The sequence below is a fragment of the Fusicatenibacter saccharivorans genome (assembly GCF_015557635.1).
In the GTDB taxonomy this organism is placed as follows: Bacteria; Bacillota; Clostridia; order Lachnospirales; family Lachnospiraceae; genus Fusicatenibacter; species Fusicatenibacter saccharivorans.
The window spans coordinates 1-57,671 of sequence record NZ_JADNOP010000009.1 but is presented as its reverse complement, the minus strand read 5'-3'; the positions used below and the strand labels follow the sequence as shown (position 1 = coordinate 57,671).

The 57,671-nt window shown below is 46.6% G+C and carries 43 protein-coding genes, 5 pseudogenes and 1 other annotated feature (1 of these 49 running past the window's edge); of the genes and pseudogenes, 40 read left to right on the top strand and 8 right to left on the bottom strand.

Annotation, left to right across the window (positions count from 1 at the left end; genetic code table 11):
- The 13 genes from gltB to I2G42_RS09025 all read left to right on the top strand — a co-directional run.
- On the top strand, window positions 1-1,488 hold the final stretch of the coding sequence (gene gltB, locus I2G42_RS09085; protein WP_195530987.1) for a glutamate synthase large subunit. It extends 3,051 nt beyond the left edge of the window; only the last 1,488 of its 4,539 coding nucleotides appear in the window; the start codon falls outside the window, past its left edge; its stop codon occupies window positions 1,486-1,488.
- A 14-nt stretch (window positions 1,489-1,502) separates the two neighbouring features.
- Window positions 1,503-2,987, top strand: coding sequence for a glutamate synthase subunit beta (locus I2G42_RS09080; protein WP_117510184.1), 1,485 nt, complete (start codon window positions 1,503-1,505; stop codon window positions 2,985-2,987).
- A 139-nt stretch (window positions 2,988-3,126) separates the two neighbouring features.
- Window positions 3,127-4,458, top strand: coding sequence for a type I glutamate--ammonia ligase (gene glnA / locus I2G42_RS09075; protein WP_055217750.1), 1,332 nt, complete (start codon window positions 3,127-3,129; stop codon window positions 4,456-4,458).
- Window positions 4,459-4,481: 23 nt separating this feature from the next.
- On the top strand, window positions 4,482-5,030 hold the full coding sequence (locus I2G42_RS09070) for an ANTAR domain-containing response regulator (protein WP_022462354.1): 549 nt from the start codon (window positions 4,482-4,484) through the stop codon (window positions 5,028-5,030).
- A 27-nt stretch (window positions 5,031-5,057) separates the two neighbouring features.
- The gene (locus I2G42_RS09065) at window positions 5,058-6,272 is read left to right on the top strand and encodes an LL-diaminopimelate aminotransferase (RefSeq protein ID WP_055228252.1); all 1,215 of its coding nucleotides are present in this window, start codon (window positions 5,058-5,060) and stop codon (window positions 6,270-6,272) included.
- 166 nt (window positions 6,273-6,438) lie between these two features.
- A complete protein-coding gene (locus tag I2G42_RS09060) occupies window positions 6,439-6,588 on the top strand; it encodes a hypothetical protein (protein WP_158555021.1) in 150 nt (49 codons plus the stop codon).
- A gap of 195 nt (window positions 6,589-6,783) precedes the next feature.
- The gene (aspS, locus tag I2G42_RS09055) at window positions 6,784-8,112 is read left to right on the top strand and encodes an aspartate--tRNA(Asn) ligase (RefSeq protein ID WP_195530986.1); all 1,329 of its coding nucleotides are present in this window, start codon (window positions 6,784-6,786) and stop codon (window positions 8,110-8,112) included.
- 39 nt (window positions 8,113-8,151) lie between these two features.
- Window positions 8,152-8,445: an Asp-tRNA(Asn)/Glu-tRNA(Gln) amidotransferase subunit GatC gene (gene gatC / locus I2G42_RS09050; RefSeq protein WP_022462350.1), complete on the top strand. Its 294-nt coding sequence runs from the start codon at window positions 8,152-8,154 to the stop codon at window positions 8,443-8,445.
- A 16-nt stretch (window positions 8,446-8,461) separates the two neighbouring features.
- Window positions 8,462-9,922, top strand: a complete 1,461-nt coding sequence (gene gatA, locus I2G42_RS09045) for an Asp-tRNA(Asn)/Glu-tRNA(Gln) amidotransferase subunit GatA (protein ID WP_118601557.1) — start codon at window positions 8,462-8,464, stop codon at window positions 9,920-9,922.
- A 15-nt stretch (window positions 9,923-9,937) separates the two neighbouring features.
- Window positions 9,938-11,374, top strand: coding sequence for an Asp-tRNA(Asn)/Glu-tRNA(Gln) amidotransferase subunit GatB (gene gatB / locus I2G42_RS09040; protein ID WP_055217758.1), 1,437 nt, complete (start codon window positions 9,938-9,940; stop codon window positions 11,372-11,374).
- Between the two features lie 161 nt (window positions 11,375-11,535).
- On the top strand, window positions 11,536-11,748 hold the full coding sequence (locus tag I2G42_RS09035; protein ID WP_055217760.1) for a DUF378 domain-containing protein: 213 nt from the start codon (window positions 11,536-11,538) through the stop codon (window positions 11,746-11,748).
- Between the two features lie 37 nt (window positions 11,749-11,785).
- Complete coding sequence (locus I2G42_RS09030; protein WP_055217762.1) at window positions 11,786-12,172, top strand: COG3415 family protein; 387 nt, start codon at window positions 11,786-11,788, stop codon at window positions 12,170-12,172.
- A gap of 84 nt (window positions 12,173-12,256) precedes the next feature.
- A complete protein-coding gene (locus I2G42_RS09025) occupies window positions 12,257-12,847 on the top strand; it encodes an IS630 family transposase (protein ID WP_118741509.1) in 591 nt (196 codons plus the stop codon).
- Window positions 12,848-13,219: 372 nt separating this feature from the next.
- Here I2G42_RS09025 and I2G42_RS09020 read toward each other — a convergent pair whose 3' ends face one another.
- Window positions 13,220-14,404 carry a helix-turn-helix domain-containing protein gene (locus I2G42_RS09020; protein WP_118741508.1) on the bottom strand — a complete coding sequence of 395 codons (1,185 nt, stop codon included), beginning with the start codon at window positions 14,402-14,404 and terminating at the stop codon, window positions 13,220-13,222.
- 151 nt (window positions 14,405-14,555) lie between these two features.
- Here I2G42_RS09020 and I2G42_RS09015 point away from each other — a divergent pair, with 151 nt between their 5' ends.
- The 5 genes from I2G42_RS09015 (at window position 14,556) to I2G42_RS08995 (ending at window position 25,709) form a co-directional block, all read left to right on the top strand.
- On the top strand, window positions 14,556-16,991 hold the full coding sequence (locus I2G42_RS09015; RefSeq protein WP_238061592.1) for a beta-galactosidase: 2,436 nt from the start codon (window positions 14,556-14,558) through the stop codon (window positions 16,989-16,991).
- A gap of 24 nt (window positions 16,992-17,015) precedes the next feature.
- The gene (locus I2G42_RS09010; protein ID WP_055217766.1) at window positions 17,016-18,422 is read left to right on the top strand and encodes an MFS transporter; all 1,407 of its coding nucleotides are present in this window, start codon (window positions 17,016-17,018) and stop codon (window positions 18,420-18,422) included.
- A gap of 87 nt (window positions 18,423-18,509) precedes the next feature.
- Window positions 18,510-20,927, top strand: a complete 2,418-nt coding sequence (locus I2G42_RS09005; protein ID WP_055266005.1) for a glycoside hydrolase family 3 N-terminal domain-containing protein — start codon at window positions 18,510-18,512, stop codon at window positions 20,925-20,927.
- 5 nt (window positions 20,928-20,932) lie between these two features.
- Complete coding sequence (locus I2G42_RS09000; protein WP_195530985.1) at window positions 20,933-23,422, top strand: glycoside hydrolase family 3 protein; 2,490 nt, start codon at window positions 20,933-20,935, stop codon at window positions 23,420-23,422.
- On the top strand, window positions 23,403-25,709 hold the full coding sequence (locus tag I2G42_RS08995; RefSeq protein ID WP_238061590.1) for a GH36-type glycosyl hydrolase domain-containing protein: 2,307 nt from the start codon (window positions 23,403-23,405) through the stop codon (window positions 25,707-25,709). The genes I2G42_RS09000 and I2G42_RS08995 overlap by 20 nt, the downstream gene beginning before the upstream one ends.
- Window positions 25,710-26,005: 296 nt before the next feature.
- Here I2G42_RS08995 and I2G42_RS08990 read toward each other — a convergent pair.
- Window positions 26,006-26,203 (bottom strand): annotated as a pseudogene (locus I2G42_RS08990) (SDR family NAD(P)-dependent oxidoreductase); the annotation flags it as partial.
- Between the two features lie 100 nt (window positions 26,204-26,303).
- On the opposite strand from I2G42_RS08990, the gene I2G42_RS08985 reads away from it, so the two are divergent.
- From I2G42_RS08985 to I2G42_RS08975, 3 genes are all read left to right on the top strand, one after another.
- A complete protein-coding gene (locus I2G42_RS08985) occupies window positions 26,304-27,104 on the top strand; it encodes a transporter substrate-binding domain-containing protein (RefSeq protein WP_330611302.1) in 801 nt (266 codons plus the stop codon).
- Window positions 27,105-27,198: 94 nt separating this feature from the next.
- A complete protein-coding gene (locus tag I2G42_RS08980) occupies window positions 27,199-27,888 on the top strand; it encodes an amino acid ABC transporter permease (RefSeq protein WP_195530983.1) in 690 nt (229 codons plus the stop codon).
- A complete protein-coding gene (locus I2G42_RS08975) occupies window positions 27,878-28,621 on the top strand; it encodes an amino acid ABC transporter ATP-binding protein (protein WP_055217779.1) in 744 nt (247 codons plus the stop codon). Before I2G42_RS08980 ends, I2G42_RS08975 begins: the two co-directional genes overlap by 11 nt.
- 79 nt (window positions 28,622-28,700) lie before the next feature.
- Here I2G42_RS08975 and I2G42_RS08970 read toward each other — a convergent pair whose 3' ends face one another.
- Window positions 28,701-30,488 (bottom strand): aminopeptidase P family protein, encoded by a 1,788-nt coding sequence (locus I2G42_RS08970; RefSeq protein ID WP_055228286.1) that lies wholly within the window; start codon window positions 30,486-30,488, stop codon window positions 28,701-28,703.
- 288 nt (window positions 30,489-30,776) lie between these two features.
- On the opposite strand from I2G42_RS08970, the gene I2G42_RS08965 reads away from it, so the two are divergent.
- Window positions 30,777-33,506, top strand: a complete 2,730-nt coding sequence (locus tag I2G42_RS08965) for a beta-mannosidase (RefSeq protein ID WP_195530982.1) — start codon at window positions 30,777-30,779, stop codon at window positions 33,504-33,506.
- 54 nt (window positions 33,507-33,560) lie between these two features.
- On the opposite strand, the gene I2G42_RS08960 is transcribed toward I2G42_RS08965, so the two are convergent.
- Window positions 33,561-34,442: an AraC family transcriptional regulator gene (locus I2G42_RS08960; RefSeq protein ID WP_055228263.1), complete on the bottom strand. Its 882-nt coding sequence runs from the start codon at window positions 34,440-34,442 to the stop codon at window positions 33,561-33,563.
- Window positions 34,443-34,575: 133 nt separating this feature from the next.
- Between I2G42_RS08960 and I2G42_RS08955 the strand changes: the two genes are divergently transcribed.
- Window positions 34,576-35,925 carry an MATE family efflux transporter gene (locus tag I2G42_RS08955; protein ID WP_118666789.1) on the top strand — a complete coding sequence of 450 codons (1,350 nt, stop codon included), beginning with the start codon at window positions 34,576-34,578 and terminating at the stop codon, window positions 35,923-35,925.
- Window positions 35,926-36,016: 91 nt separating this feature from the next.
- Here I2G42_RS08955 and miaB read toward each other — a convergent pair whose 3' ends face one another.
- Window positions 36,017-37,501: a tRNA (N6-isopentenyl adenosine(37)-C2)-methylthiotransferase MiaB gene (miaB, locus tag I2G42_RS08950; protein ID WP_055228265.1), complete on the bottom strand. Its 1,485-nt coding sequence runs from the start codon at window positions 37,499-37,501 to the stop codon at window positions 36,017-36,019.
- A gap of 105 nt (window positions 37,502-37,606) precedes the next feature.
- Complete coding sequence (locus tag I2G42_RS08945; RefSeq protein WP_055228266.1) at window positions 37,607-38,707, bottom strand: SLC13 family permease; 1,101 nt, start codon at window positions 38,705-38,707, stop codon at window positions 37,607-37,609.
- A 48-nt stretch (window positions 38,708-38,755) separates the two neighbouring features.
- Between I2G42_RS08945 and I2G42_RS08940 the strand changes: the two genes are divergently transcribed.
- The 8 genes and pseudogenes from I2G42_RS08940 (at window position 38,756) to I2G42_RS08905 (ending at window position 48,812) form a co-directional block, all read left to right on the top strand.
- On the top strand, window positions 38,756-38,914 hold the full coding sequence (locus I2G42_RS08940) for a hypothetical protein (protein ID WP_156327599.1): 159 nt from the start codon (window positions 38,756-38,758) through the stop codon (window positions 38,912-38,914).
- Between the two features lie 21 nt (window positions 38,915-38,935).
- Window positions 38,936-39,208, top strand: a binding site (T-box leader).
- Between the two features lie 114 nt (window positions 39,209-39,322).
- Complete coding sequence (locus I2G42_RS08935) at window positions 39,323-39,823, top strand: TRAP transporter small permease (protein ID WP_055228267.1); 501 nt, start codon at window positions 39,323-39,325, stop codon at window positions 39,821-39,823.
- A complete protein-coding gene (locus I2G42_RS08930; protein WP_195530981.1) occupies window positions 39,820-43,206 on the top strand; it encodes a TRAP transporter large permease subunit in 3,387 nt (1,128 codons plus the stop codon). Before I2G42_RS08935 ends, I2G42_RS08930 begins: the two co-directional genes overlap by 4 nt.
- Window positions 43,207-43,401: 195 nt before the next feature.
- Window positions 43,402-43,851, top strand: a complete 450-nt coding sequence (locus I2G42_RS08925; protein WP_055228269.1) for a hypothetical protein — start codon at window positions 43,402-43,404, stop codon at window positions 43,849-43,851.
- 45 nt (window positions 43,852-43,896) lie between these two features.
- Window positions 43,897-44,805 (top strand): hypothetical protein, encoded by a 909-nt coding sequence (locus I2G42_RS08920; protein WP_055228270.1) that lies wholly within the window; start codon window positions 43,897-43,899, stop codon window positions 44,803-44,805.
- Between the two features lie 127 nt (window positions 44,806-44,932).
- A pseudogene (locus tag I2G42_RS17000) lies at window positions 44,933-45,310 on the top strand (transposase); the annotation flags it as partial.
- Window positions 45,311-45,717: 407 nt separating this feature from the next.
- The gene (locus I2G42_RS08910) at window positions 45,718-46,311 is read left to right on the top strand and encodes a class I SAM-dependent methyltransferase (RefSeq protein WP_055228272.1); all 594 of its coding nucleotides are present in this window, start codon (window positions 45,718-45,720) and stop codon (window positions 46,309-46,311) included.
- Window positions 46,275-48,812 carry a DEAD/DEAH box helicase gene (locus I2G42_RS08905; protein WP_195530979.1) on the top strand — a complete coding sequence of 846 codons (2,538 nt, stop codon included), beginning with the start codon at window positions 46,275-46,277 and terminating at the stop codon, window positions 48,810-48,812. Before I2G42_RS08910 ends, I2G42_RS08905 begins: the two co-directional genes overlap by 37 nt.
- 999 nt (window positions 48,813-49,811) lie before the next feature.
- Here I2G42_RS08905 and I2G42_RS08900 read toward each other — a convergent pair.
- On the bottom strand, window positions 49,812-50,183 hold the full coding sequence (locus I2G42_RS08900) for a PBECR3 domain-containing polyvalent protein (RefSeq protein ID WP_055228274.1): 372 nt from the start codon (window positions 50,181-50,183) through the stop codon (window positions 49,812-49,814).
- A 426-nt stretch (window positions 50,184-50,609) separates the two neighbouring features.
- Between I2G42_RS08900 and I2G42_RS08895 the strand changes: the two are divergent.
- The 5 genes and pseudogenes from I2G42_RS08895 to I2G42_RS08880 form a co-directional block, all read left to right on the top strand.
- Window positions 50,610-51,116: pseudogene (locus tag I2G42_RS08895) on the top strand (AAA family ATPase); the annotation flags it as partial.
- Window positions 51,055-51,378, top strand: a complete 324-nt coding sequence (locus tag I2G42_RS16995; protein WP_330611299.1) for a PD-(D/E)XK nuclease domain-containing protein — start codon at window positions 51,055-51,057, stop codon at window positions 51,376-51,378. The pseudogene I2G42_RS08895 and the gene I2G42_RS16995, both read left to right, overlap by 62 nt.
- Window positions 51,375-52,400, top strand: coding sequence for a U32 family peptidase (locus I2G42_RS08890; protein WP_055228277.1), 1,026 nt, complete (start codon window positions 51,375-51,377; stop codon window positions 52,398-52,400). Before I2G42_RS16995 ends, I2G42_RS08890 begins: the two co-directional genes overlap by 4 nt.
- A gap of 337 nt (window positions 52,401-52,737) precedes the next feature.
- A complete protein-coding gene (locus I2G42_RS08885; protein WP_195530978.1) occupies window positions 52,738-53,202 on the top strand; it encodes a sulfite exporter TauE/SafE family protein in 465 nt (154 codons plus the stop codon).
- A 29-nt stretch (window positions 53,203-53,231) separates the two neighbouring features.
- Complete coding sequence (locus tag I2G42_RS08880) at window positions 53,232-53,375, top strand: hypothetical protein (protein ID WP_156327601.1); 144 nt, start codon at window positions 53,232-53,234, stop codon at window positions 53,373-53,375.
- Here I2G42_RS08880 and I2G42_RS16830 read toward each other — a convergent pair.
- Window positions 53,359-53,487 (bottom strand): annotated as a pseudogene (locus I2G42_RS16830) (DUF6783 domain-containing protein). The gene I2G42_RS08880 and the pseudogene I2G42_RS16830 overlap by 17 nt on opposite strands.
- Here I2G42_RS16830 and I2G42_RS16825 point away from each other — a divergent pair.
- The 4 genes and pseudogenes from I2G42_RS16825 to I2G42_RS08865 form a co-directional block, all read left to right on the top strand.
- A pseudogene (locus I2G42_RS16825) lies at window positions 53,455-53,574 on the top strand (DUF6783 domain-containing protein); the annotation flags it as partial. The pseudogenes I2G42_RS16830 and I2G42_RS16825 sit on opposite strands and share 33 nt — an antisense overlap.
- Window positions 53,575-53,653: 79 nt before the next feature.
- Complete coding sequence (locus I2G42_RS08875; RefSeq protein ID WP_022461118.1) at window positions 53,654-53,866, top strand: ferrous iron transport protein A; 213 nt, start codon at window positions 53,654-53,656, stop codon at window positions 53,864-53,866.
- Between the two features lie 229 nt (window positions 53,867-54,095).
- Window positions 54,096-55,334, top strand: a complete 1,239-nt coding sequence (locus I2G42_RS08870) for an MYG1 family protein (RefSeq protein WP_055228279.1) — start codon at window positions 54,096-54,098, stop codon at window positions 55,332-55,334.
- Window positions 55,335-55,615: 281 nt separating this feature from the next.
- Complete coding sequence (locus tag I2G42_RS08865) at window positions 55,616-57,502, top strand: phage tail tip lysozyme (protein ID WP_055228280.1); 1,887 nt, start codon at window positions 55,616-55,618, stop codon at window positions 57,500-57,502.
- The last annotated feature ends 169 nt before the right edge of the window (window positions 57,503-57,671 follow it).

Here is a 57,671-nt window from a genome sequence, read left to right as displayed (position 1 = left end):
GAGGCCGGCGTTGGTACCGTTGCAGCTGGTGTTGCAAAAGCCGGAGCACAGGTCATCCTAATTTCCGGGTACGATGGAGGAACCGGAGCAGCACCGAGAAGCTCGATCCATAATGCCGGACTTCCGTGGGAATTAGGCCTTGCCGAGACCCATCAGACGCTGATTAAGAACGGCCTCCGCAACCGTGTCATGATTGAGACGGACGGAAAGCTGATGAGCGGCCGCGACGTTGTGATCGCAGCACTTCTTGGCGCCGAGGAATTTGGTTTTGCGACGGCGCCGCTTGTAACCATGGGATGTGTCATGATGCGTGTCTGCAACCTGGATACCTGCCCGATGGGTATCGCAACGCAGAACCCGGAGCTGCGCAAACGTTTCCGCGGCAAACCGGAGTACGTCATCAACTTCATGCGCTTCATCGCAGAAGAGATGCGGGAATACATGGCAAAACTTGGCTTCCGCACCGTTGACGAGATGGTCGGCCGTTCCGACCTCTTAAAGAGAAATGATAAAGTGACGAACGAGCACGCAGACCGCGTAGACTTAAGCCAGATCCTGAACAATCCGTTTGCAAAAGCAGGCGAGAAGGTAACGTTCGATCCGAAAGATGTTTACGACTTCAAACTTGGCGCAACCCTGGATGAGAAGGTACTCTTAAAGAAATTCGGTCCGGCAATGGATAAGAAAGAGAAGAAGAACGTCAAAGTCGAGATCACCAACACCGATCGTACCGTGGGAACGATTCTTGGTGCCGAGATCACCAGAAAATTCGGCACCTCTCTGGAGCCGGATACGTACACCGTACAGTGCAAGGGTGCCGGCGGACAGAGCTTCGGAGCATTTATTCCAAAAGGACTGACCCTGGAACTTGAGGGCGATTCGAACGATTACTTCGGAAAAGGCCTCTCCGGCGGAAAACTGGTTGTCTACCCGCCGAAAGCAAGAAAGTATAAACCGGAAGAAAACATCATCGTCGGAAACGTTGCCCTCTACGGCGCAACGAGCGGTGAGGCGTACATCAACGGTATCGCAGGAGAGCGTTTCTGTGTCAGAAACTCCGGTGCTTACGCCGTTGTCGAGGGTGTCGGTGAGCATGGATGCGAGTATATGACCGGCGGCCGTGTCGTTATCCTCGGCGCAACCGGAAAGAACTTTGCAGCCGGCATGAGCGGCGGTATCGCTTATGTCCTGGATGAAAAGAGCAACCTGTACCGCAATTTGAACAAGGAAATGATTTCGATTGAACTGGTAGAAAGCAAATACGATATTGCAGAGCTGAAAAACATGATTGAAAAACACGTTGCACACACCGGCTCTGAAAAAGGTAAAGAAATTCTCACACACTTTGACGAATATCTGCCGAAATTCAAGAAGATCATTCCGAATGACTATAAGCGCATGATGATGCTGAGTGCCCAGATGGAAGACAAGGGCCTTAGCAGCGAACAGGCACAGATTGAAGCATTTTACGAAAGCATGCGTAAGTAGGAGGAAGAAGAATTATGGGTAAGCCAACTGGATTTATGGAATATCAGCGCAAGACGGGAAACACCGTTGCCCCGCTTGAGCGTATCAAAAACTTTAAGGAATTTCATCTGCAGCTCCCGAAAAAGGAACAGCAGATGCAGGCTGCCCGCTGTATGGCATGCGGTGTACCGTTCTGCCAGGCGGGAACCATGATTGCGGGAATGGCCTCCGGCTGTCCGCTGCAGAACCTCGTTCCGGAGTGGAATGACCTTGTGTATCTTGGAAACTATGAGCAGGCATACCGCCGCCTCACCAAGACAAACTGTTTTCCGGAATTTACCTCCCGTGTCTGCCCGGCACTCTGCGAAGCAGCCTGTACATGCAACGTAAACGGAGACCCGGTCTGCACGAAGGAAAATGAACGCGCGATCATCGAAAACGCATGGGCAACCGGCCTGATTACGCCGCAGCCGCCGAAAGTGCGCACCGGAAAACGCGTTGCCATTGTAGGAAGCGGTCCTTCCGGCCTTGCAGCAGCGATGCAGCTCAACCGCCGCGGCCATTCTGTTACGGTCTTTGAACGCCGCGACCGCGTGGGCGGACTTTTACGCTACGGTATTCCGAACATGAAACTCGATAAGAGCGTCATCGACCGCCGTGTGGATCTGATGAAGGCCGAGGGCATCGAGTTTGTGACGAATGCTGATATCGGAAAAGATGTAAAAGCTGACAAACTCTTAAAAGAATTTGACCGTGTCCTGCTCTGCTGCGGTGCGGCAAATCCAAGAGATATCAAGGCAGAGGGAAGAGATGCAAAGGGCATCTACTTTGCTGTCGATTTCCTGACTTCCGTAACGAAGAGTCTTCTGGATTCCAATTTTGAGGATCATGCCTACATCGATGCCAAGGGCAAACACGTTGTTGTCATCGGAGGCGGCGACACCGGTAATGACTGTGTCGGAACTTCCATCCGTCTCGGTGCCAAATCTGTGACACAGCTTGAGATGATGCCGAAAGCACCGGATCAGCGTGCCGAGAACAATCCGTGGCCGGAGTGGCCGAAGATCTGCAAGACGGATTACGGCCAGGAAGAGGCAATCGCCGTATTCGGCCATGATCCGCGGATTTACCAGACAACCGTAACGGAATTTATCAAAAACAAAAAAGGTGAAGTCTGCCAGATCAAGACCGTAAAACTGACACCGAAAAAAGATGAGAAATCCGGCCGCATGATGATGGTTCCGGTTGAGGGAACCGAAGAGATTCTCCCGGCAGATCTCGTTCTTATTGCAGCAGGCTTTTTAGGATCCCAGAAATATGTGACCGATGCATTTAAAGTGGAAGTCAACCAGCGCACCAACGTGAAGACAGACGACGGAAAATACCAGACAACAAAAGAAAATGTCTTCACCGCAGGCGATATGCACCGCGGCCAGTCCCTGGTCGTATGGGCGATCCGCGAGGGACGCGAGGCAGCAAAGGCAGTCGATGAATCCCTGATGGGATACACAAATCTCTAAGTTTTTCTTGACAAAACACGCGAAAAACTGCTATAATATGCCCAAAACAAGGGTGTTTTTACGCAAGGTGTCTTTCTGCCCTGCCGCGTGAAAGCACCCTTTTCGTTTAGAATCGTCTTTGATAAAGGAGAGAATCGATATGGCAAAGTATACGAAGGAAGCGATCCTTCAGATGGCGGAGGAAGAAGATGTTGAATTTATCCGCCTGCAGTTTACCGATATGTTTGGAATGATGAAAAATATGGCCATCACCGCCGGACAGCTGGAAAAAGCCCTGAATAATCAGTGCGTTTTCGATGGCTCTTCGTTCGAAGGATTTGTCACCATCGAGGAAGCAGACATGTTTCTGCACCCGGATCTCGACACCTTTGCAATACTTCCGTGGCGTCCGCAGCAAGGAAAGGTTGCAAGATTGATCTGTGATGTGTATGATAGAGAGGGGAATCTTTATGCAAAGAGTTCCCGAACCATCCTTCAGAAGGTAATTTTCGAAGCGAAAGCGATGGGCTATGAGTTTGAAATCTCACCGGAGTGTGAATTTTTCCTGTTCCACACCGATGAGGACGGCGGAGCAACGAGTGTAACGCACGACAAAGGCGGTTATCTGGATCTTGGACCGCTGGACCTGGGAGAAAACGCGCGGCGCGATATGGTGCTGACCCTCGAAGAAATGGGAATCGACGTGGAGTCTTCCTTCCACGAGGTAGCGGCAGGCCAGCACGAACTGGATTTCTGTCCGGCTGCAGCACTTCGGACGGCAGATCAGCTGATGACTGCCAAATTTGCTATCCGTACGATTGCAAAACGTCATGGCCTTCACGCAACCTTTATGCCAAAACCAAAAACCGGAGTTCACGGATCGGGTCTTCATCTTTCCTTCTCCCTGTTTCAGGAGGGAAAAGATGTGTTTGCCGACAAATCCGATGAATACGGGCTCAGCAAAGAGGCATATTACTTTATGGGCGGACTGATGAAACACATCAGCGGAATCGCAGCGATTACCAATCCGCTTGTAAACTCCTACAAACGTCTGACACCGGGATACGGTGCACCGATCTACGTGGCATGGTCTGCAAAGAACAGAAGCCCGCTGATCCGCATTCCGCTGACGGGAGACGGTATCATGGCCATTGAGCTTCGATGCCCGGATTCGGCAGCCAATCCGTACCTGGCACTTGCTGTCTGCATGGCAGCAGGACTTGACGGTATCAAACAGAAAATCGTTCCGCCGTCCCCGGTGGACCGCAATATTTCCGATCTGACAGAAGAAGAACGAAACGCGATGCAGATCACCCTTCTCCCGGGAAGCCTTGGAGAAGCGGTCGCAGAGTTAAAGAAAGACGATTTTCTGTGTCAGGTACTCGGCCAGGAATTTGTGGATGGATATATCAATGCCAAAGAAGAAGAGTGGCATGAGTATCTCCGCCAGGTATCCGACTGGGAGACCGAGAAATATCTGTACCGTATTTAGACGACGAAGGGGCCTGAAAATGCATGAGCAGCATAGTGATAGTACTTCCCAAAATAGAAGATGGAAAGCGCATCCGGGATATTCTGGCAAAAAGAGGATATGAAATCGATGCTGTCTGTTCGACAGCGGCAGCGGCGCTCGGAGAGATGAACAACTTAAACGGCGGTATCGTCATCTGCGGCTACAAGCTCCCGGATATGTTTTTTACGGATCTGAATGAGTGTATGCCGTCCGGCTTCCAGATGCTTCTGATTGCATCGAGCCGCGCATTAAGTGCGGTGGAGGGAACCGGAATCATGGCGGTTACGATGCCGCTTTCCGTGTACGAGCTGGTTAATACACTGGAGATGATGCTGCAGAGTGCGGCACGGCGCAGAAAGAAAGAGCGGGCAAAGCCCAAGGTGCGCAGCGCCGAGGAACAGCACATCATCGATCGTGCAAAAAGCCTTCTGATCGAACGAAATCACATGACCGAGTCGGAGGCCCATCGCTACATGCAGAAATGCAGCATGGACAGCGGCACCAATCTGGTTGAAACGGCACAGATGGTGCTGACGCTTTTGACAGAGTAAGAAAAAGTGAAAAGGAGCGACATAATAATGTTCAAAATCAATGACAATTATCTGAAATTGCCGGGAAGCTATCTGTTTTCCACCATTGCAAAAAAAGTTGCAGCTTACATCGAGGCAAATCCGGATGCGAAAATCATCCGTCTTGGAATCGGCGACGTAACCCAGCCGATCGCACCGGCGATCATTGAAAAGCTGCACGGAGCAGTGGATGAGATGGGACACGCAGAGACCTTCCACGGATATGCACCAGATCTTGGATATGCTTTCCTTCGCGATACCATCGCAAAAAATGATTATCAGGACAGAGGATGCGATATCTCATCTGATGAAATTTTTGTATCGGACGGCGCAAAATGCGATTGCAGCAACATTCAGGAGATCTTCAGCCTGGACAACAAAATCGCTGTATGCGACCCGGTTTATCCGGTTTATGTAGACTCCAACGTAATGGCAGGCCGTGCCGGTGACTACGACGCAGCAACCGAGCGTTTCACGAATGTGATTTACATGCCGTGTACCGCAGAAAACAACTTCACCCCGGAGCTCCCGAAAGAAACCCCGGATCTGATTTATCTGTGCTTCCCGAACAACCCGACCGGCGCTATGGTTTCCAAAGCCGAGCTGCAGAAATGGGTTGATTATGCAAATAAAGTAGGAGCCATCATCCTGTATGATGCTGCATACGAGGCATATATCTCAGAAAAAGACATTCCGCATTCCATCTATGAGTGCGAGGGTGCAAGAACATGTGCCATCGAAATGCGCAGCTTCTCCAAGAACGCAGGCTTTACCGGTATGCGTCTTGGATTCACCGTTATCCCGAAAGACATCAAATCCGGCGATGTGACTCTGCACAGCCTGTGGGCACGCCGTCACGGAACGAAATACAACGGAGCTCCGTACATCATCCAGAGAGCCGGCGAGGCTGTTTACTCTCCGGAAGGAAAAGCACAGTTAAAAGAGCAGGTTGCTTACTACATGAAGAACGCAAAAGTCATCTACGACGGATTAAAGGGCGCAGGCTACACCGTATCCGGCGGCGTCAACGCTCCGTATATCTGGCTGAAAACACCGGGAAATATGACTTCCTGGGAGTTCTTTGATCACCTGCTTGCAGACGCAAACGTAGTCGGAACACCAGGATCAGGCTTCGGCCCGAGCGGAGAAGGCTACTTCCGTCTGACTGCATTCGGTACGTATGAGAATACAGTAGAGGCAGTGGAGAGAATTAAAAAACTGTAAATTGTGTGCGAAATACCAATAAAACGGAATTTCTGTGCAATTTTATAAACACACGAAAAAATAATTTTATATAGATAAAGTTCACGAAAAATGCATTAGAATTTATATGAAATCCGTAAAAATTAGGTGTTTACAAATGCAAAACTGCTGTGCTATAATGCACAGTATGAAAAAGGCAGTGAAGGAAACTCCGTATGCGGAATCTGACAGGAAGCCGATGTCACCGACTGAGAGCATCAGCATGGAGGAAACATACAATGGGGAACATTCCGGAGCCGGTCTGCTGAACATGAGATCCGAACAGGAAATCAAGTAGGCAGATCCGTGATACGCGTTAAGTATAAATGAGTGGGCGTTTTCCCCCGGAAAACCGGAGAGAAAAACGCAATGCGGGTGGTACCGCGGGAACATAAAATATCCCGTCCCGGAACAGTAGTTAAAAAACTGTTCCGGGACTTTTTTATTTAAAAAAAACAATCCGGGACAGGCGAGAAAGAGAGGAGAACAAGACATGGAATTTATGACAGGCGTAAAGAAAAAAGAAGACATCTCCGTAAAAACTCTGCTGGAGACACCGGAAGGCACAGAAGTAAAACTCGAAGGAGCCGTACACATCATCCGTGACATGGGCGAGGTTGCCTTTGTCATCTTAAGAAAGAGAGAGGGACTCGTTCAGTGTGTGTACGAAGAAGGAAGCGTTGACTTCCCGCTGAAAGATCTGAAAGAGGAATCGGCAGTTGCCGTAACCGGAACGGTCAAAAAAGAGGACCGCGCACCGGGCGGCGTCGAAGTCAGGCTGCAGACCATCACCGTTCTTTCCGAGCCGACCGAGCCAATGCCGCTCGCAGTCAACAAATGGAAAATGAACACCTCCCTTGAAGCAATGCTGAACATGCGGCCGATCGCTCTTCGAAACGTCAGAGAGCGTGCAAAATTCCGCATCCAGGAAGGCGTGGTACGGGCGTTCCGTGATTTCCTTCATTCCCAGGGATTCACCGAAATCCATACACCGAAGATCGGCGCGAAAGGCGCTGAGGGCGGCGCAAACATCTTCAAGCTGGAATATTTCCACCGCCCGGCTGTCCTGGCACAGAGCCCGCAGTTCTACAAACAGATGCTCGTCGGCGTGTTTGACCGTGTCTTTGAAGTCGGACCGGTTTTCCGTGCAGAGAAACACAACACGAAACGTCATCTGAACGAGTATACCAGCCTTGACTTTGAGATGGGCTACATCGAGGATTACACCGACATCATGGCAATGGAAACCGAATTTTTACAGTACATGGTGGAGCTTCTTAAAAAGGATTACGCAAAAGAGCTGGAGATCCTGAAAGTTATGCTTCCAAAGACAGAAGAAATCCCAACTGTACCGTTCACGAAAGCGAAAGAGCTGGTAGCCGAGAAATACAACCGAAAGATCCGCAACCCGTTCGACCTTGAGCCGGAGGAGGAGCTTCTGATCGGCCAGTATTTCAAAGAGGAGTACGACGCAGACTTCGTATTCGTCACCGAATATCCGTCGAAAAAGAGACCGTTCTATGCGATGGACGACCCGGAGGATAAGAGATACACAAAGAGCTTCGACCTGCTGTTCCACGGTCTGGAGATTACAACCGGAGGCCAGCGTATCCACGATTACAAGATGCTCTCTGAAAAGATCGCAGCCCGCGGCATGACAGAAGAGGGCATGGAGCAGTATTTAAGTGCTTTCAAACACGGTATGCCGCCGCACGGAGGTCTTGGCATCGGTCTGGAGCGTCTGACCATGAAGCTGATCGGTGAGGACAACGTCCGCGAGACAACGCTGTTCCCGCGTGATCTTACAAGACTGGAGCCGTAAGCGGATCCTGCTGGAAAATAAAAAAGGAGAATGAGTGAAATGGCAAATGTGATTTCAGATGAAACGATGGAATATGTCGGCATCCTGGCAAAGCTGGAATTAAAGGATGAGGAAAAAGAATCCGCACGGCAGGATATGCAGAAAATGCTGGATTATGTAGATAAATTAAACGAGCTCGACACCAGCAAGGTCGAGCCGATGACCCACATTTTCGAGATGGGAAATGTATTCCGCGAGGATGAAGTAACCAATGGCGACGACCGCGATGCAATGCTTGCCAATGCACCGGAAGTCAAAGAGGGCCAGTACAAGGTTCCGAAAACGGTAGAATAGCAGGAGGAGATTCGATATGGAAATCAAAGATATGACAGCAGTACAGCTTTCTGCCGCGATCAAAGAAGGAAAGATCACCGTATCGGACGCTGTGGAAGCGTCCCTTGCGGCAGTCAGAGCGTCTGAGGATGCGATTCACGCCTTCCTTCTTGTGGATGAAGAGGGTGCGAGAGCACGCGCAGCAGAAGTGCAGAAGAAAATTGACGCAGGAGAGCTCACCGGTCCGCTGGCCGGCGTTCCGATCGCGATCAAGGACAACATCTGTACGAAGGGTCTTGCGACGACGTGTGCGTCAAAGATCCTGCAGAATTTCGTTCCGACGTACGATGCGGAGGTTATTACACGGCTTGAAGAGGCGGGAGCCGTTATCATTGGAAAGACGAACATGGATGAGTTTGCGATGGGAAGTACGACAGAGACTTCTGCGTACGGCGTGACGAAAAACCCGTGGAACACCGAACACGTTCCAGGCGGTTCCTCCGGCGGTTCCTGTGCAGCCGTTGCAGCAGGAGAAGTACCGATGGCACTCGGCTCCGATACTGGCGGATCGATCCGTCAGCCAAGTTCCTTCTGCGGCGTAACCGGCATGAAACCGACGTACGGCACCGTTTCCCGTTATGGACTGATCGCTTACGGTTCCTCCCTCGACCAGATCGGACCGGTCGCAAAGGATGTGACAGACTGTGCAGCACTGCTGCAGACCGTTGCTTCGTATGATGCAAAAGATGCGACATCAATGAAACGCGATGATTACGATTTCATGAGCGCTTTAAAAGAAGATGTCTCCGATCTGAAAATCGGTATTCCGAACAGCTATTTCGGCGAAGGTTTGGATCCGCAGGTAAAGGAATCCATTTTAAAGGCTGCCGATGTCCTGAAGGCACGCGGAGCAGAAGTAGAGTATTTCGATCTCGACCTCATTGATTATGCGATTCCGGCTTACTACGTCATTGCATCCGCCGAGGCAAGCTCCAACCTGGAACGATTCGACGGTGTGAAATACGGCTTCCGTGCCAAAGAGTACGAAGGACTCCACGATATGTATAAGAAGAGCCGTTCCGAGGGCTTCGGTCCGGAGGTGAAACGACGGATTATGCTGGGAAGCTTCGTGTTGAGCTCCGGTTACTACGATGCGTATTATCTGAAAGCGCTGCGCACGAAAGCCCTGATTAAACAGGAGTTTGACCGCGCATTTGAGAAATACGATATGATTTTAAGCCCGGCAGCACCATCGACGGCACCGCGCCTTGGAGAATCGCTTTCCGATCCGCTGCAGATGTATCTGGGCGATATTTACACCGTATCCGTCAACCTCGCCGGTCTTCCGGGCATCACCGTTCCGTGCGGCATGGATGACAAGGGTCTTCCGATCGGCATGCAGCTTATCGGAGACTGTTTCTCAGAGAAAAAACTGTTCCGTGCAGCGTACACCTATGAGCAGGCACGCGGTGCATTCGGGCAGCCAGAAAAACGGTAAGGAGGAAGCAAAACAATGTCAAAACAGTATGAAACCGTCATCGGACTTGAAGTACATGTGGAGCTTGCGACGAGAACAAAAATTTTCTGCGGCTGCTCTACCGCATTCGGCGGTGCGCCGAACACCCATACCTGCCCGGTCTGCACCGGTATGCCGGGATCCCTTCCGGTATTAAATAAGAAGGTTGTCGATTACGCCCTGCGCGTCGGACTGGCTGCAAACTGCAAAATCAACCAGCTCTGCAAATTCGACCGAAAGAACTATTTCTACCCCGACAACCCGCAGAACTATCAGATTTCTCAGCTGTATCTGCCGATCTGCCACGATGGATATGTGGAGATCGACACCGCAGCGGGAAAGAAGAAAATTGGCATCCACGAGATCCATATGGAGGAAGATGCAGGAAAGCTGATTCACGATGAGTGGGAGGACTGTTCTCTCGTCGATTACAACCGAAGCGGCGTTCCGCTGATCGAGATCGTCTCCGAGCCGGATATGAGATCCGCGGAGGAAGTTATCGCTTATCTGGAAAAACTGCGTATGATGATTCAGTATCTCGGCGCATCCGACTGCAAACTGCAGGAAGGCTCGATGCGTGCCGATGTCAACCTTTCGGTCCGCGAGGTTGGAAGCGAGAAATTCGGAACGCGTACAGAGATGAAGAACCTGAACTCCTTCAAGGCGATCGGAAGAGCGATCGAGGGAGAGCGTGCAAGGCAGATCGAGCTGATCGAGGAAGGAAAAGCCGTTGTCCAGGAAACCCGCCGCTGGGACGACAACAAAGAGTATTCCTATGCGATGCGTTCGAAAGAGGATGCGAAGGATTACCGCTACTTCCCGGACCCAGATCTGCCGCCGGTGCACATTTCCGACGAGTGGATCGACCGCATTGTGAAATCCATGCCGGAATTCCAGCCGGAGAAACAGGCACGCTACGTGGAGCAGTACGGACTGCCGCAGTACGATGCGGGCATTCTGACGGGTTCCAAGAAGCTCTCCGATCTCTTTGAGGAGACGACGGCGCTCTGCGGCAAACCGAAAAAAGTGGCAAACTGGCTGATGGGCGAGACCTTACGTCTCTTAAAAGAGAACGGGCAGGAGCCGGAGGATCTGCAGTTTTCACCGAAGCATCTGGCATCCCTGATCGAACTGGCAGAAGCCGGATCGGTCAACAACCAGGTGGCGAAAGAGGTATTTGAGCAGATTTTTGCAGAGGATGTCGATCCGGAAGCATACGTCGAGGAACACGGACTGAAAACCGTAAACGACACCGGCCTTCTGGAAGAAACCGCGAGAAAAGTTCTGGAAAACAATCCTGGCCCGGTAGAACAGTACAAATCCGGAAAGACAAAAGTCCTCGGATTCCTGGTCGGCCAGGTCATGAAAGAAATGAAAGGCAAAGCCAACCCGGCAGCGGCAGGAGAGCTGCTGCAGAAGCTGCTGTCTGAATAAAAAACAAAATTGCACGAATGGAGGCCTGAAAATGGTCTCCATTTTTCTGCCCGAAAAATCAAAGAAAATGCATAAGCTGCCTCCCTTTGGGAAATGATTTATAAAGAAACCGGAAGAGATAGAAAGACGATACAAAATCCGGGAAAAGGAGGTTTCTTTACATGAAAGGACTGGATTACACCGCGCTCACCGTTGCGATCATCGGAGCCGTCAACTGGGGCCTGATCGGATTCTTCCGCCTCGACCTCGTCGCCTTGGTCTTCGGAAACATGACGTGGCTGAGCCGCATCATCTACGCAGTTGTCGGCATCTGCGGCCTCTACCTGATCTCCGTCTACGGAAGAATTTCCGACCACGTACTGGGGCAGGCGTAAGAACAGGAACCCTCTCATATACGCCAAGAAAGGCGGTGTGAGAGGGTTTTCTTCTGCCGTTTTTAAAAAGACAAAAGAAATCGCAGAGTGTTTTTCTGTGAATACCAATACTGTTTACCGCCTGGAAAAACAAATGCGTGAAACAGGTTCTGTAAAAACAAGAACATCACAGAGAGGACGTAAACATGCCCTGACACCGGAAGATCTCCAAAACATTGACCGGGTGGTTCAGCAGGAACCAGATATCACAATTGATGAAATCATTGATAAACTTGGTCTGCATGTTTGTAATGAAACAGTCCGCAAGGCAGTTATTATAGCAATTCCAGAAAATAATGCAAAAAATTCAGCACTGCAGAACGTGAATTACTGCGTCACAGATTTTCGTCGTACCCCGGTACGCCTTCAAATCCGTTCCTTGTAATTCGCGCCCTGCCGCACTGCCTTTTTTGCGTTATTTTCTGGTCTTGCTATAAACTCGGGTATTCTTACAAGAAAAAATCTCTTCATGCCTCAGAGCAGGAGCGTCCCCTATGTCAGGGAAAAACGCAGAAACTGGAAAAAACATATGTCGGAGAAAGACATAAATCATCTGGTCTTTCTGGACGAAAGCGGAGTAAACATCAATATGACGCGACATTATGCCAGAGCATGGAAAAACCGGAGAGCAGTAGATAAAACTCCACTCAACACGCCCTGCAATACAACCGTTCTTTCTTCCATACGTCTGAATGGAGACTGTGCCTATACAGTCTATCCGGGAGGAACTACTGTAGAGCGGTTTGCAGAGTACCTGAAAACAAAGTTGCTGCCGACGCTTTCAGAAGCAAACATTATCGTTATGGATAATATGCGTTCCCATCATGCAAAAGCGGTGAAACAGCTACTGGACAGCTCAAAAGTAACCTATCTGTATTTGCCCCCGTATAGTCCGGATCTGAATCCGATTGAAAAGATGTGGTCAAAACTCAAAGCATCTTTAAGGAAAGAAAAGATACGGATTGCATCGGAATTACCATCAGCTATTTCAAAAGGATTTTTAACAATTCGTCCAAAGGACTGCATAGGGTGGTTTCGTTCGTGTAATTATGTGCAATAATTTATTGGATTGCTATAAATACCCGCCGCCCACACAGCGGCGAAAAGCTGTTCTGTGAATACGATCAAGAAGTGAAGCACTACCCGGAAAAGCGTGGGATTCAGACCAACATCGGCAACCTGAACAGGGAAATCTGCCGCCGACTACCGAAAGCAGATGAAGCCAAAGGAAGCCCGCAGCAACGTGATTGACGCTATCCTTGCCGCCCGGACGGACTGTAAGTAGTGGTAGTATAAAAATAGTACAAAGTAAAGATCCATATGCTTGTAAAACCTATGCTTGTAAAACTCCATCAAATCAAAGCGTATCATCATTTATGGAATCTATAAAGGACAAAAGTTCGTTAAAAATACTGGTGGTTATGATTTGAGTTTATATCTGCTGTGTTTTATTTCGATACTGTCTCGGAGTCATACCATATTTCTTTTTAAAAGCAGTCTGAAAGTGGGCCTGACTGGAATAGCAAAGATAATTGCTTATTTCGGTCAGACTTTTTTCCGTAAAAGTAAGGAGACTTTTTGCCTCTTCCAGTTTGCAGCGGCTGATATAAGCGCCGGGGTTAAATCCTAATTCGGATTTGAATTTTTTGGCAATGAAAGAGGTGCTGCGGTCAATATGAGCGGCAACATCTTCCAGACGAATCGCTTCATTGGTATGACTTCTGATGTAATTCATGCAGTCGTAGATATCAGCAGATATCCCGCTTGGTAGGTGGGTTTCACCGGCTTTTTCGCAAAAGTCGAAAAGCATTTGATACTGTAAATCGTTGATTTCTTTTAGCGTCTGAAGCTGTTCACATTCCTGTATATACATATCCATAAGATGATAAGCACGTTCAACGTCAACACCGCCCGGAATTGCGCCGATCATCCCTACATTTGTCACCGTACTGATAAAAATATTTTTGGCCTGGCGTAAAGGCGATTTTGCCAGTTTCTTTTCATTGAGATTCAAAGGAGTAGATTTGAGAAAATCCGCCAGTTTCTTTGGATTCCCGTTTCGAATATGTTCATAGAGCTCCAACTCCATATAATGGGTGGAGTGAAGTTCTTCATTTTCCTTATTTTCAATAAACTGCTTTACATTGTGTGAATTGCGGTTCACAGTATTACCAAAGCTTATTTCCAGTATTTCCGGAATATCGGCATTCTTCCGGTTCAGAATCAGATGAAGTAATGACAGATGTCTTGCAAGATGCAGGCGGCTGGTTGTCGGTATTGTATATAAAAATTCGACGATTTGCTCCCGGTATGCTGCCGGAACAGCACTCTCTTGCATGAACAGATTGATCTGTGAGGGTGTGACGGGGCACTCGAAAATAGGACCAAGAATGATAACATAGTCGGTCTCTTCTATACAAATACATCCGTATATGATTTCAGAAGAATAAAAATGTATGGACGGATTAGGACCACCTGCGAGAACAGGGTAATCTGTAAGCGGTTCTACAGAAAAAAGCTCACCGATAGTTGAGTACTTTTCGGCCGTTCCGAGAAGTAAACTAATAGGAATCTTGGTTGTGGCATAATACTTTTTACAGAAATCAATATAATCCATGATTGATAATTCTCTCCTTTTTTCAAAAGTATATCACAAAAATTTTAAAAATACAGAAAAATATAATATAAAATAAAATTATGAAATATGAATCATGGAAAATGTAGTATTTTATAAGCAAAAAGAAAGAAAGAAGGAAGGAGAAAGTGAAGTGAGACAGAGAATAAGAATCCATAAAGCTGAAACGAACAAAGGCGCAGCGGATTTTTCACATCTGTTGGATGCACCTGCAGGAAAGCATGGGTTTGTACGTGTAAAGGACGGACATTTTTATTTTGAAGACGGAACACGCATTAGATTTTTGGGCTTCAATATGGCAGCAAGATCCAATACTCCGAATCATGAGACAGCGGAAAAATTGGCTGCAAGATTTGCCAGTATGGGTGTGAATGTCATTAGGCTGCATGCAGCAGATGCTCCTATCGGTGAAGAACCGTGTACGTGGAGCAGTTGTAAGGAAGCACCGCTTTTGGATTACGAGAGAGGGAACAGCCTGGAATTTAACAAAGCAGGTCTCGACAGATTTGATTATTTTGTCGCAAAATTGAAAGAAAAGGGAATCTATCTGCACATTGATCTGTTAGTTGCAAGAGCATTTAATAAGGAAGATGGAATTGAATATTCCGATAGAGTGGATTCCTGTACAAAATGCTTTCCGATGATTAATGAAAGACTGATTGAACTGCAGAAGGATTATGCAAGAAAGCTTCTGTTGCATGTGAATCCGTATACCGGGCTTGCACTGGCAGATGATCCGGCAGTCATTACCGTTCAGATCAATAATGAAGAATCGGCGATTAAGGGAACAGCGGAGCTGGAGCATGTTGAACATATGAAGCCTTATAGGCAGGAGGTTCAGAGAAAATTTAATCATTTTCTTCTAATGAAATACGATACAAGGGAAAAATTAAAAGAAGCCTGGACATTTGACGGTGTTTCAGCTTTGCAGGAGGATGAGAATCCGGAAGACTGCTCAGTACGTATTACGGAGGGAGATTTTGTCCAGCCGGTGAATGATCCGATGGGTTCATGGGAAGGAATGAACAGCCCGGCAAGATATGCAGATTATATGGAGTTTGGAATTTTTATTAACCGGGAATTTTATCAGATGATGAAAAATTATCTGCATTCTATCGGGGTGAAGGTTCCGATTAACACCAGTAACCTGCTGGGCGGTGCGGCTGATGTATACGGACACAGCGATGCGGACGTAATGGAAAATAACAGCTATTTCAATCATCCGCTGCTTCCGGTACAGGGAACGACATTTATGGTGTCGGGTCCGATGGAATATGTTTCCACCAATCCGCTGACCATACAAAAAGGTGCAGGTGCCATAGCAACAACGATCCCGAGCATGGGTGCAACTGCCATTATAAAAGGAAAGCCGTTTATGCTGAGTGAATGGAATGAATACGGACTTCATCCGTTCCATTCCACAGCGGCAGTGCAGACAGTGGCCTGTGCATGCTTAAATGACTGGGACGGACTGATTCTTTATAATTATCAGACATCTGAAAAATGGGATGATCAGCCAGCGGACGAGATTTTAAGTGTATTTGATGCATACAATGATCCGGCGGTGGCCTGTCAGTGGGGATTTATGGCATCTGTATTTTTGAAGGGCCTTGTGGCTGTTTCTGATAAAAAAGTAGATGTTGTATATACACAGGATGACCTTAAGACGCTTCCAAACGGGCATGGCATGCTGACAACGATGTTACCTTACATCACAGGTATGCGAAACGTTTTCCTGGATGGAGGTGAGAGGTACACCGGTGACGCGGATGCGGCCATCAATGCAGGCTTTTTAAATGGAGCCGATCTTTCCGAGGCAAAGAAAGGAGTCTATTATGCATGGTCTCCTTACAGGGATGCAATGAGAAGATATCCGGATAAAAACCGGCTGACTTTTGCGGCAAGGGATACCAAAGAGATACAGCCGGGTATACATCTTGGCGAAAAAACACTGGTTTTTGATAAGATTGAAAAGATTGCAGGGGACGGAGATTACCGGGAATTTGCAGAAATCCTGGATCAGGCCTTTAAGAAGTGGGGGATTGTTCCAAAGGATGCAGGACTTGTGGACGGGAAAATGATTTCAGTTACCAAAGAAATGATATTTGATCCGGATAATTCCAGATTTTCACTGAACACCGATTATTGCAGCTTTTTCAGCGGATCCCCGGAGAAAAATATCCGCCTGACGGAAAAAATTAATGCAGAAGTGAATAACAGCAGAATATCTATTTCGGTGCTTCCGATGGATACGGACAAGCTTGCAGATGCAAAAGAGTTTATCCTCACGGCAATGGGTGAGACGGGAATGGATGAAACAGAGATGCAGACGGGGATTGAACTGATGGGTTATGAATTTACCGCTGTGACAATGAAAGGAAAGCTTTTTGCAGATACGCTGGAAGGTACAATTTCAGTAAAAGGAAAGAAAGCAACACTTGAGATTTTAAGTCCGGTGGGGGAAGTCATCAGAATTATGGACGGAGAGAAGATTGGAGAATCTGTACTCTTTCATCTGGATGGAATGGTGCCGGGTATCATGTACCATTTATCAATAAACGAAGCATAAAACTTTTTAAGAGAGGTAAAATCAATGGGAAAAAAGAAAAAAGAACTTGGTTTCGACAGTGACGGCGCAAAAAAAGTCATGCGAAAAAGAGACTATATGGCAGATATGTCAGGGCAGTGGGCACTTGGACTTATGGCAAATGTAGTCGGTCAGCTTACATACTTCTATACAGACAAGGTGGGTCTTGCTGTTGGCGGTGTCGGTATTGTGATGGCAATCGCTAAAGTTATTGATGCACTTACTGATATCTGGTTTGGAAATGTAATCGAGCATTCAAAAGGCGGAAACAGTAAATTTTACAAATGGATGTTCCGCATGATGATTCCGGCGGCAGTAATTACATTTTTGATGTTTACAGTGCCGAAAGGTCAGACAATCGGAATGATTTATGTACTTGTGACTAATGTATTGTTGACAGCCGTAATTTATACGATGATTGCAACACCGTTTGGTGCAGTTATGGTTGTGCGTACCAACAGCCAGGTAGAACGAAGCAATATGGGTATCTTCCGTGCAGTAGGAAACTATGGGGCAGGGATGATCATTTCGATTATTATTATTCCTGTTACTAATATGTTAGGTGGAACACAGAGTGCATGGATTAAATTTGGAGCGATTTTAGCGTTAATTGTTCTTTTGCTGCTTGCAATTTGTTATAACAACGGACGCAAGGCAAAGTATTCAGAAGATACAGAAACGCTAAATGAAGTAGAGGAGGAAGAGGCAGTTCCGTTTAAAGATGCGATTAAAATGCTTTTTGGAAACAAATACTGGGTGATTGTTCTCTTATTCAATATTATTACAAATGTTACAAATGCGATTGCAGCGGTATCCGGAACTTATTACTGTAAATGGATCTTCGGAAATGATAATCTGGTGGCTATAACAGGTATCGCAGGGCTTGCGGCAACTTTACTTGGATTTGTGCTTGCGAAGCCAATCATTTCTAAACTCGGAATTAAGAAAACGGTTTACTTTGGGGTGTTAGGTCAGGCAATTACCTGTGTGGTCAGGTGTGTCGTTCCGACGAATTTCATGGCATGTACGGTGATGTCCTTAATCGGAAGTTTAGTACAGATTCCGCTGATGTGCTTATATGGAGTGCTTCTTGCAATGGCTGTCGATTATAATGAATGGAAATACGACAAGAAGCTGGTAGCAGTATCTTCAGGAGCAATCGGATTTGGAAGTAAAGTAGGCGGCGGACTGGGAAGCATTATTTTATCAGTCTTTCTTGCAATCGGAGCCTATGATGCTACATTGGAAGTTGCAACTACTTCTATGAGATATGCAATTTACGGGTTCTCAAATTATCTGCCGTTAGTGATGAATTTGCTGATGTTCTTTGTATTTACAAAGTTTGATTTGGAAGAGAAGCTTCCAAAAATGAGAGCGGAAGTTGAAGCACGTAGAAAGGGTCAGAATAACTAAATAAAAATATATCAGGTATGGAGCCGGCCATTTATGACTGGCTTCATGCTATATCAGAAATTAAATGGAAAGTGGAGAGATGATAAAATGAGCGACAAATATCAGAATACAGAATTGATACCGGAGGAAAGGGCGGCATATCTTTTAGAGGAACTGAGTCTGGATGAAAAAGTGGCTCAGTTGAACTGTGTTTTTCCATTTGACAAGGCGAGTTATGATTTTGCCGGAATCAATGAACAGACAAAGCATGGAATCGGACAGGTAAGTACGCTGGAAATGCGGAGAATGGAAAGTCTGGATGAAGTGGTCCGGTGGCAGAGAAAGGTGCAGAGAATCGTTATGGAAAACAGTCCGCACCGTATTCCGGCAATTTTTCATATGGAAGGACTCTGTGGAGCATTTATTCAGGATTCCACAAGCTTTCCTTCCGGAATTGGAAGGGGTGCCGGATGGAATCCAAAGTTGGAGGAGAAAATTGCAGAAATTGTAAGCCGTCAGGAAGCTGCTTGTGGTATTACGCATGTCTTTGCCCCTGTGCTTGATATTTCCAGAGATTCCAGAATGGGACGGCAGGGAGAAACGTATGGAGAGGATCCGGTTCTTACAGCCAGCCTGGGATCAGCTTATACAAAAGGGTGCCAGAAATATGAGACAGCAGGACGCAGAACAGAAAGTGTAGCCAAGCATTTTCTGGCATTTCATAATTCAGCAGCAGGTATTCATGGGGCCAATAGTGATACACCGGAACGTTTGTTAGAAGAAATCTATGGAAAGCCATTTCAGGCAGCCATTACAGAAGCAGGTTTAAGAGGAATCATGCCCTGCTATTGCCTGATCAATGGAGAGCCGGCTTCCGCATCGCATCATCTTTTGACAGAACTGCTGAGAGAAGAGATGGGGTTTGACGGACTTTGCGTCAGTGATTATGGCGCCATTAATAATGCATTTATGTTTCAGGGAATCGGGGAAACCAAAGAGGAAACAGGACTGTTATGCCTGGAGGCGGGAATGGATATGGAGCTTCCAAGTGTTGAGGGCTATGGGGAAGCATTTAAGAATCTGTTTGCGTCAGGCAGGGCAGATATGGACATTCTGGATCGGGCTGTAAAAAGAGTCCTGACGGCAAAGTTTCGTATGGGGCTGTTTGAACATCCTTTTGCTTTGGAAGGAGAAGAGCTTCGCAGAGTTTTTATGAATAAGAAGGATAAAGAAATTTCCCTGCAGTCTGCAAAAGAATCTATGGTACTGATTAAAAATAATGGTGTGCTTCCGATTCAAAAATCCGTAAAAAAGATTGCACTGATCGGACCTCACGCAGACAGTCCGAGAAAGTTTTTCGGAGGATATACGCATATGTGTATGATGGAATCTACCTATGCAATTGCCAACTCGATTGCCGGGGTCAGTGGAAGTGAAAATGTGGACAACAAAGAAATCGTGACTGTTCCGGGAACCAATATTCAGTCAGATGAAACGCCGGAATTTGACGTGATTCTGAAACGTCAGAAACCGGACTGCCGAAGTATATTGGAGGAACTGAAAGCTCAGATGCCGGATGCAGAGATTCGTTATGCTTATGGATACCCGATTGCAGGAGCGGATCAATCCGGTTATGCCCGGGCGCTTGAAATTGCAGAGGATGCCGATATTGTGATTCTTACTTTAGGAGGAAAGCACGGAACCTGTTCTATGGCCTCCATGGGAGAGGGTGTGGATGCGACAAATATCAATCTTCCGGAATGCCAGGATGCATTTATCAGGAAGGCAGCAAAGCTTGGGAAACCGCTGATCGGAGTTCATTTTGACGGACGCCCTATATCCAGTGATGCGGCAGATGCACATCTGGATGCAATACTGGAGGCTTGGAATCCGTCCGAGATGGGGGCGGAGGCAGTTGTGAGCACTCTGCTTGGCAGGTATAATCCTGGAGGAAAAATGCCGGTAACGACAGCTTATACTTCCGGTCAGATTCCAATTTATTACAATCACCCGCATAATTCCGCATGGCATCAGACCGGAAGCATCGGCTTTTTGAATTATGTGGATATGCCGCATACACCGAGGTATTATTTCGGACATGGTTTGTCTTATACAAAATTCGAATATAGCAATCTGCAGTTATCCAAGGATTGCATTATGCCGACAGAAAGTATCCGGATTCAGTGTGATGTGGAAAATACAGGAGAATACAAGGGGGATGAAGTCGTTCAGCTTTATCTGAAGGATATTCATGCAAGCATGGCAAGACCGGTCAAGGAACTGGCGGGATTTAAGAGAATTACGCTAGTGCCGGGAGAAAAGAAAAAAGTAATCTTTGAGATAAAAGCATCACAGCTTGCATTTCTGGATAGAAGGATGAAATGGAAGATTGAGAAAGGAACTATTGAGGCAGAAATAGGAGGCTCTTCAGAGGATATCAGACTAAGCGGCGCTTTTGAGATTGTAGAAAATGGATGGGTTGCCGGAAGAGACAGAGCGTTTTATGCAGATGTGACAGTGGAGTAAAGAGAATGGTTAAAAATAGAAAATTGCTTGCAGAGCAGCTGGTAGAAGAATCGGTTGTTCTGCTGAAAAATGAGAATCAGCTTCTTCCGCTTCAGGAAGGACAGACAGTTGCTGTGTTCGGACGATCAGCACTTGTGACCTATGTTTCCGGAAATGGTTCCGGAGCGGCAAGAGGAGCAGAAAGCAGTAATATCATAATAGAACTTGAGAAAGCAGGAATCTCTGTATGTGAGGAGTTAAAACAGTACTATCTGCAGCAGCGGGAAGCGGAAGCAGCGAATCCGCAGGAAGAATTCGATTTTTCCCAGATGAAGGAGGCGGTAAACAGTGGCCTGATGTATGAGATATTTGGAACGTACCATGCGCCGGTTCCGGAGTATCCGATTCCGGAATGTCTGCTGACTAATGTGAGAGACAAGACAAACACCGCAATTCTTGTGCTAGGAAGAAATGCAGGCGGAGAGGAATGTGACAGAAGATTGGAAGGAGATTATTATCTTACCGAAGAAGAAAAGAAGCTGGTCAGCCAGGTGTGCGAAAACTTCCCGGAAGTCATTGTAATCCTTAATGTAAATGGACTTATTGACCTGGAATGGACAACAAAGTATACTTCCGTAAAAAGTATTCTGTTCCTTGGTCTTCCGGGAGAGGGTGGTGCAAAGGCTGTTGCAGAAATCATTAAAGGTAATGTTTCCCCTTCCGGAAAGCTGGCATTTACAATTGCACACCGGTATGAGGATTATCCTTCTGCAAAGCATTTTTCATGGGACAAGGAGAAGGAAGAGCATATTCTGACTTATGAGGATTATGGACTGGATGCGGAAGAAAACGGGAGTTTCGGTTTCCGAAAAAGCCCGGTGACCGTATATCAGGAGGATATCTATAACGGCTACCGGTATTTCAGTTCTTTTGGGAAAGAGGTACTATTTCCATTCGGACATGGGCTTTCCTACACAAAATTTGCATTAGATGCGGCCGCTGTTTCAAAAGAAGAAGACGGGATAACTATAATAATTGATGTGAAGAATGTCGGACTCTGTGCAGGCAGGGAAGTCGTGCAAATCTATGTTTCTATGCCGGATGGAAAAACAGAAAAAGCAGAGAGAGAATTAAAGGGATTCGCCAAGACAGAAGTTTTGAAACCGGGAGAGAAAACAAGTGTGTCAATCCATATACCATGGGATGGACTTTCGTGTTATGAGGAAAAATCCTCCGTATGGCTGATTGAGAAGGGACGATATAAGCTCAGAATGGGAACGTCCTCGGAAGAGACCGTCTGCATCTGTGAGTTAGATGTTTCGGAGGACATTATATACAGCATTTGTCGTTCAGCGCTTGGGTTGAAAGCATGTAATGATGGAAAACTTACGTTTTTAAAGAAAAATTGCCTGAAAGACCAGGAGTTGCCGAGTGATGCATGCGGCGGAGTCTGTGAAGAAAATCCAATGTATAAACTAACGCTTTCAGGAATTGATGTCAAACCGGAGAAAAGAGAGGCGGGGCAGGGAAGGCAGGTAAGAGATTTTTCAGATTTCACAGAGGAACAGCTTGCGGCACTTCTCGTAGGCTTCGGTCCCGGAATTCCCTTTGCAGGATTTCTGGATACAACGTTTCCGGAGACCATCTGTGATAAAGAAGGAAAGCCTTTGACCTGCAATGATCATCCGGCAGGGCATAATGGATATGTGTCACCAGCAATCAAAGATAAAGGAATCCATTCTGTTTTCTATATGGATGGACCTGCCGGAATCGGGAGAACTGCGTGGCCGACGGAAATGCTGCTGGCATGTGCGTTTAATAAAGAGGCGTGGTACAGATTTGGAGAAGCAGTGGGGGCAGAGTGTGAGGAAGCACAGGTTGATGTGTGGCTCGCACCTGCAGTAAATCTTCACCGAAATCCGTTGTGTGGTAGAAACTTTGAGTATTTTTCAGAAGATCCTTTTCTTACAGGAGTGTGTGCCTGCGCAATTACAAAAGGCGTACAGGAAAATCATCAGGTACTGGTGTGTCCAAAGCATTTCGCAGTTAATGAGCAGGAAACCTACCGCAGGGGAAACGCAAAGAAACAGTATGACGCAGTAGATTCTGTTATTACGGAACGGGCAGCCCGGGAACTGTATCTGAAACCATTTGAAATGCTGGTAAAAAAAGCAAATGTACGCTGCATTATGACTTCTTTTAATAAAATTAACGGGATATTTGCAGGTGGAAACAGCGACCTGTGCAACCGGATTCTGCGGGAAGAATGGGGATATGAAGGATTTCTGGTGACTGACTGGGGGGATATGGATATTGTGGTGGATGGCGCGGATGCAGTTGCGGCCGGAAATGATGTTGTCATGCCCGGCGGGCCGCCGGTGATTAACCAGATCCTGAACGGATACCGGGAAGGGCGAGTGACACGCGGGCAGCTGGAGACAGCAGTGCATCACCTGCTGCAGGTAATCGAGAGCTTGAAAGGGAGAAATGGCGAGAATGGAAAAGAAAATATATGAATTTACAAACGACGGCAATTCCTGTGTGATTTATGATGCAAAGCCGCCAAGATACTGGTTTAACTATTTGTGGAATGAAAACGGCTACTGTGCGCAGGTTTCCCAGAACGGGCATGGGCGCAGCTATTACCTGAATGAAAGAGCAGATATGTGCATGATCAATAACAATGATGCAAGATATTTCTATATCCGGGATGATGAAACGAATAAAAGCTGGAATATCGGTGCAGCGCCGCTGAATGAACAGGTAGAAAGCTATCAGTGTGAGCACAGTATCGGATTTTCCAGACTACAGTCGGAGTGTCAGGGGATAGAGAGTTCATGGAGCATTTTTGTGCCGCAGACAGGATTTCAGGAAGTGTGGACGTTTCGGCTTAAGAACAAAAGTAGAAAAACCCGTACACTCAGCACATTTTCAGCGGTAACTTTTGAGCTGGAGGGATTCTCATACCCCCGTTATTATGAAATGTACCGTTGCCTTGAAACTTCCTTTGACAGGGAATTAAATGGAATATATTGTAGATCCGCTCATCCGTTTGCACCGCATAAACGGTACAATGCTTATCTGGCTGCTTCCGAGCCTGTGTATGCTTATGACGGGGATCTGGCCAGATTCTGTGGAGCGGCAGGATCTGTCACGAAACTGGATGCTTCTGCTTATGCACTGTTTCAGAGACCGGATGTAGTAGTAAATGGCAGTGACTGTACGAATTCGGAGGCGGCACTGTTTATTCTTGGCGGTGTGCTGCAGCATAAGTTCATACTGCAGCCGGGCGAGACGAAGGAAATCAGGATGGTCTTCGGCGTCAGTGAATCTCTGGATGAGGCAAGAGCGACAGCTAAAATGTATGCGGATGCTAAGCGTACGGAAAGTGCCTGTAAGGAGGCCGTGGAGTATAATCTGGACAAATACAGTTCCCTGTCCGTCACCACACCGGACAGCAAAATCAATCATATTATGAACCAGTGGCTGAAGAAGCAGATAGACTGCTGTATTGTTGGGAAAAAGGGTGTGCGGGATAATCTGCAGATTGCAGTGGCACTTCTGAATTATCGTCAGGAGAAGGCCAGGGAGGAGATTCTGGAATGTCTGCGCCATCAGTTTCGGGATGGTCATGCCGTATTGACCTGGTATCCGTATGACGACACCAGGTATTCAGACCAGCCGTTCTGGATTATCTGGGCGGTGTGTGAACTTATCAAGGAGACGGGAGATTACACGATTCTGCAAAAGAAGATTGAGTGGCAGGATGGCGGTGCTGCGGCTGTAGTGGAGCACTTAAAAGCAGCCGCAGATTGTCTTATCCGGGATAAGGGAAGAAATGGGCTGAGCCGGATTTATTTTGCAGACTGGAATGATGCGCTGAATATCACAACCGATCCGGAAGCGGAATCCGTCATGCTTTCTCATCAGTTCTGTCTTGCTTTCAGAGAACTGAAGCTGCTTATGGAAAAAATCGGGGAGACTGATTATGCAGAATTTCTGAAAAAAGAATATGATACCATGAGAAAGAGTATTAATGAGAAAGCCTGGGATGGTGAATGGTATATGCGGGCACTCAGTAAGAAGGAAAACATTGGTTCCAGAACAAGTGAAGGCAGTAAAATCTATCTGAACGCCCAGACATGGGCAGTTCTGGGAGACGTGGTAGATGAAGAAAAGCTTCCGAAGCTTCTGACTTCGGTTGACAGTATGGAACATGATTTTGGTTTCCCTCTGAATATGCCGCCGTATGAGAAATATTCTCCGAATGTTGGACGGATGTCGGGAATGCTGCCGGGGCTGTTTGAAAACGGCGGAGTATATTGCCATGCAACGGGATTTAAGATCCTTATGGACTGCAAACTCGGCAGAGCTGAAAAGGCACTTTGTACTCTGAAAAAAATCATGCCGGACAGTGAAAAGAATCCGTCCACGCAGTCCGGCGCCGAGCCATATGTATTTACAAACTGCTATTCCACACATCCGAAATATTACGGCAAATCTTACTGGTCCTGGACAACCGGAACCTCTGCATGGTGCATGAAGGGACTGTATGAAGGCATTATGGGGGTAAAACGCGGATATGACGGGCTGGAAATTACCCCATGTTTTCCGAAAGAATGGGAACGGGCTGAGATGACGAGACATTTCCGAAACGCAGATTATCATATTGTAATTGAGAATCCGCAGTGTCGGAAGGCTGTCACATCCGTAATTATTGTGGACGGAACACAGATAAAAGGAAACAGGATTCCGGATTTTGCAGACAATAAAAAGCATGAAATAAAGGTTATCCTTCAATAAAAATTATTAGCACACGCTACTGATAAGCGTCGATGTAGGGGGAAATGGCTTGGAATGGGACAGAAAATCAGTGCCTGTTTTTTCTCTCACCTGAAGCTGATAAAATACAGTGGGAAACCCACCAAGGTAAGGTCTAACCAACCGCCTTGTACCGAGTCCTTGGAATTGAAGCGGTAACGTTAGATTTAAGCGTAGGACAGGGAGCAACAGAGCCGAAACGAAAGTGAAGTGATTGAGCTGGGAAATGATTATGAGGTCGGAAATGGTCGAAGCGTTCTATTACGTTGCAGACAACATCAGATCGTGTTCTGGATGTCAGCAAGATCGAGATCGACAAAAGCGCCGCGTGTGCCGACGACACCGGCTACGTTGGCGAGTACATCGATTCTTCCGTATTTTTTCATAACAGTTTCAACCACATTGCGGCAGTCATCTGCAGAAGAAACATCGGCTTTCAGGAAGGTAACATCGCCCTCTTTTTCATTTCTGATGCTTTTTTTTCGGTTTTTCCTTGCTTTTTAGAAAGATGCTGTTATAATAAGGAAAAGTGAATAAATATACATCACATGAGGAGAGAAGGAGATTATTATGAAAATGAATTTTGCAAAAAAAGCAACAGCACTTGCAATGTCCGTTCTGTTTGCTGTTTCGATGGCAGGATGCGGGAGTTCTGCATCTACCGCAAAGAAAGTAGAAGTAACATCCGTAGAGGATCTGGCAGATCTGAAGATTGGTGTACAGACCGGAACAACAGGTGATTCTCAGGCGAGCGATGCCGTTAATGCAGATTCCCAGATGCAGCGTTACAACAAAGGCGCCGATGCTATTCAGGCACTGAAAAACGGAAAGATTGACTGTGTTGTCATCGATTCCCTGCCGGCAGAAAAATTCGTTGCAGCAAACGATGATCTGAAAATTGTAGAAGGCATTTTTGATACCGAAGAGTACGCGATGTGCTTCAAAAAAGGAAATGAGTTAAGAGACGAGTTCAACACTGCATTGGCAGAGCTGAAAGAGGACGGAACTCTTGATGAGATCATGAGCAACTACATTGGTGATGAAGTCGGCCAGCATCCGTATGAGTCCCCGGCAGACGTGGACCGTTCCAACGGAACGCTTACCATGGCAACCAACGCTGAGTTCGAGCCGTGGGAGTACAAAGAGGGAACCGATATCGTTGGTATCGATGCTGATATTTCCCAGGCGATCTGTGACAAGCTTGGCTATGAGCTGAAAATTGAGGATATGTCATTTGAAACTATCCTTGCATCCGTCAACAGCGGAAAAGCAGATTTCGGCGCAGCCGGAATGACCGTTACTCCGGAGCGTGAGGAGAGTGTTGATTTCACCGATACTTACGCAAATGCAACGCAGGTTGTTATTGTAAGAAAGTAATCTAATAAGAGGAAAAAGAGCGGCTGTCCGCCAGGCAAAATGGTGCAGCCGCTCTTTTTGCAGGAAATGAAACCACAAAGGAGAGATGTATTCTATGGAAAATTTACAGCATCAGTTTAACCGCTACTTTGTAGACAACGGTGCTACAGAGTGGTGGCTGACCGGTCTGAAGACGACGCTACTTGTCACGGTAATTGCACTGTGCATCGGTGTTGTGCTCGGACTTCTCATCGCACTGATCCGTTCGACACACGAGCAGACCGGTAAATTAAAACTTTTGAACATTGTGGCACGCGTCTATCTGACGATTATCCGCGGAACGCCGTCCATGATTCAGATTCTGTTTTTCTATTCCGTTATTTTTGCAACCATAAACCTGAACAATATCGTGATCGGCGGAATTGCATTCGGTATTAACTCTGGTGCGTACGTTGCCGAGATCTTCCGTTCCGGAATCATGTCTGTGGATAAAGGACAGACGGAAGCGGGACGAAGCCTTGGTTTAAATTCGGCACAGACCATGCGTCTGATTATCATTCCGCAGGCGTTTAAAAATGTTCTTCCGGCGCTGATCAACGAGATGATCGTGCTGTTGAAAGAGACCGCCATCATCGGCTATATTGGAACCATCGATATTACAAAAGCAGCAACCCTGGTACAGAGCCGTACGTACGATGCGCTGGTTCCGCTTCTCTCCGCAGCGATCTTTTATCTGATTCTTGTTATGATTCTGACCTATTTCATGGGCAAACTGGAAAGGAGACTGCGTAAGAGTGACCACTAACGAAAAAGTATTAATTAAAGTTGAAAATCTGCAGAAGAGCTTCGAGGATAATAAAGTTTTAGACGGAATCAGCACAGAGATCCGTCAGGGAGAAGTTGTCGCCGTTATCGGTCCTTCCGGTTCCGGAAAATCGACGTTTCTGCGCTCCTTAAACCGTCTGGAAATTCCAACCGGCGGAAAAATTTACTTCGAGGGCGTTGACATCACGGCGCCGGAAACTGACATTGACCATGTGCGTCAGAAGATCGGAATGGTATTCCAGCAGTTCAATCTGTTTCCGCACAAAACCGTTAAGGAAAATATCTTGCTCGCTCCGGTGACATTAAAACTAATGACACCGGAAGAAGCAGAGAAAAAAGCGATGGAGCTTCTGACCCGTGTCGGACTGCCGGACAAAGCAGATGCCTATCCGGGAAGCCTTTCCGGCGGACAGAAGCAGCGAATCGCCATCGCGCGCGCCCTTGCGATGAATCCGGATGTCATGCTGTTTGACGAACCGACTTCTGCACTCGATCCGGAGATGGTAGGAGAGGTTCTGGAAATTATGAAAGAGCTTGCCGAATCGGGCATGACCATGGTCGTTGTTACACACGAGATGGGTTTTGCCAGAGAGGTGGCAACCCGCGTCGTCTTTATCAACGAGGGAAATATTCAGGAGGAGAATACGCCGCAGGAATTCTTCGCAAATCCGCAGCACCCGCGCCTGAGAGAATTTTTATCGAAAGTATTATAAGGAAAAGAAATGAGAAAAACCGATGTTCTGTGAAAATAACACGCACAGAACATCGGTTTTTTGATGTTATAGAAAGAACTTATTTGGAAATCGGGCGGGTAGCTTCTTTCAGCCACTCTTTTTCGTCCCCTTCCAGATAAGGAGAAATCTTCTCATACACTTCTTTGTGGTAATTATTCAGCAGCTCGACATCTTTCTCCGTCATATACTGCGTATCGATACCGTCGAGGTCGATCGGAACCATGGTGACGAACTCAAAGCGCATGAACTGGCCATACATATTCTTTTCTGCTTTGCGGCAGAGCATCAGGTTCTCAGTACGGATACCGTGACTTCCTTCAATGTAGATACCAGGTTCGTCAGAGGTCAGCATACCTTCCTCGAGAACGGCATTTTCCATGCGCTCCGGAACCATTTTCCAGCGGAAACCGTTTGGACGCTCATGGACATTTAAGAGATAGCCGACACCGTGGCCGGTTCCGTGATTGAAGTCAAGACCTCTCTCCCAGAATGCCTGTCTTGCGAGGTAATCGAGGTTGATGCCAATGCATCCATGGAGAAATTTTGCATTTCCAAGACGCAGGGTTCCCATCGTGGTGATGGTGAAATGCTCTTTTTCTTCCTCGGTCAGCGGTCCGACAACGATCGTTCTCGTGATATCAGTTGTTCCTTCATAATACTGTCCGCCGGAATCTACCAGGTACATGCCTTTTGGCTGTAGAACGGAGAAATCTTCTTTCGTTGCCTGATAATGGCACATAGCGGCATTCGGGCCGTAAGCGGAGATTGTTCCGAAACTTGGCTCGATATAGCCTTCCTGCTCTTTTCGGAAGGATTCCAGTTTTTCCGCAACGGAAACTTCATCCATCGGGATTTTTCCGATATTCTTCTTTAACCAGTAAACGAAACGGGTCACAGCAACGCCGTCTTTGATGTGGGCTTTGCGGATATTTTCCATCTCAACTGGTGTTTTCACTGCCTTTAAGGAAGAAGCCGGGTTCATCACATTGACAATCGTGTTTTCGCCCATGACGCTCTGGCAGATCGTGTAGTTGACTTTGGCTTTCTCCAGAAGAATCGTTTTTCCTGTGATGCTGGCAGCGAAATCATAGACAGCATCGTATGGATGAATCGAAATACCAAGACCGGCAAGATACTGTTTCACTTCATCATTTAAAGTTGCTTCCTGAATAAACAGATGGCCTTCGGTTTCGGTCAGAATGAGGTAGGAGAGGACAACCGGATTGCACGGAATATCGTTTCCGCGGATATTCAGCATCCAGGCGATATCGTCGAGCGCGGTCAGGATATGCACTTCGGCACCGTTCTCTTTCATCTTTTCGCGGACTTTGGCAAGACGGTCAGCAGCGGACTCGCCAGTATATTTGGAATCAAGAATCCAGACTGGTTCTGCAGAAAGCGCCGGGCGGTCGGACCAGATTTCACCGATCAGGTCACTTCGATAGGAGAGAAAACGCTCCGGAAGTGTCTTTTCCAGTGTCTCACCGAGCATCTCATTGACAACGCGGCCGTCGAAGCCGATGGTCATGCCTTCTTTTGTATTTGCCTGCAGGTATTCCTCTACGGTCGGAACACCTTCCTGGCCCATTTTCATTAAAGTAACGCCGGTTCCGGCAAGCTCTTTGGCTGCCTGTACGAAGTAACGGCCATCGGTCCAGAGGCACGCTTCATCCTGGGTAATAACGGCGGTTCCGGCAGAACCGGTAAAGCCTGTGATATACGTTCTTGCTTTAAAGTAAGTTCCTACATATTCAGATTCATGGTAATCGGCGGTCGGAACCAGATAAGCGTCCACGCCGTAGGCTCTCATTTTTTCGCGGAGAGCAGCTAATCTTTCTGGTATCATAATTTTTTCCTCATCTTTCTTTTCGAAAAATACTGCCGGCATTTTTTTTCAGGATGCCGACATTTTTATTCTATCACATTTTCCAGATCTGTCAAAGTGATGATTGAGAATTTGTCTCACTGTTTCCGAAATTTTCTAAAATCGTTTCGCATTTGGAGATTTTTCCTATTTTTCAAGAGCTTTTTTGTACCATTTTGGTTAAAAAAGCAGTAAGATAAAAATAAAGTGAAAAGCGTGGCGAAACTACGCGAAAAAGCAGAAACTATGAAGAAAGGGGGACATACTGTAATGCATACAATATGTCTGAAAGACAACTGGACATTAACTGTCCTCGGAAAAAATGTTTACCATATTCCGGAAACTCCAATTGAAACGAAGGTACCGTCTACCGTTTACGGCACCCTTCTGGAGAAAGGCCTGATTCCGGATCCGTTTTATCGTGACAATGAGCTCGATGCACTAAAATTGATGGAGAACGATTTCGCATACGAGACAACGATCGTGATCAGTGAGGAAGACAGAAAAGCGGACCGTCTGTTTTTACACTTCGACGGAATTGATACCATCGCAGATGTTTATCTGAACGGAGAGAAAATCGGCTCCGCAGACAACATGAACCGTGTCTGGGAGTATGATATTACCGATCTTGTTGCAGGTGATGCAGCCGATACCGTATATCAGGTAAAAGTGGTTCTGCATTCCCCGACAAAATTCATCGCAGAAGAAGAAGCAAAATGCCCGGTTGGAGCAGCATCCGATGCAATGCCGGGATTCCCGCATATTCGTAAAGCAGCCTGCATGTACGGCTGGGACTGGGGTCCGCGTCTTCCAGATGCAGGACTGTTCCGTGAGGCTTCTGTTCTCGCAGTAAAAACTGCCCGTCTGGCACAGGTATTTGTAGGACAGGAGCATCATGTAACTGGAAAAACCGTTCATGGAAATGTGGTTGACTTCGTCCGCCTGACCGCAGATGCTGAAATCGAGTGGATGCCGGGTGTAACCGACGGTAAAGTAAAGATCGTAATGACCGTTACTTCCCCGGATGGAAAAACCGTTCTGACCGCAGAAAGCGGCACAATGGATCCGCTGACCAATTCTGCACCGGCAAAGAATCTGACCGGACTTACCTGTGATCTTCGCAGCAATCATGTACAGGCTTCCCTTACCGTAGAAAATCCGGAGCTGTGGTGGCCGAACGGCTATGGTGCACAGGCACTGTATCAGGTAAAGGTAGAGCTCGTTGCAGACGATATCCTGGATACCTGGGAGAAGAAGATGGGTCTTCGTACCATCACCGTAAATACTGACGTGATGGAAGATGAAGTCTTTGATGAGCACATGACCGGCCAGTCACCGGATTACGATGACGGCGACAACATGATCATGACCAACGGTGAGAAAAAAATCATCATCACCGATAAACCTGCAAAGACCGTAAAGGGCCGTAACTTTGCGTATGAAATCAACGGACTGCAGATCTTCGCGATGGGCGCTGACTACATTCCGGAGGACAATATCTTAACCCGTCAGACGAGAGAGCGTACCGATCTGCTGCTGAAATCCGCACAGGAGGCAAACTTTAACTCCCTGCGTGTATGGGGAGGCGGATACTTCCTCGATGACTTTTTCTATGATGTCTGCGATGAGAGAGGACTCCTCATCTGGCATGACTTCATGTTTGCCTGCGCATCCTACGAGCTGACAGATGACTTCGAAGAGAATATCTCCGCGGAGATCCGTCAGAATATGCGCAGACTCCGTTCCCATGCAAGTATTGCTCTATGGTGCGGAAACAACGAGATGGAAACCCAGTACGAAACGCTGGCATGGCAGAAATCTAAGAAACAGACGTATGATTACATCCATCTGTATGAGTACATCATTCCGAAAATCGTCAAAGAAGAGGATCCGGAGAAATTCTACTGGCCGTCATCCCCGTCTTCAGGCGGAAATTACGAAAACAGCAATGCAGAGAACGTCGGCGATACCCATTACTGGGGTGTATGGCACGGAAGCGAGCCGTTCACCGCTTATCGTTCCCACCATTACCGTTTCCTGTCCGAGTTCGGATTCCAGTCCTTCCCGGCACTGCAGACTGTAAAACGGTTTACCGAAGACGGCGACCGCAACATCTTCTCCCGTGTCATGGAAATGCACCAGAGAAATACGGCTGCCAACGGAAAGATCCTGAACTACATTTCACAGACATACCTGTATCCGAAGAACTTCGACGAGCTTCTGTACTGCTCACAGCTTCTTCAGGCCGATGCGATCCGTTACGGCGTTGAGCATTTCCGCCGCTTCCGCGGTACCTGCATGGGTGCTGTTGTATGGCAGCTGAACGATATCTGGCCGGTAGCATCCTGGGCAAGCGTGGACTACTATGGAAACTGGAAAGCCCTGCAGTACGCAGAGAAGAAGATGTTTGCACCGGTCCTGCTTTCCTGCGAGGAGCACGGAGAGATCGATCAGAAACCGTTTGTCAACACACTGCCGCATCCGATTGATGTCAGTGCAGATCTTCATGTTGCCAATGAGACCGGTGAGCCGATCGTCGGAACCGTAAAATGGTCCCTGTGCCGTCCGGATTCTTCCGTAGTCAAAGAGGGGGCTTTCGAGGTGAATGCACCGGCTTACGGCGGACAGTGGATGCCGCATCTTGATTTCAACGGTCAGGATCCGCTGGAAGTTCATCTGACCTATGAGTTGGTTGTTGATGGAAACGTAGTATCTTCCGGATCAACTCTGTTCTGTGCACCGAAGCATTACCATTTTGCAGATCCGAAGCTTTCTGTATCAGTAGACGGCGATACCGTAACCGTAACCGCAGAGAACTTTGCAAAATCTGTCAGCGTAGAGACTGAGAACGGTGTGCTTCGTCTGGACGATAACTTCGTTGATATGGAAGCAGGAACAAAGACCTTCCGTATTCTGCCGACCGCAGACTTTACCGCCAAGGGAACCGGCGTATCGGGCGCATACCGCGTACGAAGCGTATACGAGACAGCAGAACGATAAGGCATGGAAAAAGGGCACGCAAAATGAATGCGTGCCCTTTTCTGCAAAATAACGTTATTTATTTTTTTCTGCCTGGATTTTTCTGGCCTGTTTCGGTGTGATTCCTTTTATTTTTTTATAACACCGGATGAAATAGCTGCAGTCCGGATAGCCGACTTCTCTGGCAATAAAAGAAACATCGTGACTGGAAAAAAGCAGCATGTTTTCTGCCGCATTGATTCTGGTTGCCGTAATATATTCTTTGCAGGTCATATTGTAGCGGCGGTAAAAATTCATGGAAAATGTGGAGTGCGACATGTTGCACATGGCGGCAAGTTTCTCTACGGTCAGTTCTTCAAAATAATGGGAATCAATGTATTCGGAAATCAGGTCAAAACTGATTTCGTAGGAAGGATGCACGCCGGGAGACGGAAAAGAAGTCCCGCTTTTCTGCCAGTTCCGTACAAAACGGCTGATGATTTTCCGAAGATCCGCTGTAAGAATCATGGAATAGCCAAGCTCTTTATCCCGGTATTCCGTAAGAATATCCGAAAAAAGAGGAAAAAGGTCCATTTTCCGTACCTGCTCCGGAGAAAAAATACAGGGGCAGCGGAACGTGTGGATGCCGTGCAGAATCGAACGCAAATCCAGCTCATCCGTCTTGCAGGTGGGCAGAAGATTGGGGTCAAATTTAATCACATCATACTGCACCGGAACAGACCCCTTTGCAAGCGCGATGGAATGAACGCATTTGGGCGGAAAAAGGATCACAGATCCTTCCGTTCCGATGGATGTCACATTATCAAGGGAAACCTCAATTTCTCCTTTCAGAACGTAGAGAAGTTCTACATAATAGTGCCAGTGAGCAGGAATCGGAAGGGAATCCCGCGTGCTGTCAAAAAGAAAAGCCTCATAAGGAGAGGCGATGGGGTCGATATATTCATATAAGTTATTCATAGATGTCTCACTTTTCGTTCGTAGTGGATGTTCCATACTGACTGTGGATGGAAACAAACTTCTTTTAGTATATAGTGATTTTATATGATTTGCAAGAAGGAATGAAGAAAGGAAAGGTTACAAGATTATCATCATGCAAAAAACAACAAATGATATGACGCAGGGCAACAGCATGAAGCTGATTTTTCAGTTTTTTCTGCCGATTCTGATCGGAAATCTTTTTCAGCAGCTTTACAGCTTTGTGGATTCCATGGTCGTTGGAAAGGGGATCGGAGATGTGGCCCTGGCAGCGGTTGGAAATACCAGTTCGGTACATTTTTTGATTCTCGGCTTTGCCATGGGGCTTACCGGAGGACTTGGGATCTGTATTTCCCACTCCTTTGGAGCGAATGATATCGAAAAACTGCGGAAAGAAATTGCGATGTCGGTTTATATCTGCCTTGCCATTGGAATTGTAATTACGGTGGGCAGTCTGTTTTGGATGCGCCGTCTGTTTGTCTTTCTCCAGACACCGGAGGATATGATGACAGACACTCTGGTTTATTTTGGAACCATTCTGGCGGGCAGTACCGTTACCATTTTTAATAACTTTGCCATGACGCTGCTCCGGTCCGTCGGAAACAGTAAAGTGCCGCTGGCTTCTATGATTGTTTCGTCGGTGGTCAATATTGTGCTGGATCTTCTATTTGTATTTCCGTTTGGCATGGGCGTGTTTGGAGCGGCGCTTGCAACGGTCCTGGCGCAGGTAGTTTCTGCCCTTTACTGTCTGGTATATATCCGGCGCGCCGCAGAACTGCTTCCGCGGAAAACAGACTGGAGGGCAGATGGTGTACTTCTTGGCGCACTCGTTGGAAAAGGCCTGCCGGTAGCTGTGATGAATTCTGTAACTGCGGTGGGCGGTATGGTCCTTCAGGTTTTTGTCAATCAGATGGGAACGGCTTATGTCGCAGCTTATGCTGCATGTATGAAGGTGTGCGGTCTGTTCGAGCAGCCGGGTATAACACTTGGACTTGCACTTCTGACTTTTACAGGACAAAATTATGGAGCCGGAAAATACGACCGGATCAAACAGGGAGTCAGGGCAGGTGTCGTGCTTTCTGTCCTTGTCAATCTTCCTTTTGCAGCACTGGAAATTTTCTGCCCGAAGCTTCTGGCATCCCTGATGCTGAATGATGCGACAGTCATTTCCTATACCTGTATCTTTCTGCCGGTTACCGGAGTTGCCCTGTTCGCCCTTGGCTGGCTGTTTGTCTTCCGAAACGCCTGCCAGGGAATGGGAAAAACAGTTCTGCCGATGGTGTCCGGGATTGTGGAGGTTGCCATGCGCGTCATGGTTGTGCTGCTTTTAGCACCGCGCCTTGCGTTCCGCGGAGTGGCATTCGCAGAAATTTCCGCATGGGTCGGAGCTGGAGTTATGCTTATGATTACCTACTTCTTTTATCAGAGGCGGCTCTCCGGGAAAACTCCAGATGTGAGAGGATAAAAGTAGAAGTTATATATAAAAACCCTGCCTGCACAGCTTTGTAACATAGTCTTTTCAAAGACTGAAAAACTGTGCGGGCAGGGTCTTTTGGTTAAACAAGCGTTCCCATATAGTAGAAGCCGCGGCATTCGTCCAGGGAAACGTTCCGCAGCGTTCCGATCATCGAAGCATCTCCCGGGAAATGAACCAGCGTATTGTTGCTCATACGGCCGGTGACAAGAGAAGCGTCCTGCTCATTGATACTTTCCACCAGAACTTCCTGTACGGTATGAAGATGTCTTGCGGTTACCTCGCGGGAAATTTCCTGGACCTCGGCAAGAAGACGGTCAAAACGGTCTTTTACAACATCCACCGGGATCTGGTCTTCCATGGCAGCTGCCGGTGTTCCGGTTCTTCTGGAATACTGGAAGGTAAACGCGCTGTCGTAACGAACGCGGCGGACCACATCCAGTGTTTCCAGAAAATCTTCTTCGGTCTCACCAGGGAAACCAACGATAATATCTGTTGTCAGAGAAATATCCGGCACTTTTGCGCGGATTCGGTCTACCAGGTCGAGATACTGCTCTTTGGTATAACGGCGGTTCATCAGTTTTAAGATACGGCTGCTTCCGGACTGGAGCGGAAGATGAAGATGGAGGCAGACCTTCTCGCAGTCGCGCATTGCATCGATCAGTTCTTCCGAGAGATCCTTCGGATGTGAGGTCATGAAACGGATGCGTTTCAGCCCTTCAATCTGATTTGCCTTGCGCAGAAGCTGTGCAAACGTCATCGGCTCCTCGAGATTCTTTCCGTAGGAATTGACATTCTGACCAAGCAGCATGATTTCAACAACGCCGTCTGCAACGAGGCGTTTGATCTCTGCGATGATTTCCTCCGGCTTCCGGCTGCGTTCGCGGCCGCGCACATACGGTACGATACAGTAGCTGCAGAAGTTATTGCAGCCGAACATAATATTAACACCCGACTTGAACGGATATTTGCGGTCAACCGGGAGATTTTCCACGATTTTATCGGTATCTTTCCAGATATCGATCACCATGCGGTTCTCTGTCATGCAGCGGACAAGATACTCGGCAAAGCGGTAGATATTATGCGTTCCGAAAATCAGGTTGACGAAATGGTAGCTTTTTTTGAGTTTTTCGACAACAAGCGGCTCCTGCATCATGCATCCGCAGAGGGAAATAATCATGCCCGGATTTTTCTTTTTGTACTTGCCAAGCTGTCCAAGACGACCGTAGACACGCAGATTTGCGTTTTCACGGACGGTACAGGTGTTGTAAACAACAAAATCGGCATCTTCGGTCTCCACAATGTGGTAGCCGACGGTTTCCAGAATTCCCTCCAGTTTTTCGGAATCGCGGGCGTTCATCTGGCAGCCGAAGGTTGTGATGCAGGCAGTCAGATACTCTTTTCCGTTTTGTTTTGCACGCTCCGGTACGAGCTGCTGTTTTAAAAGTGCCATAAAGTAATACTGACGCTGCGGTTCTGTCTCCGGCGCTGGAACAGTAATGTCAACATTTGCAAGATCAATGCCGGAAACCTCGGCATCCGGAACGTTTCTGAGATCTATCTTCATAAATGAAACCCTTTCTTTTTCAATATAAAATGCTAAGTACAGTAATCATGAGACGGTATAAAATGCCGTGAAAAAAGACCCGTACAGCCGGATCTTCTTTTTATTTTAGCGTATCTGATACAAAATAGCAAGAAAAACAAGATTGAAAACAGTAAAAATCAGGATATATCTTTTGCGGCAGGAAGCGTCTGCGGCCGTAATCTGGCGATAGGAGATCAGGCTTGCCATAGATGCAATTAAAGTCCCGAGGCCGCCGAGGTTGGTTCCTACAATCAGTTCCGGGATTTCTTTTGTATATCCGGAAAGCAGCATGGCGGCAGGAACATTGCTGATGATCTGGCTTGTGAGGACGGAAAGAAGCCGTTCGTGTCCGGTAATCATCTGTTCCAGATAAATACGAAGCGCTGCCATTTGTTTCATGTTTCCAATAAAAAGAAAGAAAAACACAAAAGTGAACAAAAGAGAGTAGTCTGCTCTGCGGTAAAGGCTGCGGTTCACCAGGCAGATCCCGGCAATCGTGATCAGAAGCAGAATACTATGCGGGAGAAGTTTGGCAACCGTAAGAATACAGCAGAAAAAAAGAGCTGCAAAAACTGCGATTTGCCGCGGATGAGTAATCGCTTTTTTCCCCAGGGAAACGGAAATTTTTTTTCCGGAGAAAAACAGAAAAATGCAGATCAGAAAAAGAACTGCAGCACCCAGAGTATAAGGCAGCATCATAAGCAGAAACTGCAAAAGGGAAAGTCCGGAAAGCGAATACAGATAAAGATTCTGCGGATTGCCGATAGGAGTAAACATACTGCCAAGGTTTGCAGCCATGGTCATAAAGGTGACAAGAAGTATTTTTTTCTGCTCCATATGGCACATTCGCAGAAGCAGAATGCCAAACGGAACAAAGGTAATCAGAGCGACATCATTGGTAATCAGCATGCTGCAGAAAAAGCACAGGGAAATCAGAAGCAGAGCAACCATCCGTTCTGAGTTTACATGCCGGAGAAGACTGGTGCCAAGCCAGTCAAATACGCCACATTCCCGCAGGCCCGCGACAATCAGCATCAGACAGAACAGCAGGATCAGAGTATGAAAATCCAGATAGCCAAGATACTGTGGACCGGGAGGACAGAAAAAGCAGGAAAGCACTGCAAGAAAAAAAGAGACGGTAAGCACTGCATCTTTTTGAAAAAAGGAAATCAGTTTTTTTATCATAAAAATCATCCTTTCATGAATAAGCAGGACTGATATTGGAAGATCGAGATGAAAAATCAGGCTGCATATTTCGGATACCGCAGATTATTATATAAAAGATATGGAAAAGATGCAAGAAAAAGGTCAGAAACCGAAAAAAATGCGGTTTTTCAAAAAATCGACAAATTTTTCCAGCCAATTCTTGACAATCAACAAAAATCGCGTTAAAATTGCTTCTGTCGTGTAAAAGCAAATTCTGAGAAAAGAAAAAGTAAATGCAGACAAATCGTTTTCAGAGAGCTGCCGGAAAGGTGCGAGACAGCAACGAATCTGGATTGAAAATCATCTTGGAGAAGGAAAGCCCAACGAATCGGCCGTGTATCGTACTATGTGCCGGAATTCCAGTAGGTTTTCACGGGAGTTTCCCGTTACAGAAACCGCGTATGCTTGTGCGTTGTATTCGTGCTTGTTTCAAAGAAGAGACAAGGGTGGTTGCGGGAAAAGAACAGTTCCGTCCCTCGTTGAGGGGCGGATTTTTTTGTTTGTCAGCTGCAAATTCACCCCGGTAATACAGCCTGGCAAAGAATAGATCCTGCTGGAACATTGTACCTGACAGCGGGAAAAGGGAGGAAACATATGAAAGTGTACAAAAAAATCATGAATGGACTGGCATTTGTTGAGAAACTGGTTCTCGTGCTGTCCACGATCCTGATTGTTGTGCTTACGGTGGGAAACGTTCTTTCCCGTAAGGTACTGCATCAGTCCTGGTCATTTACCGAAGAGCTTGTCGTTGCGGTATTTGTCCTGATTACACTTCTCGCAGCAGCGCTTGCTGCCCGTGACGGAGAACTGGTCAATCTTTCTTTGCTGCCGGACCGTCTTTCTGCGAAGGCGAGAAGAATCCTGCTGGTTGTCAACACAGCATTTAGTGTTGCCTTTACCGTAGTTCTGTTTAAATACGGCATGGACAAGGTACTGACCCAGCTTGCCAACGGAAAGAGAACGTTCGTTTTAAACTGGCCGGAATGGATTTTCTGGTCTTTCGTACCGATCGGCGCAGCCTGCATGACGCTGCACATGATCGAATATCTGATTGATACATTCGTAAAAGCAAAAGAGGAGGGACAGAAAAAATGATCAGTGCAATTCTTTTTCTTTCATTCTTTGTTTTTCTGATCCTTGGTATCCCGATTGGCATCTGCCTTGGTCTGTCTTCGATCTGCGCGATCCTGTACTCCGGTACATCCCTGACCATCGTAGCAACCAATATGTATTCCGGTATCAGTAAATTTTTGCTCCTTGCCATTCCGTTCTTTGTATTGTCCGGAAACATTATGGCAAAAGCGGGCATTTCCAAACGACTGATTCGTTTCGTCGACACCTGCGTCGGCCATAAAAAAGGCGGTATCGCCATCGTATGCGTTATCGTAGCCTGCTTCTTTGGTGCGATTTCCGGTTCCGGTCCGGCAACCGTAGCAGCACTTGGTATGGTTCTGATCCCTGCCATGATTGAGCGAGGCGGATTTTCTGCTCCGTTTTCCACGGCCCTGATGGCGACGTCAAGTTCGATTGCGATCGTCATACCGCCGAGTATTGCATTCGTTGTTTATGCATCCATCACAGGCGTATCCATTGCCGATATGTTCACAGCAGGTATCGTTCCTGGTATTCTGATGGGTGTGGCCCTTGTCATCGTTGTTCTTCTGGAGGCAAAGAAACACAACATTCAGCCGACCCAGAAAAAAGCAACAGCCAAAGAAAGATGGGATGCCTTTAAAGATGCTTTCTGGGGATTCTTAATGCCGGTCATCATACTTGGCGGTATCTATGGAAGTGTTTTCACCCCGACCGAGGCAGCTGCCGTTTCCGTTGTATACGGTCTGTTTGTCGGAATCTTTATTTATAAAGAGATCAAACTGAAAGACCTGTGGGATCTGATGGTAGATTCTGCCAAAACAATCGGTGGAATTATGCTGATCGTCGCAAGTGCTTCTCTGTTCTCCTTTGTCTGCACAAAGTTTGGTATTGCGCAGGCAGCATCGGATCTTCTTGGAAGCGTTGCTCATAACCAGTTTGTATTCCTTCTGATTGTCAATATCATTTTCCTGATTGCAGGATGCTTTATCGATGCAAACTCTGCCATGTATATTTTCATCCCGATTATGCTTCCGGTCTGCAAAGCCCTTGGCTATGACCTGATAGCATTCGGTATCGTGGCAACGGTCAACCTGGCCATCGGACAGGTAACTCCGCCGGTCGGTGTCAACCTGTTTGTCGCCATTTCCGTAAAACTGAAAAAAGGAATGGAAGTTACCATTCAGCAGATTTCCAAAGCCGTTATGCCAATGATCGCAGCATCGGTAGCAGTTCTGCTTCTGATTACGTATGTTCCGCAGATTTCCACGTTTCTTCCAAAAGCACTGGCAAAAGACGGAGCTTATACCGGAACGGTAGCTGCAGCAACGAATTCCGATACTTCCAGTGGCGATGGTGCGGATGGCAGCACAGCAGGAAATTCCTCCGGCAATGAGGATTACAATGATATCGCTGATTACAGTGACCTTGGATGGGAAGAGCAGACCTGGAACTTTACCTGCTCCACCACCGAGACCAGTACCTGGGCAGAAGGCGGACGCAAGTTCGGCGAGCTCATGGAAAAAGCAACCGGCGGCAAGATCAAAGTCAATGTATATGCCGCAGACCAGCTGACCAACGGAAACCAGTCCGAGGGAATCCAGGCACTGATGAACGGAGACCCGGTACAGATTTCGATGCACAGCAACCTGATTTACTCTGCGTTTGACCCGAGATTTAACGTCGTATCTCTTCCGTTCCTGTTTGATTCCGTAGAAGATGCGGATGCAAAACTGGACGGCGAGGCAGGCGAAAAATTAAAAGCAATCCTCGATGAGTACGGCCTGCACTGCATGGGAATCGCTGAGAACGGTTTCCGCCAGCTGACCAACAGCAAGCAGGAAGTAAAAACCGTCGATGATATGAAAAACCTGAAAATCCGTGTCGCAGGAAGCAACCTGCTGATGGAGTGCTACAAACGCTGGGGTGCCGATGCGACCAACATGAACTGGTCCGAGACCTACACCGCCCTGCAGCAGAAAACCGTAGAAGGCCAGGAGAATCCGCTGCCGGCTATCGACGCAGCCAGTGTACAGGAAGTACAGCCGTACTGCTCGATGTGGAATGCGATTTATGACTGCCTGTTCTTCTGCATTAACGGAGATATCTATAACAATCTGACTCCGGAACAGCAGAAAGTTGTCGATGAGGCCGGACAGAAAGCCGTCGATTACGAACGTGCGATCAACCGTGCCGGTGACGATGAGATCATGAACCGCTGGCAGAACGAGAACGGTGTCAAGATCACAAAATACGAAGATATGGACATCGATTCCTTTAAACAGGCGGTAGACGGTGTAGATGCCTGGTATCAGAACGAACTGGAAAGCCAGGGCTATGACGATGCCAAAGATCTGATTGAAGCCTTTACAAAGAAAGATACATCTTCTGCAAGCACCTACGATGTAGAAGACAGAAGCGATCTCGACTGGCCGGAGCAGACCTGGAACTTCACCTGCTCCACGACAGAAACCAGTACCTGGGCAGAAGGCGGCCGGAAGTTCGGTGAGCTGATCGAAAAAGCAACCGGCGGCAAGATCAAAGTCAACGTATATGCCGCAGACCAGCTGACCAACGGAAACCAGTCCGAAGGTATCCAGGCACTGATCGATGGAGATCCGGTACAGATTTCCATGCACAGCAACCTGATTTACTCTGCATTTGATCCGAGATTTAACGTCGTATCCCTTCCGTTCCTGTTTGATTCCGTAGAAGATGCGGATGCAAAACTGGACGGCGAGGCAGGCGAAAAATTGAAAGAGATCCTTGATGAGTACGGCCTGCACTGCATGGGAATCGCCGAGAACGGTTTCCGTCAGCTGACCAACAGCAAGCAGGAAGTAAAAACCGTCGATGACATGAAAAACCTCAAAATCCGTGTGGCAGGAAGCAACCTGCTGATGGAATGTTACAAACGCTGGGGCGCCGATGCCACCAACATGAACTGGTCCGAGACCTACACGGCCCTGCAGCAGAAAACCGTAGAAGGCCAGGAAAATCCGCTTCCGGCTATCGATGCAGCAAGCGTACAGGAAGTACAGCCGTACTGCTCGATGTGGAATGCAATTTATGATTGTCTGTTCTTCTGTATTAACGGAGACATTTATGACAGTATGACACCGGAGCAGCAGGAAGTGATCGATGAGTGCGGTCGTCTGGCAACACAGTACGAGCGTGAGATTAACCGCGCCGGTGATGATGAAATCATGAACCGCTGGCAGAATGAGAATGGTGTAGCCATTACCAATTATGAGGATATGGACATCGATTCGTTCAAACAGGCCGTAGACGGCGTGGACGAGTGGTATCAGAAAGAACTGGAAGGCCAGGGATATGATGATGCCAAAGAGTTGATTGAGACGTTTACAAAAGAGGCAGTTTCGTAAATATCTTTATAAGATTTGCTGAGCTTGCCTGAAAAAATAATGTAACAAACTACATATTTGGTAGAAAATAAAAATTCATCCATGACTTGGAGGTCTCTGGTGAGACTGCTTCCGGGCGTGGGTGGATTTTTTTATTTGAGTTTTCCAGGAAAACAGGTATACTGGATAGTATCAGAAAACAGGAGATTTGAATCAATGAAACAGAAAAAAGAACGGGAAAAAGAAATCAGTCAATGGCCATGGATTTCCATGCTACCGTTCGGAATCCTGGCGGGATACTGGGGAGATAAGGAAGTGCGGATCACGGCAATTTCAGAATATGGCTTTCAGACCCGTCTTGCGGTACCGGCTACGGCGGAGCAGGAAAACGCACCGTGGGAACTGGCATTTTACGATCAGAAAACAGCATCCTACCAGCGGATTCTTCTTCGTGATGCGACTCTGCTACAGGAAAAAGAAGAGGATTTTGATACGATTTATACATTTGTGACAGACCAGGAAGACTACCGAAATGCGGTACAGCGCCTTGCCCTGCAATACAGCCAGTATATCCGGTGGAAAATGGAGGACGATGATGCCGCGCTTGCAGAAGAGATGACAGGATATCCTGCGGAGCAGGATGCGTTTCATCTGGAAAGTCTGTAAGAGCAGAAAAAGGTATGGTTTTCCGGAATTGAGAAGGAAACATTTGTGGCATTGCAAAATGGCTTTGCGGAATCCGAGCAGCCCGGGCAGCCGGTCGAGCTGGCGCTCGAACTGGACCGGCCAGAATGGTATGAGGCGTATCTTTCGATGGAAAGTGCGGTGTTTTTTGATGCTTATTTTCGGAGAAATCAGATTCCGAATCCGCCGGTTTTCCACCCGGACCGGCTCTATATAGGAAATGCTTTTTGCCCGCATCTGGCGCCGAAAGAAGAGGAACTGTTTGCACTGATGGACAAAGCCTGCCGGGAGTCATTTTCAATTACGCTTACGTTTCCATTTTTGCTGGAAGAAAATCTGACGGAAACGCAAGCACGTCTGCAGCATCTTGCCAGATGGTGTGAACAAAAGAACAAAACCATTGAGATTGTCGTAAATGACTGGGGAACGGCCCATCTGGCATCTCAGTTTCCGGTGTTTTCCCTCTGCCTTGGCGTGCTGCTCAACAAGCGGAAAAAAGATCCGCGGATGACTTATAAGCTGGGGGATCGCACTCTGTTTGAACAAAACAGTGTCCATGCGGCGTTTTACCGGGACTATTTAAAAGAAGAATTTCGGATGGAACGGTATGAGTGGGAGAGCTGTGGCGATACCAGTACAAGGAAGTTTCCAGAAGGGAAAAACAGTATGCATCTTCCCTTTTATCAGACCAATACTTCGCAGTACTGTCCACTGTATGCAGCATGTACTAAAGGAAGCCGCGGCGCGCAGACGCCGGTGCGGAAGTGCCATAGATTCTGTGAAGAACAGGCGTTTTTGTATCCGGAGCATTTGCGGATGATGGGGAGGTATAATTCGTTGTTTGGGATTGATTTGTCGATCTTGCAGGAGCCGGAGGCGATGGGGAAAATGTATGGGCTGCGCGGGATAGACCGGATTGTAGTGAATTTGCTATAGTGACTTCTTAAGAAGGATGTTCGCAGTTCATATTTTCAACTTGATAGAGCTGCCAATTCGTGATAAGTTGAAAAACAACTGGAAGGGTGCAGACTTCTCTGAAATATTTTTGAGGAGGTGTATGCACATGGGAAAACCGGATATTGTTACCAAAGCATACATGCGAAAGAGTAACATTTTTGCAGATGCGTTCAATTATCTTATCTACAATGGAAGAAAAGTTATTAATCCAGAAAAACTGACAGAAGTTGATTCAACAGAGATTGCCATATCGTTTGGCGCAAAGAAAGAGAGAAAAGAGGCAAAAGAGATAACCGAAATGACAGAAGATCCGGTTCAGAAATATCGGGATATATTGAAAACAGCTGTGGTTATGCAGGAATCGGAAACGTATTATCTGCTTCTTGGAATCGAAAATCAGACAGACATTCATTATGCAATGCCGGTTCGAAACATGATATACGATGCTTTACAGTATGGCAAACAGGTTACAGACACTGCGGCAAGCATCATATCTTTCCGAAACATTATCTTGAAAAGATCGGGTACGATAATGACCGTGACAGAAACCAGATTGCGAACTTTACATACTTGGACTATACAACAAACATTGATATTTCCGATGAAGCTCCGGCGGAGTATGTCAGCCGGTACCGAGAGAAATTAGGAGAAGAAGGATACCGGCTTGCCTGTGCTCAGAATGCATTACCTGAGAATTTTGAGCAGTTACCGTATCCTGAATTCCTGAAGCAGAGAAGATTATTGATGGCGCAGATCGTCAAAAAGGCATATAATGAACTTGACAAGTAAGTATCTATAAAATGTCTGAAGAAGTGTTTTCGGTTTAAAAAAAGAGAAAACAGTTTTGCACAGCACATGCTTTACATTTTCTATCAAGGAGATCATCACAATATGGAAAACCAAACAATCGCTTATTACAACCAAAACGCAGCTTCTTTCATACAAGGCACTGTTTCTGTAGATTTCCAGACGATGCAGGATAAATTTTTAAACGCTTTGCCGGGAAAGAGAGTGCTGGATTTCGGGTGTGGTTCCGGAAGAGACACGAAGTATTTTCTGGGAAACGGTCTTGCTGTTACGGCGATGGACGGTTCAGAAGAACTGTGCAAATACGCCAGCGCCTATACCGGTATTCCGGTAAAAAACATGATATTTCAGGATTTGGATGAGATGAATCAATATGACGGCATCTGGGCGTGTTCATCGATTCTGCATTTACCGAAAAAAGAATTAAAAATGGTATTCCATAAGATGGTAACAGCGTTGGACACTAATGGGATTATTTATACCTCCTTTAAATATGGAACGTTTGAAGGCGAAAGAAGCGGCCGTTTTTTTACGGATTTCACACCGGATACTTTTTCTGATTTTATCAAGGATGTGGAGCAGATCCGAATAGAAGAAGAGTGGCTTACGGATGATGTAAGACCGGGAAGGGAGAAGGAAAAGTGGCTGAATCTGATATTGAAAAAGACAGGTTTCTAGCAGAACACGCAGATTTTAGATTTCGGGAACAGGTGTGTTATCCAAATGGCGGAATTTCCCGGTTTTATGATAATGGGATAGATATGGTTGTTATTGATGATGGTATCTGCTCTCATGAGCCAAAAGAGCCGGTTTTTCCCTATATGCTGATTACGGAGAAGCAGAATGATTATATGCATCGCTTTCAAAGGGTGTTTCGTTTTCTGGGATATGCGCGGGAAAATCTGGATTCATATCTTGCCAAAGATGGAATTGTCCTGGAAGGCGGTTATATACGAAACACAGGAGATCGGAGCGAGCAGGCCGATGCTTCTCCGCTGGAAATTCATTTCGAAGAGAATTTTTCAAGTGTTTATGGAATGAATGCGCTGAGATATCTGACGCGGGAATATGGAATCTGTGATGAAAATGGAAGGAATTATTTTCTCGATTATTTTGTCAGAACAAAGGATCAGAAATATGCGATCGAAGAAAACGGCCTTGATTACCATCATCCGCAAATTATTGGAGAGGAAAAATATCGCAATCAGCTCAAGAAACAAAATACGTGTGCCCTGTGGGGGATCAAGTTATTTCGATTTTCCAAAGAGGACTGCGAGTTCACCAATCGGATCGAGGATGATATCAAGCAGTATTTTGGAAAAGATTCTTCGAATTTTGTGGATGACGGAATCAAAGTTGAAAGAAAAGTTGAGCTGTATGAACATCAGACTGTCAGCCTGCAGGAGATACAAAAGCGCAGAGAAGCGGGTATCAAGGCATTTTTGATTGTGCTGCCTACAGCAGCGGAAAAATCGAAAATTGTGGAAGAAGATTTACGGACATTCGCGGAAGAAAAACAAAAGTTCCGTGGGTTGATTCTGGTTCCGGGAGTCAATCTTTTGCTGGACTGGGAAGAAAGAATAAAGGCTTCGCTGCCAGAGTTAAAAGATAAGATTGATATTCGAACGTATGCCTTCGCGGCCAGACATTATACGGACACTACACCAGACTATTACAATTATCTTGTCGTGGATGAAGCACATCATGCGGTTGCGCCAATGCTGAAAAGAGTTGTGCAATACTATCGGACAGAATTTACGATAGGCCTGACGGCGACGGATCAGCGGCCGGATAAAAGAAAGCTGGAAACGGTGTTTGAATCGTATACGACTTCGTTATCCTTAAAAGAAGCGATGGAAAAGGGAGTGGTCGCGAAAGCGAATGTTTACCGGATTGAAACGAATCTTGATCTTTCCAGTGTAAGGTTTAATGGGCGGGATTATGTCAATGCGGATCTGGAGAAAAGAATCCGGGTCACTTCAAGAAATGAGCTGATTGTCCAGGTACTTTCAGAGTATTTTACATCCGGCGAAGCGGGCATGAGACAGGGTGTTGTTTTTTGCGTCAATGTTGCGCATGCGAACGAAATGGCAAAGCTCCTTAATCGGGCAAATATTTCAGCGTCCAGCTACACAAGACAGACGAAAAATCAAAGTTCTGTTATGAAAGCGTTTAAAGAAAAGGAAATCCGTTTCCTGTGTGCCTGCAACATGATTTCAGAGGGATGGGATTATCCGGAACTCGGCATTCTGGTGATGGCAAGGCCTACGCTTTCCAAGGTTCTTTATCTGCAGCAGGTCGGAAGGGGACTGCGGAAAACGGACACCAAGAAAAATGTGATTGTGATTGACGTAGTCGATGAGTATGGAGCCATGATCAAGCCCTGCAGTATGCATTCTGTTTTTGCCAATCCTTATTATGTTCCGTTTGGCGATATTACAAAAATGGATTATAAGCCGGGAGACCCGGTGGTGATTGATGGAATGGAAGAGCGGATTGAGCGGATTACAGAGGTGGATATCCATTCTTTTGAAGAAAAATACGGCGATTATCTAAGCCAGGAGCAGGTTGCCAGGGAATATTTTGTGAATACGGGAACCATCACAAGCTGGATCAGAGCCGGAAAATTAACACCAGAAGTGCAGTACAAATTCGGAAGTAAAACATTATATTTATTCAGTCCGGATGAAGTGGAAAAATATCGGAAGCAGCTTGGAATTAAGGAACACAACGATGCGACCATCAAAGAAGATTTTTTTGCGTTCCTGGAAGAAAGAGATTATTCACTTTCTTATAAAATGCCGTTTCTGCTGGCTTTTATCCGTCATGTGGATTCTATTGGAGATGCAAAAATAGAGGAGATTCTGGAGGACTATATTGCTTTTTACCAGGACAGAATAACCCGGGGACTTCCCGTAGACCGGAGTACATGCCCGTATAATGAAACGATGCTGCAGGATAAGAAAGCAATGCAGAGAAGTATGCTGACCAATCCGTTTGAGAAATTTGAGAGAAAACGGTTCTTGTATTATTCGAAGGATCTGAGTGTAATCTCGATGAATCATGCGCTGTACAGCCAGATGGAAGCAGGGGACTGGGAGCGGGTGAGAAGGCAGATGGAGGAAGATCTGGCGGAGTATTATGCGAAAGTGGAAGGAGCTGTGCTGGTGAAGAGATAGCAGAAAGAATTTCTTCCCCAGAGATTTGATTTGGAAAGGTGCGTGTAAATATAGCAGGATACAAGAGATTACCGGTGGAATTTGAAGATTTTCAGGAAGTTTGAAAATCTGGATTTTACTATGTGGATAAAGCAAAGCTGATTGAACAGCTTTTTGAAAGTAAACGGTAAATTCCGAGTACCTTTTTATCCCACTACATTTATGCCATAATCATACTGACTAAATTAACATAGTCCAAAAAGTTCAGTACTCAACTTTTTAGACTGACTATAATTAAGGGAGGGATGGTATAGCTACGCAAACCAGTCTTATAGCGCAGCAGGTCAGGATCCGGCAGTGGGCAGAACAAATTCGTGCCTGTCAGAACCGTCCGGCGGGCATGGATGTTGACACCTGGTGCGTACAGAACAATCTCACAAAATCTAATTATTATTACCGGCTCCGGCGTGTGCGTAAAGCATGTCTGGATCAGATACCGGCTGCAGAATCCCCAGCCTTTATAGAGCTGCCTGCCCCGGTGTCAAAAGAGCATGACCTATGCAGACAAACACTTGCCAGCCCTGTGACCGGCATGGAACCTGTCGTCCACATTCAAAACACAAAAGGGCTGTCAGCGGAAATATTTCCCGGTGCATCACCAGAGATCATCCGTCAGCTTGTCGAGATATTCCATCATGCTGAATGATGCAGATGCTTCCGGTTTTAAAAAAGTTTATCTGGCGATGGGATTTACGGATCTCCGGCGTGGGATTGATGGTTGACATATGCACCAATGCAATAGTGAATGCTTTCCAAAGATTCAGAGCACCCTTTTCCGGTAACAAAAATAAAGCTGCTGTTTCACGAATCTTTGTTCGTTAAAACAGCAGCCCCTTAATATGTTGAATGAAATAGGTGGGGTGACATTCCCACATCTCCAACTAGGGTGACGGCTGCCCGTTCCGTCCTCTGCTTTCATTCAATATATTCTATGCTCTTACAATGTTATTATACAATAGCTTATTTATTTGTCAAGTTTTTTAAAGTTCCCTTGGCAATAAAATTTTTAACTCGTTTGGGATTCAATACGTACATTGAACGCGCGTAATAAATATTATGAGTGGATATTCTGACAGCTACTTTTACGTATTCTCCATTTATGTAGTATTCTTTTGTGAATTCTATAGAATCATCTTTAGCGTTTTTTCCAACATAATCAGGATTGGCAATGATATTACTTAATTCGCTGCCGTATTGTGCGAAATCATCAGGATGGGAAGTTTTCATATGTTCTATATTGGAATCTGCTATATAAATAGGTGTTCCGGCTGGAATGTCCAATTCAAGTATTTCTACGATTCGCGCTGAAAAAACGCCGATTTTCTTTCGCATATTTTTCGAAACACCTCTTTTCGATATTATGCTTACTGCGGAATAAGGAAGATCTGACTTATTTCATATATCAGTTGTTTTCAGTTTTTTCTCTTTTATTCAACATCTTAAGGATATCATGAAAATAAAAAAATGAGCAAGTTCTGTCAGGCATGAGCCCTACCCAGTGAAAACTCATTTCTTAATTTGTATGATAAGTTACACAGGAAAAAAAGTCAAGATAAAAGTATGAACAAATAACGTGAGTGTTCAACGAAAGGAATTCATTCGGTAAAAGATACAAATAATGGTGATGAAAAGTTTTCTGAAATAATAAAAAGAGATCGGCTTGCGATTTGATCTGCCAAATGTTAAAATGCATTGTGGTAGATGAAAGAAAACAGACAGTTTACTCCAGAGATTAGCTTCAGAAAGGAGCATGCAGATATGGCAGAATGGAAAAAACTTCCGGTTGGACTTGAAAATTTTCAGGAAATTGAAAAATCCGGGTTCTACTATGTAGATAAAACAAAACTGATTGAGCAGCTTTTCGAAAACTGGAGCAAGGTGAATCTTTTTACCAGACCACGTCGATTTGGAAAAACCTTAAACATGAGTATGCTTAAGAGTTTTTTTGAAATTGGAGCAGATCGAACGCTGTTTGATGGTCTCTATATTTCCCGGAACCAAAAGCTGTGTGAGGAATATATGGGAAAATACCCTGTTATCTTCCTGTCACTCAAAGGAATTGACGGCTTATCTTTTGAGGCCGCAAAATACCGTTTAACGGAGTTGATCGGCGTTGAAGCAGAGCGATTTGCATTTTTAGCAGACAGTGAAAAACTGACGGATAATGAGCGGAGCAAATATCGGGCGATTATCCATTTAGTGAATGGTAAATATTCCATGGATGAGGATATGCTTGTCTCCAGTCTGCAGACATTATCCTGGCTGGGTTGTGAAATCAAACAGGGAATCTGGAGATGGTTTTGCGGATATTCTGCTTAAACCGAAAAATCCGGATGCGGGAATCATCGTGGAATTGAAAGATGTCCGCTCCCTGCATGATCTCAATCAGGTGTGTGAAAGAGCGCTGGAGCAGATCAAGGACCGCAGATATGATACAGAACTTCGCGAGGATGGACGAAATGATATTCTTGCATATGGAATTGCATTCTGCAGAAAACGGTGTAAAGTGGTGGTGGAAAAACTATGAAAATCACAGCAGGCCTAGGCTCCATTGATGACTATCCCCGTTACGTCCGCGCCGGAGCAGACGAGCTGTTCTGCGGTTACGTTCCGTTTTCCTGGTCAGAAAAATACGGAACGGTTCTGCCGCTGAATCGGAGAGAGGTCTTAAACTATAATGTACAAATCGGATCGTTCAGCGAACTGGAAATTCTGGCCAATATGGTGCAGAAATACCAGAAGCCAGTGCACCTGACGTTCAATTCATTGTATTATCGGCCGGAGCAGTATGAAGAAATTGCACGGATCATCCAACAGTGCCGCAGCATAGGGTTTGAAAGTTATATTCTTGCGGATCCCGCGCTGCTTGTGTACCTGCGAAAAGAAAAGATTGACTGTGAGGTACATCTGAGCGGGGATTTGGGAACGGTGAATTCTGCGATGACAGAGGTTTTTGCGAAAGAATACCCGAAGAGGATCATTTTCCAGCGCAAAAATACGATTTCGGAAATGCGTGCAGTGATCCAGCATATAACTGCGCAGAAAGAAGCCACTCGAAAAGAATGGACTTATCCAACGGAGTTCGAGGCATTTGCTTTGAATGAACTGTGCCAGTTCAGTGGTGCTTTCTGCAATTCCCTGCACTGCGATGAAATGGGATATCTTTGCCGGGTTCCTTACTGGAAGAAACCGGTGTCGCTTTCAGAATCTAAATTAGAAAAACAAGAAAAAAATCGTCCAGGAGAAAATATTTCTATATCCGAATGGGATTCTGCATCAGAACTGACGAATCCTGTATCGGAAGATGGTTACCTCTGCGGCGCAACCGGCTGCGGCCTGTGTACATTAAAACAGCTTTCCGATGCCGGAATCACTCATCTGAAGCTGGTAGGCCGAGGAAATTATACCAATTTTATGGAGCGTGATATCCGAAATCTGCGCCGCATGCTGGAGATTCTGGAGGATTCTTCTACGGAAGAAGAATATATCCGAGCGATGAAAGCAGAGCTTTTTCCAAATGGATGCAGTCACATGTGCTATGCCAGATAAAATATGTCAACTCTTTCTGAAGTAATGCATTTGGAATTGACATATTTTCGTATCACATATAATATAATGTTAAAGACAGGCAACTTGAGTGTCTGCCAAGCGGTAAAGTAAGATGTTGTGCCAGAAAGCAGTGTCTTATGAGCTTTATAAGGGTTTAACACAATCTGGCTATAGGTTAGTCCTCGAAAGAAAATGTAAGAAAGGCTCTGCGTATGCAGGGTCTTTCTTAATCTAAAGAAATAGTGGAGAACGTAATAAGAAGTGTTTTCCCAGCACGCTTTAATAATTAACATAATGATGAATCGTCTTCTGCGCCAGATGATACTGCTCCAGCGTCATGGCGATTTTTCCTTTTTTTAGGGAAATTAGCTTTGCAGCATTTCTGATTTCCGGCATTCTAGGATCGGTAAATTATTATAAGAGCGGGAACCTTGACCTGAAAACGGCAGGTGTGCTTTCGGCCGGAAGTTTTGTCGGCACGCTTGCCGGTGTCAAGATCAACCTTCTGATTCCGGCGGACACGATGAAAATAATTCTATATCTCGTTGTTCTGCTCTCCGGAATTTCCATCCTGATTCGGAAAGACAAGCCGGGAAATACAGAGAAAAAAGCAGTCCAGAGCGTTCCGTTTTACCTGGTACTTGGTGCTGTAACCGGTGCTGTCTGTGCCGCTTCCGGTGCAGGCGGGCCGGTGCTTGTAATGCCGATTCTGACACTGCTCGGTATTCCGGCGCACACCGCAGTCGGTATTTCCTTGTTTGATTCGATTTTCATCGCGTACCGTCTGCGGCAGGCTATCTGATCGCGGCCGCCGGAAACAAAGAAGTCTTTTTGCTTTTACCGGTACTTCTGGTCGCACATGGCATCGGTGTCTTTGCCGGAAGCAAAAATGCAACGAAAATCAACCAGACGCTGCTGAAACGGATCGTGGCCGTGGCTTCGATTGCGATCGCGTGCATCAAACTCTTTCTCTGATTGAAAAACTAGAGTGTGTTTGAAAAACCATTTCCGCAGCCTGCACGCCCCACTTTGCGGTATATTTTGCCCTCATTCAGTCGCCGTAGCCCGCTACGCCTCCTTCATTCAGACAAAATCTCCCACAAATTGGAACATGCAGACTACGAAAAGCCTTTTTCAAACACACTCTAGCGCTTTGCACACAAACTTTAGTTAGAAGCGTATCCCAATTGTTCTTATTGACTAAATATTTCCTCAGGGAATACAATATAGAAAAAGTAAAAAGGAGGGATACCATGCAGGCACTTTCAAAGAAAAAAACCGGTGATATCTGTACCATTAAATGGATGTTTGGAATCCCTGATGTTCTGGATTTCCTCCGAAGCCGTAAAATCAAAGAAGGCAGCACCGTACAGGTCATCCAGAGAATAAACGGTGGATTGATCCTTGGCATGGATGGAAAACGGATTGCAATGTGTGATGCAGCTGCAGACCGGATTCAGGTATGAAAGGAAGAAAAATCAAAATGAGCGGAACCTTGGAAGAGGAGCCGCTCATTTTGATTTTCCAAATACCCACAAAAGAATTTTCGTAGATAAGTGTGCAGACTGCGGAAATGATTTTTAATAAATACGCGCCAGGAAGTTTTCAAGCTTTTCTTTACATAGAACCGTTGCGAAACAGCCGCCAGATAGAGTAAAATAGAGCAGATCTTAAGAAAAAGGAAGTTGGAATTTTATGACATTATTAGAACAGATACAAAAAGAACATGCCGCTGCTTTTACGCACGGCGGAAAATTTCATGCGGATGATGTGTTCTCTGCGGCACTGCTTCTGCATTTTAATCCGCAGCTTACCATCCAGCGCGGAAATCGTGTGCCGGAGGATTTTGACGGGATTGTTTTTGATATTGGAAGAGAAGAATACGACCATCACCAGAAAGACAGCCGGATCCGGGAAAACCAGGTTCCGTACGCGGCGTTTGGCCTTTTATGGGAGGCACTTGGCACAGAAATTTTAAGTCCGGAGATGGCCGCGCGGTTTGACGAGAAGTTTGTACAGCCGCTCGATCTCAATGATAATACAGGAGAAAAGAATGAACTCGCCAGTATGATCGGCATGTTCAATCCGGTATGGGATGATAACAGCGGAAGCGATGCTGCTTTCCTGGAAGCGGTGGCAGTGGCCGGACGGATTTTGGAACATAAATGGGAGCGTTTTCGTGCGGATGAGCGGGCGGAGCAGCAGTTTGCAGCTCTTCTTGCCGAACACAGGAAGCGGATCGCAGCGGAGAAAAAGGCAGGAACAATGGATGAAAAGATTCTGATTCTGTCGGAATTTTTTCCATGTCAGAAACAGCTTTCCGCGACTGAAATTGCATTTCTGATATTCCCATCGAACCGCGGCGGTTACTGTGTGCAGCCGGTTCGAAAAGAAAATTCATCCAATTACAAGTATGATTTTCCGGAAACATGGCTTGGTCTGGAAAAAGAAGCACTGCAGGAAGCGACGGGGCTTTCCGATGTGTCTTTCTGCCACAAAGGAGGATTTCTTCTCACCGCAGAAACGCTTGACGATGCCGTCGCTGCCTGTCGCATCAGCCTTGCGGGAATGCCAAAAGCACCGGTTCTGATCCACATCGGTACCGATGCGATTGATGCGGATGACGCGCTTTTGCGGCAGATGCCGGGCATGGAGCATGCAGTTATTCTTCATAAACCGCTGCCGGAGGCCCCGGAACTGAACATCTGTGGCAGTTATGCCGTGTCATCACTTGAAAAAGCAGAATGGAAGATACGCCTGCGGGAATACCTGTCGGACTTGTTAAAAGAAAAGCCGGAGGCTGTCTGTGTCAGCGGTGATCTCTTTGCGGCCTATCCGGTCATGCACCAACTCCGCAAGAAACATATTCCGGTTCTGACGGTATCAGAGCAGAATGGAAAACGGCTTCTGATCCGCATTCCGTCCGGTTCCTGAGAATTTACAGAGAATCTCTCTCAATTTCACGCGTTAAACAGAAAAATTCCTCAATATGTGATCTGTTTCTTTGCATCTGCTGTTGTCTGTGATACAATATAGAAAATACGTGAAATTTTTTGCACAATGAAAACGAATGATATCATTTTTGGTTTATCTTCAAAAAAAAGAGGCCAGACTTTACAGGAACGATACATTTTTGTGATTTCATCCGAACGGCCTCAAAAGCAGAAAATGGCAGGCAGAAATCGACAAACAGCAGAGAGGAGAGCAAAACATATATGATTTCAAAGAAAAAATTTGGCACAACGGTAACAGCGTTCGGCGTGGCAGCCGGAATGCTTCTCGGTTCGGCTGCACCGGCGCATGCAGAGGAGACAGCGAAAACGGTGCAGGAAACGCAGAAAGATCAGGCGGATGCACCGGCCACGCAAAGTGAAACGGAAAACGGAAACACAGAAGAAGCCGTTGTTCCGGCTGTAGAAACACAGGAAACCGAGACACCAGCAGAAGAACCGTCCGTACCATCTCAGGATGAAAATGCCGCTTCCACAGAGGAGCCAGAAGTACCGGAAACGCCAGAACCGACAGAGGATCCGACTCCAACGGAGACACCGGAAGACCCGAATCCAGGCGAGATGCCGGAGCCATCTCCAAGTGAAACCCCGGAACCAACTCCAGGCGAAACTCCAGAACCGTCGGTAACGCCATCCCCAAGTGAAACGCCGACTCCAGCCCCGTCCGAAACCCCGGAACCAACAGAAACACCGGTGCCAACCGAGACGCCTGCACCAGCACCGACAGAAACACCGAAAAATGATGAGACACAGGCGGATGACTGGATTCAGACGATTGATTACGGAAAATATATCAGTTCCATGAAAAAAGATCTCCGCTCAGGTTTCGCACAGGTCGACAAAGCGTACGCCTACGCAAAGGTCGATACCAGATTAAACGTCCGCGAAAGCGGTTCCACCAGCGCACGGATCGTGGGAACACTTCCGGCAAAGGCACTCTGCTTTGTGATCGCCGATGCGGATCAGGAGTGGGTTTATATTGAATCGGGCGACGTCCGCGGTTTTGTCCGTACGGATTATCTGCAGCAGGGAAAAGAGGCGCTGGAATATGTAACCGGCACCGGAGAGGATCAGATGAAACTGGCGGATCAAGTGATCGATCCGTCTGAAAATGAAGCTTTTCCCTATAAAAAAGAAACGGTTTATGAAGTAAAAACCTCAACCGGAAACGGTATTATCACATTTGCAAAACAGTTCGTTGGCAGACCATACGTCTGGGGTGGAAACTCCCTGACGGACGGTATTGACTGCTCTCATTTTGTATGGCAGATTCTGACCCGTTGCGGTGCGTACGACGGTGAATATACGACCTCCGGCGGATGGCGCAGCCTTGGAACGGAGGTTGCAAGCCTGGATGAGGCACGCGCAGGCGATGTTATTTGCTATAATGGCCATGTGGCGCTGTATGACGGAGAAGGAAAAATCGTAGAAGCGCTGAATGAAAACGCCGGTATCACCTGCGACCGCCCGGTGGACTGTGACACGATTCTGACGATCCGTCGTTTTGCAGCCGACGATGAAATCGGCGGAACGAACGCAGAAAAGATCTGGAATTACTTCCTGATGCACGGATTTACAAAAGAAGGAGCCGCCGGTATTATGGGAAATATTGCAAACGAGGCATCCACAGACCTCAATCCGACACTGCTTGAGTATGGCTCTACCAGCCGCACAAGCCTGAGCGGAGAGCAGTACACGAACCTTGTTGATGCCGGAATCATTTCCCGTGACGAAGTGATCCGAAGTTCCCGTTTTGGCCTTTACAGTGGCGGAAGATATGGATATGGTCTCTGTGGTTTTACAGATCCAACGATCAAAGAGTATCTGTGCCGATATACCATTGATCTTGGAAAGAGCCTTGGAAGCCTGTCCGGCCAGCTCGACAGTCTGATGGCCTACCTTTCCGACTACAATCCGAATCTGTTGGACAGACTGAAAAATGCCGAAGATGTTGACACCGCAGCAACTGCCTTCATGCGTGAATACGAAAAATGCGCAAACCAGAGCACACAGCAGAAACTGCGTACAACAGCAGCAGAACAGATCTACAATGTTATGGAATTGTATGATTCGCCGGTAGATGTAGAATAAACGAACAGATGATGAAAACGTGTTAAGGAAAGTCCTCCGCAGCAGAAAGATTCTGTGTGGAGGACTTTCTTACAGTAAAATAATTGAAAACGGCGCGTCGCATTCTCGTTACTTTAGCCTGCAAATAAAAAGTCAATACTAAAATTGAAGAAAGTTAAAAAACTTTACA

What these genes read in the sequence shown, in the direction of transcription:
- I2G42_RS09080 (WP_117510184.1), top strand. Translation starts at nt 1,503, where the DNA reads ATGGGTAAGCCAACTGGATTTATGGAATATCAGCGCAAGACGGGAAAC.
- glnA (WP_055217750.1), top strand. Translation starts at nt 3,127, where the DNA reads ATGGCAAAGTATACGAAGGAAGCGATCCTTCAGATGGCGGAGGAAGAA.
- I2G42_RS09070 (WP_022462354.1), top strand. Translation starts at nt 4,482, where the DNA reads ATGAGCAGCATAGTGATAGTACTTCCCAAAATAGAAGATGGAAAGCGC.
- I2G42_RS09065 (WP_055228252.1), top strand. Translation starts at nt 5,058, where the DNA reads ATGTTCAAAATCAATGACAATTATCTGAAATTGCCGGGAAGCTATCTG.
- I2G42_RS09060 (WP_158555021.1), top strand. Translation starts at nt 6,439, where the DNA reads ATGAAAAAGGCAGTGAAGGAAACTCCGTATGCGGAATCTGACAGGAAG.
- aspS (WP_195530986.1), top strand. Translation starts at nt 6,784, where the DNA reads ATGGAATTTATGACAGGCGTAAAGAAAAAAGAAGACATCTCCGTAAAA.
- gatC (WP_022462350.1), top strand. Translation starts at nt 8,152, where the DNA reads ATGGCAAATGTGATTTCAGATGAAACGATGGAATATGTCGGCATCCTG.
- gatA (WP_118601557.1), top strand. Translation starts at nt 8,462, where the DNA reads ATGGAAATCAAAGATATGACAGCAGTACAGCTTTCTGCCGCGATCAAA.
- gatB (WP_055217758.1), top strand. Translation starts at nt 9,938, where the DNA reads ATGTCAAAACAGTATGAAACCGTCATCGGACTTGAAGTACATGTGGAG.
- I2G42_RS09035 (WP_055217760.1), top strand. Translation starts at nt 11,536, where the DNA reads ATGAAAGGACTGGATTACACCGCGCTCACCGTTGCGATCATCGGAGCC.
- I2G42_RS09025 (WP_118741509.1), top strand. Translation starts at nt 12,257, where the DNA reads ATGCCTCAGAGCAGGAGCGTCCCCTATGTCAGGGAAAAACGCAGAAAC.
- I2G42_RS09020 (WP_118741508.1), bottom strand. Translation starts at nt 14,404, where the DNA reads ATGGATTATATTGATTTCTGTAAAAAGTATTATGCCACAACCAAGATT.
- I2G42_RS09010 (WP_055217766.1), top strand. Translation starts at nt 17,016, where the DNA reads ATGGGAAAAAAGAAAAAAGAACTTGGTTTCGACAGTGACGGCGCAAAA.
- I2G42_RS09005 (WP_055266005.1), top strand. Translation starts at nt 18,510, where the DNA reads ATGAGCGACAAATATCAGAATACAGAATTGATACCGGAGGAAAGGGCG.
- I2G42_RS09000 (WP_195530985.1), top strand. Translation starts at nt 20,933, where the DNA reads ATGGTTAAAAATAGAAAATTGCTTGCAGAGCAGCTGGTAGAAGAATCG.
- I2G42_RS08995 (WP_238061590.1), top strand. Translation starts at nt 23,403, where the DNA reads ATGGAAAAGAAAATATATGAATTTACAAACGACGGCAATTCCTGTGTG.
- I2G42_RS08985 (WP_330611302.1), top strand. Translation starts at nt 26,304, where the DNA reads ATGAATTTTGCAAAAAAAGCAACAGCACTTGCAATGTCCGTTCTGTTT.
- I2G42_RS08980 (WP_195530983.1), top strand. Translation starts at nt 27,199, where the DNA reads ATGGAAAATTTACAGCATCAGTTTAACCGCTACTTTGTAGACAACGGT.
- I2G42_RS08970 (WP_055228286.1), bottom strand. Translation starts at nt 30,488, where the DNA reads ATGATACCAGAAAGATTAGCTGCTCTCCGCGAAAAAATGAGAGCCTAC.
- I2G42_RS08965 (WP_195530982.1), top strand. Translation starts at nt 30,777, where the DNA reads ATGCATACAATATGTCTGAAAGACAACTGGACATTAACTGTCCTCGGA.
- I2G42_RS08960 (WP_055228263.1), bottom strand. Translation starts at nt 34,442, where the DNA reads ATGAATAACTTATATGAATATATCGACCCCATCGCCTCTCCTTATGAG.
- I2G42_RS08955 (WP_118666789.1), top strand. Translation starts at nt 34,576, where the DNA reads ATGCAAAAAACAACAAATGATATGACGCAGGGCAACAGCATGAAGCTG.
- miaB (WP_055228265.1), bottom strand. Translation starts at nt 37,501, where the DNA reads ATGAAGATAGATCTCAGAAACGTTCCGGATGCCGAGGTTTCCGGCATT.
- I2G42_RS08945 (WP_055228266.1), bottom strand. Translation starts at nt 38,707, where the DNA reads ATGATAAAAAAACTGATTTCCTTTTTTCAAAAAGATGCAGTGCTTACC.
- I2G42_RS08940 (WP_156327599.1), top strand. Translation starts at nt 38,756, where the DNA reads ATGAAAAATCAGGCTGCATATTTCGGATACCGCAGATTATTATATAAA.
- I2G42_RS08935 (WP_055228267.1), top strand. Translation starts at nt 39,323, where the DNA reads ATGAAAGTGTACAAAAAAATCATGAATGGACTGGCATTTGTTGAGAAA.
- I2G42_RS08930 (WP_195530981.1), top strand. Translation starts at nt 39,820, where the DNA reads ATGATCAGTGCAATTCTTTTTCTTTCATTCTTTGTTTTTCTGATCCTT.
- I2G42_RS08925 (WP_055228269.1), top strand. Translation starts at nt 43,402, where the DNA reads ATGAAACAGAAAAAAGAACGGGAAAAAGAAATCAGTCAATGGCCATGG.
- I2G42_RS08910 (WP_055228272.1), top strand. Translation starts at nt 45,718, where the DNA reads ATGGAAAACCAAACAATCGCTTATTACAACCAAAACGCAGCTTCTTTC.
- I2G42_RS08900 (WP_055228274.1), bottom strand. Translation starts at nt 50,183, where the DNA reads ATGCGAAAGAAAATCGGCGTTTTTTCAGCGCGAATCGTAGAAATACTT.
- I2G42_RS16995 (WP_330611299.1), top strand. Translation starts at nt 51,055, where the DNA reads ATGGTAAATATTCCATGGATGAGGATATGCTTGTCTCCAGTCTGCAGA.
- I2G42_RS08890 (WP_055228277.1), top strand. Translation starts at nt 51,375, where the DNA reads ATGAAAATCACAGCAGGCCTAGGCTCCATTGATGACTATCCCCGTTAC.
- I2G42_RS08885 (WP_195530978.1), top strand. Translation starts at nt 52,738, where the DNA reads ATGGCGATTTTTCCTTTTTTTAGGGAAATTAGCTTTGCAGCATTTCTG.
- I2G42_RS08875 (WP_022461118.1), top strand. Translation starts at nt 53,654, where the DNA reads ATGCAGGCACTTTCAAAGAAAAAAACCGGTGATATCTGTACCATTAAA.
- I2G42_RS08870 (WP_055228279.1), top strand. Translation starts at nt 54,096, where the DNA reads ATGACATTATTAGAACAGATACAAAAAGAACATGCCGCTGCTTTTACG.
- I2G42_RS08865 (WP_055228280.1), top strand. Translation starts at nt 55,616, where the DNA reads ATGATTTCAAAGAAAAAATTTGGCACAACGGTAACAGCGTTCGGCGTG.